44 protein-coding genes and 1 riboswitch are annotated in these 45,629 nt (G+C 64.1%); of the genes, 19 read left to right on the top strand and 25 right to left on the bottom strand.

Going from position 1 to position 45,629, the window contains the following annotated elements; genetic code table 11:
• The coding region (locus QM797_RS25445; RefSeq protein WP_283278501.1) for a bifunctional [glutamine synthetase] adenylyltransferase/[glutamine synthetase]-adenylyl-L-tyrosine phosphorylase at window positions 1-2,013 on the top strand (2,013 nt) is incomplete at its 5' end.
• A 12-nt stretch (window positions 2,014-2,025) separates the two neighbouring features.
• Here QM797_RS25445 and QM797_RS25440 read toward each other — a convergent pair.
• From QM797_RS25440 to glnA, 6 genes are all read right to left on the bottom strand, one after another.
• Complete coding sequence (locus tag QM797_RS25440) at window positions 2,026-3,009, bottom strand: glycine betaine ABC transporter substrate-binding protein (protein ID WP_283278500.1); 984 nt, start codon at window positions 3,007-3,009, stop codon at window positions 2,026-2,028.
• Window positions 3,009-3,818 (bottom strand): ABC transporter permease, encoded by an 810-nt coding sequence (locus tag QM797_RS25435; protein WP_502942397.1) that lies wholly within the window; start codon window positions 3,816-3,818, stop codon window positions 3,009-3,011. The genes QM797_RS25440 and QM797_RS25435 overlap by 1 nt, the downstream gene beginning before the upstream one ends.
• Window positions 3,815-5,038 (bottom strand): ABC transporter ATP-binding protein, encoded by a 1,224-nt coding sequence (locus tag QM797_RS25430; protein WP_283278498.1) that lies wholly within the window; start codon window positions 5,036-5,038, stop codon window positions 3,815-3,817. Before QM797_RS25430 ends, QM797_RS25435 begins: the two co-directional genes overlap by 4 nt.
• Window positions 5,031-5,681 (bottom strand): ABC transporter permease, encoded by a 651-nt coding sequence (locus tag QM797_RS25425; RefSeq protein WP_283278496.1) that lies wholly within the window; start codon window positions 5,679-5,681, stop codon window positions 5,031-5,033. Before QM797_RS25425 ends, QM797_RS25430 begins: the two co-directional genes overlap by 8 nt.
• Window positions 5,682-5,825: 144 nt before the next feature.
• Window positions 5,826-5,981, bottom strand: coding sequence for a hypothetical protein (locus QM797_RS25420; protein ID WP_502942398.1), 156 nt, complete (start codon window positions 5,979-5,981; stop codon window positions 5,826-5,828).
• A gap of 702 nt (window positions 5,982-6,683) precedes the next feature.
• Window positions 6,684-8,120: a type I glutamate--ammonia ligase gene (glnA, locus tag QM797_RS25415; protein WP_008715657.1), complete on the bottom strand. Its 1,437-nt coding sequence runs from the start codon at window positions 8,118-8,120 to the stop codon at window positions 6,684-6,686.
• A gap of 167 nt (window positions 8,121-8,287) precedes the next feature.
• On the opposite strand from glnA, the gene QM797_RS25410 reads away from it, so the two are divergent.
• Window positions 8,288-8,752, top strand: coding sequence for an RDD family protein (locus QM797_RS25410; RefSeq protein WP_283278494.1), 465 nt, complete (start codon window positions 8,288-8,290; stop codon window positions 8,750-8,752).
• Between the two features lie 39 nt (window positions 8,753-8,791).
• On the opposite strand, the gene QM797_RS25405 is transcribed toward QM797_RS25410, so the two are convergent.
• The 5 genes from QM797_RS25405 to sucB form a co-directional block, all read right to left on the bottom strand.
• Window positions 8,792-9,547, bottom strand: a complete 756-nt coding sequence (locus tag QM797_RS25405) for a DUF4191 domain-containing protein (RefSeq protein ID WP_283278492.1) — start codon at window positions 9,545-9,547, stop codon at window positions 8,792-8,794.
• Window positions 9,548-9,607: 60 nt separating this feature from the next.
• Window positions 9,608-10,621, bottom strand: coding sequence for a lipoyl synthase (gene lipA / locus QM797_RS25400; RefSeq protein ID WP_170944795.1), 1,014 nt, complete (start codon window positions 10,619-10,621; stop codon window positions 9,608-9,610).
• Window positions 10,622-10,630: 9 nt separating this feature from the next.
• Window positions 10,631-11,410: a lipoyl(octanoyl) transferase LipB gene (gene lipB / locus QM797_RS25395; RefSeq protein WP_283278491.1), complete on the bottom strand. Its 780-nt coding sequence runs from the start codon at window positions 11,408-11,410 to the stop codon at window positions 10,631-10,633.
• 21 nt (window positions 11,411-11,431) lie between these two features.
• Complete coding sequence (locus tag QM797_RS25390; protein ID WP_283278490.1) at window positions 11,432-12,322, bottom strand: TIGR01777 family oxidoreductase; 891 nt, start codon at window positions 12,320-12,322, stop codon at window positions 11,432-11,434.
• 152 nt (window positions 12,323-12,474) lie between these two features.
• Entirely contained in the window at window positions 12,475-14,268 is a 1,794-nt protein-coding gene (sucB, locus tag QM797_RS25385) for a 2-oxoglutarate dehydrogenase, E2 component, dihydrolipoamide succinyltransferase (RefSeq protein ID WP_283278489.1), read from the bottom strand.
• A 378-nt stretch (window positions 14,269-14,646) separates the two neighbouring features.
• Between sucB and QM797_RS25380 the strand changes: the two genes are divergently transcribed.
• On the top strand, window positions 14,647-14,988 hold the full coding sequence (locus QM797_RS25380) for an oxidoreductase (protein ID WP_283278488.1): 342 nt from the start codon (window positions 14,647-14,649) through the stop codon (window positions 14,986-14,988).
• 40 nt (window positions 14,989-15,028) lie between these two features.
• On the opposite strand, the gene QM797_RS25375 is transcribed toward QM797_RS25380, so the two are convergent.
• Complete coding sequence (locus QM797_RS25375; RefSeq protein ID WP_283278486.1) at window positions 15,029-16,552, bottom strand: leucyl aminopeptidase; 1,524 nt, start codon at window positions 16,550-16,552, stop codon at window positions 15,029-15,031.
• Window positions 16,553-16,681: 129 nt separating this feature from the next.
• Here QM797_RS25375 and gcvT point away from each other — a divergent pair, with 129 nt between their 5' ends.
• Window positions 16,682-17,782, top strand: a complete 1,101-nt coding sequence (gene gcvT, locus QM797_RS25370) for a glycine cleavage system aminomethyltransferase GcvT (protein ID WP_283278485.1) — start codon at window positions 16,682-16,684, stop codon at window positions 17,780-17,782.
• A gap of 40 nt (window positions 17,783-17,822) precedes the next feature.
• Window positions 17,823-18,926 (top strand): branched-chain amino acid aminotransferase, encoded by a 1,104-nt coding sequence (locus tag QM797_RS25365; protein ID WP_283278484.1) that lies wholly within the window; start codon window positions 17,823-17,825, stop codon window positions 18,924-18,926.
• Here QM797_RS25365 and QM797_RS25360 read toward each other — a convergent pair whose 3' ends face one another.
• From QM797_RS25360 to QM797_RS25345, 4 genes are read right to left on the bottom strand one after another with little or no spacing between them, the layout of a single operon-like run.
• Window positions 18,927-19,688, bottom strand: coding sequence for an adenosylcobinamide-GDP ribazoletransferase (locus tag QM797_RS25360; RefSeq protein WP_283278483.1), 762 nt, complete (start codon window positions 19,686-19,688; stop codon window positions 18,927-18,929). It abuts the gene before it with no gap.
• A 1-nt stretch (window position 19,689) separates the two neighbouring features.
• Window positions 19,690-20,826 carry a nicotinate-nucleotide--dimethylbenzimidazole phosphoribosyltransferase gene (gene cobT, locus QM797_RS25355; protein ID WP_283278482.1) on the bottom strand — a complete coding sequence of 379 codons (1,137 nt, stop codon included), beginning with the start codon at window positions 20,824-20,826 and terminating at the stop codon, window positions 19,690-19,692.
• Complete coding sequence (gene cobU / locus QM797_RS25350; RefSeq protein ID WP_283278481.1) at window positions 20,823-21,392, bottom strand: bifunctional adenosylcobinamide kinase/adenosylcobinamide-phosphate guanylyltransferase; 570 nt, start codon at window positions 21,390-21,392, stop codon at window positions 20,823-20,825. The genes cobT and cobU overlap by 4 nt, the downstream gene beginning before the upstream one ends.
• Window positions 21,393-21,397: 5 nt before the next feature.
• Complete coding sequence (locus QM797_RS25345; protein WP_283278480.1) at window positions 21,398-22,057, bottom strand: DUF3043 domain-containing protein; 660 nt, start codon at window positions 22,055-22,057, stop codon at window positions 21,398-21,400.
• 101 nt (window positions 22,058-22,158) lie between these two features.
• Here QM797_RS25345 and QM797_RS25340 point away from each other — a divergent pair, with 101 nt between their 5' ends.
• From QM797_RS25340 to QM797_RS25330, 3 genes are all read left to right on the top strand, one after another.
• Window positions 22,159-23,232 (top strand): glycerate kinase family protein, encoded by a 1,074-nt coding sequence (locus tag QM797_RS25340; RefSeq protein WP_283278479.1) that lies wholly within the window; start codon window positions 22,159-22,161, stop codon window positions 23,230-23,232.
• A gap of 66 nt (window positions 23,233-23,298) precedes the next feature.
• Complete coding sequence (locus QM797_RS25335; protein ID WP_032379078.1) at window positions 23,299-23,664, top strand: HesB/IscA family protein; 366 nt, start codon at window positions 23,299-23,301, stop codon at window positions 23,662-23,664.
• A gap of 103 nt (window positions 23,665-23,767) precedes the next feature.
• The gene (locus QM797_RS25330) at window positions 23,768-24,742 is read left to right on the top strand and encodes a carbohydrate kinase family protein (protein ID WP_283278477.1); all 975 of its coding nucleotides are present in this window, start codon (window positions 23,768-23,770) and stop codon (window positions 24,740-24,742) included.
• 40 nt (window positions 24,743-24,782) lie between these two features.
• Here the strand turns inward: QM797_RS25330 and asnB are convergent, their stop codons facing one another.
• Window positions 24,783-26,711, bottom strand: a complete 1,929-nt coding sequence (gene asnB / locus QM797_RS25325) for an asparagine synthase (glutamine-hydrolyzing) (protein WP_283278476.1) — start codon at window positions 26,709-26,711, stop codon at window positions 24,783-24,785.
• A 234-nt stretch (window positions 26,712-26,945) separates the two neighbouring features.
• Here asnB and ctaC point away from each other — a divergent pair, with 234 nt between their 5' ends.
• Both ctaC and QM797_RS25315 read left to right on the top strand, forming a co-directional pair.
• Window positions 26,946-28,025, top strand: coding sequence for an aa3-type cytochrome oxidase subunit II (gene ctaC, locus QM797_RS25320; RefSeq protein WP_283278504.1), 1,080 nt, complete (start codon window positions 26,946-26,948; stop codon window positions 28,023-28,025).
• Window positions 28,026-28,043: 18 nt separating this feature from the next.
• Window positions 28,044-28,460: a cytochrome c oxidase subunit 4 gene (locus QM797_RS25315; RefSeq protein WP_094610162.1), complete on the top strand. Its 417-nt coding sequence runs from the start codon at window positions 28,044-28,046 to the stop codon at window positions 28,458-28,460.
• A 162-nt stretch (window positions 28,461-28,622) separates the two neighbouring features.
• Here the strand turns inward: QM797_RS25315 and QM797_RS25310 are convergent, their stop codons facing one another.
• The 5 genes from QM797_RS25310 to ctaE form a co-directional block, all read right to left on the bottom strand.
• On the bottom strand, window positions 28,623-28,898 hold the full coding sequence (locus QM797_RS25310) for a helix-turn-helix domain-containing protein (RefSeq protein WP_032379074.1): 276 nt from the start codon (window positions 28,896-28,898) through the stop codon (window positions 28,623-28,625).
• 233 nt (window positions 28,899-29,131) lie between these two features.
• On the bottom strand, window positions 29,132-30,931 hold the full coding sequence (gene qcrB / locus QM797_RS25305; RefSeq protein WP_283278474.1) for a cytochrome bc1 complex cytochrome b subunit: 1,800 nt from the start codon (window positions 30,929-30,931) through the stop codon (window positions 29,132-29,134).
• Window positions 30,928-32,106: a cytochrome bc1 complex Rieske iron-sulfur subunit gene (gene qcrA, locus QM797_RS25300; protein ID WP_283278473.1), complete on the bottom strand. Its 1,179-nt coding sequence runs from the start codon at window positions 32,104-32,106 to the stop codon at window positions 30,928-30,930. Before qcrA ends, qcrB begins: the two co-directional genes overlap by 4 nt.
• Complete coding sequence (gene qcrC, locus QM797_RS25295) at window positions 32,103-32,951, bottom strand: cytochrome bc1 complex diheme cytochrome c subunit (protein ID WP_283278471.1); 849 nt, start codon at window positions 32,949-32,951, stop codon at window positions 32,103-32,105. The genes qcrA and qcrC overlap by 4 nt, the downstream gene beginning before the upstream one ends.
• A gap of 83 nt (window positions 32,952-33,034) precedes the next feature.
• Window positions 33,035-33,646: an aa3-type cytochrome oxidase subunit III gene (gene ctaE / locus QM797_RS25290; protein WP_283278470.1), complete on the bottom strand. Its 612-nt coding sequence runs from the start codon at window positions 33,644-33,646 to the stop codon at window positions 33,035-33,037.
• Between the two features lie 151 nt (window positions 33,647-33,797).
• Between ctaE and QM797_RS25285 the strand changes: the two genes are divergently transcribed.
• Together QM797_RS25285 and trpD are read left to right on the top strand one after the other, a co-directional pair.
• A complete protein-coding gene (locus QM797_RS25285) occupies window positions 33,798-34,274 on the top strand; it encodes a hypothetical protein (protein ID WP_283278469.1) in 477 nt (158 codons plus the stop codon).
• A 49-nt stretch (window positions 34,275-34,323) separates the two neighbouring features.
• Entirely contained in the window at window positions 34,324-35,385 is a 1,062-nt protein-coding gene (gene trpD, locus QM797_RS25280; protein ID WP_283278468.1) for an anthranilate phosphoribosyltransferase, read from the top strand.
• A gap of 11 nt (window positions 35,386-35,396) precedes the next feature.
• On the opposite strand, the gene QM797_RS25275 is transcribed toward trpD, so the two are convergent.
• Together QM797_RS25275 and QM797_RS25270 are read right to left on the bottom strand one after the other, a co-directional pair.
• Entirely contained in the window at window positions 35,397-35,672 is a 276-nt protein-coding gene (locus tag QM797_RS25275; RefSeq protein ID WP_283278467.1) for an Lrp/AsnC family transcriptional regulator, read from the bottom strand.
• 155 nt (window positions 35,673-35,827) lie between these two features.
• On the bottom strand, window positions 35,828-37,543 hold the full coding sequence (locus tag QM797_RS25270) for a DEDD exonuclease domain-containing protein (protein WP_283278466.1): 1,716 nt from the start codon (window positions 37,541-37,543) through the stop codon (window positions 35,828-35,830).
• A gap of 171 nt (window positions 37,544-37,714) precedes the next feature.
• On the opposite strand from QM797_RS25270, the gene QM797_RS25265 reads away from it, so the two are divergent.
• The 5 genes from QM797_RS25265 (at window position 37,715) to QM797_RS25245 (ending at window position 42,761) form a co-directional block, all read left to right on the top strand.
• Window positions 37,715-37,996, top strand: coding sequence for a hypothetical protein (locus tag QM797_RS25265; protein WP_283278464.1), 282 nt, complete (start codon window positions 37,715-37,717; stop codon window positions 37,994-37,996).
• Window positions 37,997-38,111: 115 nt separating this feature from the next.
• Window positions 38,112-38,274, top strand: a riboswitch (cyclic di-AMP (ydaO/yuaA leader).
• Between the two features lie 16 nt (window positions 38,275-38,290).
• The gene (locus QM797_RS25260) at window positions 38,291-38,842 is read left to right on the top strand and encodes a C40 family peptidase (protein ID WP_283278462.1); all 552 of its coding nucleotides are present in this window, start codon (window positions 38,291-38,293) and stop codon (window positions 38,840-38,842) included.
• A 305-nt stretch (window positions 38,843-39,147) separates the two neighbouring features.
• A complete protein-coding gene (locus tag QM797_RS25255) occupies window positions 39,148-40,209 on the top strand; it encodes an NlpC/P60 family protein (RefSeq protein ID WP_502942396.1) in 1,062 nt (353 codons plus the stop codon).
• Window positions 40,210-40,239: 30 nt separating this feature from the next.
• Complete coding sequence (locus tag QM797_RS25250; protein ID WP_283278461.1) at window positions 40,240-41,613, top strand: hypothetical protein; 1,374 nt, start codon at window positions 40,240-40,242, stop codon at window positions 41,611-41,613.
• A 23-nt stretch (window positions 41,614-41,636) separates the two neighbouring features.
• Window positions 41,637-42,761, top strand: coding sequence for a glycosyltransferase family 4 protein (locus QM797_RS25245; RefSeq protein ID WP_283278460.1), 1,125 nt, complete (start codon window positions 41,637-41,639; stop codon window positions 42,759-42,761).
• A gap of 25 nt (window positions 42,762-42,786) precedes the next feature.
• Here the strand turns inward: QM797_RS25245 and QM797_RS25240 are convergent, their stop codons facing one another.
• A complete protein-coding gene (locus tag QM797_RS25240) occupies window positions 42,787-44,589 on the bottom strand; it encodes an AMP-dependent synthetase/ligase (RefSeq protein ID WP_283278459.1) in 1,803 nt (600 codons plus the stop codon).
• A gap of 169 nt (window positions 44,590-44,758) precedes the next feature.
• Here QM797_RS25240 and QM797_RS25235 point away from each other — a divergent pair, with 169 nt between their 5' ends.
• On the top strand, window positions 44,759-45,151 hold the full coding sequence (locus tag QM797_RS25235) for a polyketide cyclase / dehydrase and lipid transport (RefSeq protein WP_283278458.1): 393 nt from the start codon (window positions 44,759-44,761) through the stop codon (window positions 45,149-45,151).
• Window positions 45,152-45,284: 133 nt separating this feature from the next.
• On the top strand, window positions 45,285-45,629 hold a 345-nt coding region (locus QM797_RS25230), incomplete at its 3' end, for an SRPBCC family protein (protein WP_283278457.1).

Below are 45,629 nucleotides of genomic sequence, written 5' to 3'. Positions count from 1 at the left end.
AGTCAGCGCGAGGACTTCGTGCCGGAAGTGCGCGCGATGCGCCGTCGGGTCGAAGAAATGGTGCCGTCCGAGCTTCGCGAGCGCGAGATCAAACTCGGACGCGGCAGCCTGCGGGACGTCGAATTCGCCGTCCAACTATTGCAATTGGTGCACGGTCGAACCGACGAGTCGCTGCGCGTGCTCGGTACGACCGACGCACTGACGGCACTCACCGAGGGCGGATACGTCGGGCGCGACGACGCCGCGAATCTGACGGCGTCCTACGAATTTCTCCGCCTGATCGAGCACCGCCTGCAGATGCAGAGAATGCGGCGAACGCACACCCTGCCTCCTCAGGACGACGAGGAAGCGCTGCGGTGGCTGGCCCGTTCGGCGCACATGCGACCGGACGGCAATCGCGACGCGCTCGGTGTGCTGAATGCCGAGATCAAGAGGAACGCCCAGCGCATCAGGCGGCTGCACGCGAAGCTCTTCTACCGGCCGCTGCTGGACTCGGTTGTCAAGTTCGACTCCGAGACAGTGCGTCTCACCCCCGACGCGGCGACGCGTCAGCTCGCCGCCCTCGGCTACCAGACCCCGCAGACTGCGCTGGGTCACCTGAAAGCACTCGTCGGCTCGGGCACACGGCGCGGCCAGATCCAAGCGGTGCTGCTGCCTACCCTGCTCGAGTGGCTGGCCGACACCCCTGACCCGGACGCCGGGCTCCTGAACTACCGCCGACTGTCGGAATCGGCTGGGGAGCAGACGTGGTTCCTGCGCGTGTTGCGCGACGAAGGCGCAGTTGCTCAGCGGTTGATGATCGTGCTCGGATCCTCGGCCTACGTACCGGACCTGTTGATCAAAGCCCCCGAGGTCATTCGGTTGTTCGCAGACGGGCCCACCGGCCCGCGCCTACTCGATGTCGAGCCCGAAGAGACCTACCGCGCCATCCTGTCTTCCTCGGCCCGCTACGAGGACCCGGTACGTGCGATCAACGCGGCCAGGGCGCTGCGACGACACGAGCTGGCCCGAGTGGCGTCGGCAGACATCCTCGGCATGCTCGACGTGCCTGCGGTGTGCCGGGCGCTGTCGTCGGTCTGGGCCGCCGTCATCAATGCCGCGCTGGCCGCTGCCATTCGGGCCAGCGAGATCGAGCGCGGTGAACCGGCACCGGCAACTCTGGCCGTCATCGGCATGGGGCGCCTCGGCGGCGGCGAACTCGGCTACGGCAGCGACGCGGACGTTCTGTTCGTCTGCGAACCCGTAGAGGGCATCGACGAGACCGTTGCAGTCAAGTGGGCCAACACCATTGCCGACCGCATCCGCAAACTGCTGGGAGCGCCCAGCACCGACCCGCCGCTCGAAGTAGATACCGGCCTACGACCCGAAGGCCGGAGCGGACCGGTGGTGCGCACCCTGTCGTCGTACGCCGCGTACTACTCGCAGTGGGCCCAGGCCTGGGAAGTGCAGGCTCTGCTGCGCGCGCACCAGGTGGCCGGCGACCAAGACCTCGGCATCCGGTTCCTGTTGATGGCCGACAAAGTGCGCTACCCCGAGGGTGGAGTGTCGGCCGACGCGGTCCGCGAGATCCGGCGCATCAAGGCGCGTATCGATTCCGAACGCCTGCCCAAGGGTGCCGACCCCGCTACCCACACCAAGCTCGGGCGCGGGGGACTTGCCGACATCGAGTGGACCGTCCAGCTCATCCAGCTGCGGTACGCGCACAAGGTTCTGTCGCTGCACAACACCTCGACCCTGCAGTCCCTGGACGCGATCGGGGCGGCAGAACTCATGAGCGAAACCGACGTCGAACTGCTGCGCGAGGCGTGGATACTCGCGACCAAGGCCCGCAACGCGCTGGTCCTGGTGCGCGGCAAACCGACCGACCAGCTACCTGCACCGGGTGCCGTGCTGTCCGCCGTGGCGCAGGTCGCGGGCTGGGAAGACGGCGACGCCGGTGCGTTCCTCGACAACTACCTGCGTGTCACGCGTCGGGCCAAGGCCGTGGTGGAGCGGACCTTCGGCGGGAACTAGTCCCGTCTCCCTCTACTCACTGCCTACGGTGACGAAGCCCTGCTTCACCATCCAGTCGCGCGCGACCTCGGCCGGCTCACGGCCATCGATGTCTACCTGCCGGTTGAGCTCGGTGATCTCGTCGTTCGTCAACGCCGCAGAGATCGGAGCGGTGACCTCGGCGATCTCCGGGTATTGCTCGGCGATCGGCGTGCGCATCACGACCGTGGCGTTGTAGCGGGGAAAGAAGCTCTTGTCATCTTGAATCACGACCAGGTTCAGACCTTTGATACGGCCGTCGGTGGTGAACACCTCACCGAATGTGCACTGCGAACCGTCGGCCGTTGCTTGATAGATGATGCCGCCCTGCAACACCTGCCGCGGAACGACGTTGGGGTCGAAGCCGTAGGTAGCGGCCATACCCGGAAACCCGTCCTGTCGTGAATTGAACTCGGTCTCCACGCAGGTCTGTGCCGCGGCCGGATCGGTTTCGGCGAGCGCGGCGTAGTCCGAGAGTGTCTCGATGCCGGTCGCGGCCGCCGTTGCCTGATTCATTGCGAGTGCGTACGTGTTGTCCATCGGTGCGGGGTTGACCCAGGTGAGGTTGTTGGCGGCGTCCGCGTCGCGCACGGCCTCGTACTGCTTGGCCGCGTCCGGGATGGGGGTTTCGTTTCCGAGGAAGTTGATCCATGCGGTACCCGTGTACTCGTACGTGACGTCGACTTGCCCGGAGATCATTGCCTGGCGGGTGCTGTTGGATCCGGAAATGTTGGTGAGGTCGCGTACGTCGGCTCCGGCTGCCACCAAAGCGAATTCGAGGATGTAGCCCAAGATGATCTGCTCGGTGAATTCCTTCGAACCGACGATCAATTTCGCGCCCTCGAGTCCCGCTACAGGTGTGATGCTGCCGGGTTCCACGGACAGCGGCACTGCACTGCCCGACTGCAGGCCGCAACCCGACAGCGCAATCGTGGCGACCGTACACAGAGCTATGAGTTGTCGTGTCGTGCGCCGCATCAGCGGAGTCCTTTCGGTCCGAGGTAGGCCTCGGCGAGGGCGCCCAACCAATCGACGAACAAAGCGAGGGCCACGGCGAGAACACCTCCTACGACGAGTATCAGTGGTTGGTAGAGCTTGTATCCGGTGTCGATCAGAGTTCCGAGGCCACCGGCCCCGACCAGGAAGCTCAGGGTGGCAGTTCCGACGGCCAGAACCAGCGACGTGCGCAGGCCGGCCAGCATGTACGGCACGGCGAGTGGGAATTCAATGCGCCACAGGATGCCATTGTTCGACATTCCCTGTCCGCGTGCGGCGTCGATGTAGCTCGGGTCGACTTGCTGGAAGCCGAGCATCGTATTGCGCAGCACAGGGAGCAGTGAATAGAATGCGATGGGGAGGACGCCGATCCAGAAGCCTGTCCGTCCCGTCGCGAGAAACAACAATACGAGCAAGCCCACGGCCGGGGCAGCTTGCCCGATGTTGGCGATACCGATGAATATCGGTGCCAATTTTCGATAGCCCTTGCGCGTCAAGAGAATTCCCAGTGGGACAGCGATGGCGAGCACCAGTGCAGTGACTACAATGGTGATGACGACGTGCTCGGACATTCTCTGGAGCAGGTAGCTCGCGTTCAATGTCTCCTTCTGAGTGGCACTCAGGTCGCGGGTGAAGGTGTATAAAAGCAAAGCGACTACGACCAACAAGATGATCGCGGGTTGCACCAGCAACCGAATACGCTCCGCGCGCTTGGCCGCCTGCTGCGCCGTTCGCGCGAAATCGTCGTCCGCTGCCGCGTCGACGGCAGGAGTCTCTGCGGAGGCCGTCACGACGGGCTTCCTGTAGCGACGTCGTCGCGAGCAATGTCCGAGGCCTGATCTTGCGCACTGTCGTTGTCATGGTCGTGAGCATGCTGCGAACGAATGGTCTTGATGGTGTCGATCAGCTGCTCGATGGTGATGGTTCCGGCGTACTCACCACGTTTACCGGTGACCGTTGCGGTGGCGTTGCCCTCCGCGAGAAGCGCTTCCAGAGCATCTTGCAGAGTCGACTGAGTGGACACCATTTCCCCCATCGGCACGCCGACGTCGCGCAAGCTCTTCGCGTCGGTGAGATGACGACGATCGGTCCACCGAATCGGTCGCCGACGAGCGTCGAGAATGATTCCCCACGCTTCCGGGTCTCTTCCGAGTGCCGTGTTCATCGACTCGACCGACTCGTCCTCGCCCATGACCGGTACGTCGGACAATTCGATGTCTCGTACACGCATCAGCGTCAACTGCTTCAATGCTGCACCCGAGCCGACGAATCCGGCGACGGTGTCGTCCGCCGGATTCGCCAGAACTGCTTCGGGTGTGTCGAATTGGAGGATTCGGGATTGGTTGCCCAGCACGGCAATTCGATCACCGAGTTTGACGGCTTCGTCGAAGTCGTGAGTGACGAAGACGATCGTCTTGCCCAATTCGGCTTGTAGGCGCATCAATTCGTCCTGGAGCAGACCGCGCGTGATCGGGTCGACGGCACCGAAGGGTTCGTCCATGAGCAGTACCGGGGGATCGGCAGCGAGCGCTCGTGCAACACCCACGCGTTGCTGCTGGCCACCGGACAGCTGGCGGGGATAGCGTTCCCGGTACAGCGCGGGATCGAGACCGACGAGGTCCAGCATCTCGTCTGTTCGATCAGATATCCGAGGTTTCTTCCAGCCGATCAGACCCGGGACCATGCCGACGTTCTCGGCAATCGTCATGTGTGGGAACAACCCTGCCTGCTGGATCGAGTATCCGATGGTGCGGCGCAGCTCGTTCGGGTTGATCGACAGTGCATCTTCACCGCCGATGGTGATGCGGCCCGACGTCGGCTCGATCAGTCGGTTGATCATGCGCATAGTCGTCGTTTTGCCGCAACCCGAGGGTCCGACCAGGACGACGACCTCGCCGGCGGGGATTGTCATGGACACGTTGTCCACGGCGGCGTCCTTCTGGCCCGGGTAGCTCTTGGTCACGTTCTCCAGGACGATTTCTACGCCGGATACGGTTGTTTTCTCACTCACGGATACCCCTCGAGGTGGTCAGTTTGCCGATCACGACGTAGATCCCATCGAGGATCAACGCCAGCAGGACGATGAGGATGGTGCCGGTCAGTGCCTGGGGGACGGCGGTCGGGCTGCCCACTCGGGCCAGCCCGGAGAACAGCAGGTTGCCCAGGCCAGGGCCTTTGGCGTACGCAGCAATGGCAAGGATGCCCATGGCCAGCTGAGTGCTGATTCGCATCCCGGTCAGAATCGAGGGCCATGCGAGAGGGATCTCGATGCGCCGCAGGACAAGAATGCGGCTCATCCCGATTCCGCGGGCGGCATCGGTGACCGCCGGATTCACGGAGTCGAGCCCGACCACGGTATTTCGAATTATCGGGAGCAGTGAGTACAGGACCAGAGCGGTCACGGTCGGTCGCACGCCCAGTCCCAAAATGGGAATGAGCAGACCCAACAGAGCGAACGACGGAATCGTCAGCACGGTACTCGCCAGGGCTGTTGCGACGGCAGATCCGGCGGGACTGCGGTAAACGAGAATTCCGATGGCTACGCCGATGATGGTCGCGATGATCACGCATTGCACGACGGCAGACACGTGCAGATATGAGTCGATCGCCAACTGCCGTCGCCGTCCGACTATGAAATCCCACAAGGCGTCCATGTTGTTTTCGTCCTCTGTTCGCCGGTGCCGGATAGGTACTTCTACCCCAACTACCGACAATCAAACGCCAAACGAGCTCAATTCCGTAGTCGTTTGCCGGAAACTACGCCGATCGGAAACAATCGGGAAAACGATTCGATCGACTCACACGTCGTAGTATAGCGAGAACTCGTACGAGTGTAGGCGCAAGTTGACCGGAGCGATTTCCTGCTCACGCTCGGGCGAGATCCAGATCTCGATCAGGTCGGTCGTGAACACGCCACCCTCGGCGAGGTAGCCGCAACCGGACCCACCGTTCATCGACAACGCCTGGAGATTCGCAACCGCACCTCTCAAAAGGGATAAAGTCGACGGTTTGTGCGAGATCCGTTGCGGTTTGGCTCCAGAGCTTCTAACGTTGAATTCGTTCGAGATCGGCCCTAACCGGAACTACCGCAGCGGTTTTGCGGTAAGCACGAGAAAGGACGAAAATGTCGAAATTCGTTTATTCAAAAGTCCCTGTTCGCACTCTGGTAGGAGGTGCACTGATGGCGGTCGGTGGAGCCACCGTGATCGCCTTCGGTGGATCGGGCGCAAATGCTCAAGCGTCCCCGCTGGGCTGTGCAGGTAGTGCGGCAGTACTTGGGGGGACCATTGCGTCGACGCCGGAGTCTGCCGGTGCGACCGCAGCTTTGGTCGGTGGCGCCGCGGCCCTTACGGCCGACCAGTGCGGGCAATACATTCCAAATCCGCAGCAGCAACCAATTGGCATATCGGATCCTGACCGCGCGCTGGGTCCGGGTGAGCGCAATGGCGAGGCGGACGACGTAAGTGGCTACTGATTGATAACCGCAAGACGCATCGAGAGCCCGGTCCGACATCGTTGGGCCGGGCCTCTCTTGTAAAAATGGTCCGCAGCGCTTCAGAGTTCAATATCGTGCAATCGCGAGAAGTTGAAACACCGATACGAAAACGCCCGGCCGAAAAGACTCGGCCGGGCGCTCTTCCGTGAAATCTATCGACTCACACGTCGTAGTACAGCGAGAATTCGTACGGGTGCGGGCGCAGGTTGACCGGAGCGATCTCCTGCTCACGCTTGAGCGAGATCCAGGTCTCGATCAGGTCGGTCGTGAACACGCCACCCTCGGTGAGGTAGTCGTGATCGGCCTCGAGACGGTCGATGACCGCATTGAGCGAGGTGGGTGCCTGAGGAATATTCTTGGCTTCCTCGGGCGGCAACTCGTAGAGGTCTTTGTCGACCGGAGCCATCGGCTCGATCTTGTTCTTGATTCCGTCCAGGCCTGCCATCATCTGAGCGGCGAAGTTAAGGTACGGGTTGCCCGAGGAGTCCGGTGCGCGGAACTCGAGGCGCTTGGCCTTCGGGTTGTTGCCGGTGATCGGGATGCGGACCGCGGCGGAGCGGTTGCGCTGGCTGTAGACCAGGTTGATGGGGGCTTCGTAGCCCGGCACCAGGCGGTGGTACGAGTTGATCGTCGGGTTCGTGAACGCCAACAGCGACGGCGCATGGTGCAGGATGCCGCCGATGTAGTGACGCGCGAGATCCGACAGTCCGGCGTATCCGGCCTCGTCGTGGAAGAGGGGCTTACCGTCCTTCCACAGCGACTGGTGCACGTGCATGCCCGAGCCGTTGTCGCCGAACAGCGGTTTCGGCATGAACGTCGCCGACTTGCCGTTCTTCCACGCGGTGTTCTTGACGATGTACTTGAACAGCTGCAGATCGTCGGCCGCGCGAAGCAGCGTGTTGAACTTGTAGTTGATCTCCTGCTGGCCGCCGGTGCCGACCTCGTGGTGCGCACGCTCGAGCTCGAAGCCTGCGTTCTGCAGGTTGGTCGAGATCTCGTCGCGCAGATCGACATAGTGGTCGTACGGGGCAACGGGGAAGTAGCCACCCTTGTAGCGAACCTTGTAACCGAGGTTCGGGCTGCCGTCGGCCTCGGTCTCGGCTCCGGTGTTCCACCAACCCGAAGAGGAGTCGAGTTCGTAGAACGCACCGTTGGCCTGCGAATCGAAGCGCACGGAGTCGAAGATGTAGAACTCGGCCTCGGCACCGAAGTACGCGGTGTCGGCGATGCCGGTGCTGGCCAAGTACTCCTCGGCCTTGCGTGCGACGTTGCGCGGATCGCGGCTGTACGCCTCACGGGTGAACGGATCGTGAACGAAGAAGTCGATGTTCAGCGTCTTCGCGTTGCGGAACGGGTCGATCTGAGCGGTGGCGTAGTCCGGAAGCAGAATCATGTCGGACTCGTGAATCGACTGGAAGCCGCGGACGGACGAGCCGTCGAACGCGAGACCGTCTTCCAGGGTATCCGCCGTGAACGCCTTGGCGGCGATCGAGAAGTGCTGCTGCGCACCCGGCAGATCCGTGAATCGGATGTCGACGTATTCGATTCCTTCATCTGCGATGAACTTGATGACCTCTTGGGCCGTGGAAAACGCCACGCTTTTGCTCCTTTGTTGAGTCCGTCGAACTGACGGTATGGACTTGGTGTTGCCCGCCCGTCAAGGTCGTGTTTCGCCCGTGTTACGCGTCCTGGTTCACGAGCGGCACGAACAACAGTACGTCCGCGTGTTTTCCCGTGTGTCCGGTCGCGCCTATCCTGGAAATCATGGCACGAATGACAGGTTCCTGGTTGTCCGGACCGGCGGCGGCAAACCCAAGAGAACCGCAAAATTTCCGCGGAGAGCAGCTCGGACTGCCTCAGCAAGGCGTGGGTGCGTTGGCGGGTGCCGGACGCCGAATCCTGGCGTTGCTGCTGGATTGGACGATGGCCACGGGCGTGGCGTCGTTGATTCTCGGCGGCTACACCACGAGTGGACTGATCTCGACGATCGTCCTTGCTGTGTGGTTCGTCGTGGGAGTGGCGACCGTTTCGCTGTTCTCGTTCACCCCGGGGCAGTTCGTGGTCGGCATCCAGGTCGGTCGCATCGACGCCCGTGCCCGGGTCGGTTTCGTGCGGGCGCTGGTTCGCCAACTGATACTGCTGTTCGTCGTCCCGGCGGTCATCACCGACATGGACGGACGCGGAATGCACGACCGCGCAACGGGAACAGCCCTGCTGCGGACCCGCTAGGGGCGCGCATCAGGGCTGCTGTGGAGTGTCGATCGGGATCTAGCGGCGCTTCATGGTCCGCTGGACGCCCTTCATCTTCGCCCCGCCGGGAACGGGTCCCTTCGGCATTGCCGGACCACCCTTGGTGCCGAGAGCGGAGAGCCGTGACTCGATGGTGTCCATGCGCTTGCCGTCGATGTTCTTGGGCAACTTCGACAGATACTTCTGCAGACCCGAGAGGGGAATCTGGTTCGGTTCGTTTCCGACGATGACGTCGTAGATCGGGGTGTCGCCCACCAGACGGGCCGTCTTTTTCTTTTCCTGAGCCAACAGCGCTTTCACCCGCTGCGGTGCACCCTCGGCTACGAGGATGACACCGGGCTTGCCGATCACCCGGTGCACGGCGTCGAGGTGAGTGGTGCCGGCAATCGCATTGGTCACCCGCCACGAACCCTGCAGGTTGTCCAAGGCCCAGGCCGCTGCACCGGCTTGGCCGTCGGCCTTCTTGTACACCGACTTCTGCACCCGGCGACCGAAGATGATGAAGGCGACCAACACGCCGAGCAACAAGCCGATGGGGAGCAGGAACCACTGGAAACCGAAGGCCAGGCCGATGAGGAAACCGACGAGCCCGAGCCCGACCACCGCCCCGATCATCAGCGGAAGGAGAACCTTGTCGTCCTTGCGCTGCATCTGGAACGCCTGCCACAGCTGACTGCGGCGTTCCTTCGATGCCTTCTTGCGGGCCGCTTTCGCGGCTGCTTTTGCTTCCTTGCTGGGCTTCGCTGCTTTGCCAGCCTTACTGCCGTTCGCCATACGTCACAGGATACGTCCTGTGCCGACGCTCACGTGCACCGCTCCGGATTGGATCGAGGATCAGCGAGCGGCCAGACGGGCCATCAACGAACTGGCCTCCTGCGAAGCTTCTCCGCCGTCGGTCAGATGGCTCATGCTCTCGGGCAGCTCACGGCCGTGGTGCGCCATGGCCTGCGCGTAGAGGCGTCCGGCACGGTAGGAGGAGCGGACCAACGGACCGGCCAGCACGCCGGCGAATCCGACCTCGGTGGCGTAGTCGGAGTGCTCGACGAACTCCTCCGGCTTCACCCACCGCTCGACGGGGTGGTGCCGCGGCGAAGGCCGCAGGTACTGGGTGATGGTCAGGATGTCGCAGCCCGCCTCGTGCAGGTCGCGGATCGCTTCCTGCACCTCCTCGGGCGTCTCGCCCATACCGAGGATCAGGTTGGACTTGGTGACCAGACCATCATCGCGAGCCGCGGTGATGACGTCCATCGACCGCTGGTAGCGGAACGCAGGACGAATGCGCTTGAAGATGCGCGGCACCGTCTCGACGTTGTGGGCCAGCACCTCCGGTCGCGAGGAGAAGACCTCGGCCAGCTGATCGGGCTTGGCGTTGAAATCAGGGATGAGCAGCTCGACACCGGTGTTCGGGTTCAGCTTCTTGATGAAGCGCACGGTCTCGGCGTACAGCCATGCACCGCCGTCCTCGAGATCGTCACGCGCGACGCCGGTGATCGTGGAGTAGCGCAGACCCATGGCCTGTACGGACTCCGCCACGCGGCGCGGCTCGTCTCGATCGAGGTCATCCGGCTTGCCGGTGTCGATCTGACAGAAATCGCATCGGCGGGTGCACTGCTCACCGCCGATGAGGAAGGTCGCTTCGCGATCTTCCCAGCATTCGTAGATATTCGGGCAGCCGGCTTCCTCGCACACCGTGTGCAGACCCTCGCGCTTCACAAGACCTTTGAGCTCGGTGTATTCCGGGCCCATCTTGGCTTTGGTCTTGATCCAGTTCGGCTTGCGTTCGATGGGGGTCTCCGCATTTCGGATCTCGAGGCGGAGCAGCTTGCGTCCTTCTGGGGCCACAGTCACAGATTCATGCTACGCGCCGAACCGAACGGTGGTGAACTGCGGGTTGATCGACGCGCCGACCGTCGCCGGATGCTCTATGTCGTGGTCCTGCACCGGCATCGAACCGTCCAATGCTGCCAGGATCGCGGCGGTGACGTTCGTGATCACGTCGCCGGTTGTCACGTCCCGTCCCAGCTCGAGCGACAGTGATGTGACGCCCGCATCGGCGATGCCGCACGGGACGATCGCATCGAACCCGTTCATGGCTGCATTGCAATTGAGCGAGAAGCCGTGCAGCGTCACCCCGCGCTGAACGCGGACCCCGATCGCGGCGATCTTGCGCTCGGGAAGCCAGATCCCGTCGCGCATTCCGGCTGCAAGCCACACCCCCGAGCGGCCGTCGACGCGTCCGCACACGATGCCGTATTCGGATACGACGGAGATCAGCGCTTCTTCGATACGGCGCACGTACTTGACGACGTCGATGGGCTGCGCGAGCTTGACGATGGGATATCCGACCAATTGGCCAGGACCGTGCCAGGTGATCTTGCCGCCGCGGTCCACCTCGACGACGGGAGTGCCGTCCCGCGGCATGTCTTCCTCGGCAGTGCGTCGCCCCGCCGTGTAGACGGACGGATGCTCGAGCAGCAGCAGTGTGTCGGAGCCGATGCCGTCGGCCCGGGCACCCGCCAGGTCGCGCTGCAGAGCCCATGCTTCGGTGTACTCGACGGTGCCCAACTCGCGCACCACGACAGGGTCGGTGCTCGCGCGTGCCGATGCTCGGACCGACGAAGAGTTCGCGTCACTCATGATTCGGAACGGTACGCCGGATCAGCTGCCTACAGCTACTCGCAGTGCCTCTCCCACGGTGTTGTGCTCGAACGTGTAACCCGCGTCCTCCAGAGCCTTGGGAATGGCACGCGGACCGGTGAGGATGGCTTCCTCGGCGAACTCGCCGATCACTGCCTTGAGGGCGAAGCCGGGGACAACCCACGGTGCCGGGCGGTGCACCGCACGCGACATCGCACTGTTGAACTGCGCGTTCGTCACCGGCGTCGGACCCACCATGTTGACCGGTCCACGCAAAGAATCGCTTTCGATGCCATGGACGATGGCACCGATTTCGTCTTCCAAGGAAATCCACGGGAAGTACTGACGCCCACTGCCGAGCCGACCGCCGAGGGCGAACAAATACAGCGGTCGAAGCTTGCCCAGCATTCCGCCGCGCTGCGAGAGCACGACGCCGCTGCGCAGCATGATCGTGCGTACACCCGCAGCGGACGCCGCAGACGTGGCGTTCTCCCAGTCACGACAGACCTCGGCCAGGAAACCCTCACCGACGGGAGCGGTCTCGTCGACCACTCGGTCGCCGGTGTCGCCGTAGAAGTTGACGCCGCTTGCGTTGATCAATGTCGGTACTCCCGCGTCGGCGGCAGCACCGGCGAGCACCTCGGTGGGAGCGATCCGACTGTCGCGCACCAACTGCTTGTAGGCACCGGACCATCTCTTGTCGCCGATTCCGACACCACACAGGTTGACGATCGCGTCGGCACCGTCGAGGGTGGCCGCGTCGATGCTCCCGCGGGATGGGTCCCACTGCGACTCGTCCGGCCCCGCCGGTGAACGCCGTACGAGGCGGGTGACGTCGTGGCTCCGACCCCGCAGTGCGGCGACCAGGGCTGTGCCGATCAATCCCGATGAACCTGCAATGACTACGCGCATATGAACGAAAGCCTCCTTGACGCAGACCGGGGCATCATTCGCGAACGAATGATGCCCCGGATGCTCGGTTCGTGCCCCACTTGTCGAGAGACTCCGATGCGAATGTTTCGCGCTCCTACGAGAATACGTGAGGCGCGAAACTCGCCGGTTGTCTAGAGGCCGAGATCGGCCTCGAACGACGCTACTTCGAGACGCTGCTTGATCGTCGTCAGGAAGCGTCCTGCGTCGGCCCCGTCCACCAAACGGTGGTCGTAGGTGAGCGGCAGGTAGCACATCGAGCGAACACCGATGGATTCGTTGCCCGAGTCGTCCTTGACGACGACCGGGCGCTTGACGATCGCACCCGTTCCCAGCATGCCGGCCTGCGGCGGTAGCAGGATCGGGGTGTCGAACAGCGCGCCCTGGCTGCCGATGTTGGTGATGGTGAACGTGCCACCGGACAGGTCGTCGGGCTTGAGTCCACCCGAGCGTGCACGGGTGGCGATGTCGCTGATCGCCCGAGCCAGTCCGGCGAGCGACAGGTCGCCCGCGTTGTGGATGACGGGGGAGAGCAGACCCTGCTCGGTGTCCACGGCGATGCCGAGGTGGACATCGGCGTGGTACGTGATCTCCTTGGCGTCCTCGTTGATACTCGCGTTGACGTTGGGGTGCGCCTTGAGAGCCTCCACGACGGCCTTCGCGAAGAACGGCAGGTACGTCAGGTTGACGCCCTCGTTCTCGGCGAACTTCGCCTTCGCCTTCGTTCGCAGACCGGCGATCTTGGTGACATCCACCTCGAAGGTCTGCGTGAGCTGCGCAGAGGTCTGCAGCGATTCGCGCGTCTTCTTCGCGGTGATCTGACGGATCCGGTTGATCTTCTGCGTGGTGCCACGAAGATGCGCGAGCTCCGGACGAACACCGGCGGTTGCCGGTGCAGCAGGCTTGGCGGCAGCGGCGGGCGCAGCCTCGGCTGCCGGAGCTGCCGGAGCCTTCTTCGCCTCGGCTGCAGCGAGCACGTCCTGCTTGCGGATGCGTCCGCCGACACCGGTGCCCTTGACGGTGGAGAGATCGACGTCGTTGTCCGACGCCAACTTCCGCACCAGGGGAGTGACGTACGGGCTGGAATCACCCGAGGGTGCCGACTCCTTGGCGGGAGCGGCCTTGGGGGACTCCTGCTTCGGTGCTTCCGGCTTGGGCTCTTCCTTCTTCGGCTCGGCCTTGGGAGCCTCCTGCTTCGGAGCTTCCTTCTTCGGCTCCTCTGCCTTGGGTGCCTCTGCCTTGGGTGCCTCGGGCTCCGGCGTGGCTTCGGGCTCGGGGGCCTTCTCGGCCGGCGACCCGGATCCGATGACAGCCAACTGACCACCGACGGCCACCGTGTCGTCTTCCTCGGCGGAGATTTCCAGCAGTGTTCCGGCAACCGGAGACGGGATCTCGGTATCGACCTTGTCGGTGGACACCTCGAGCAGCGGCTCGTCGACTGCAACCTCGTCGCCGACGGCCTTGAGCCATCGGGTCACGGTGCCCTCGGTGACGGACTCACCCAACTCGGGCATCGTCACCGGCGTACCGGATCCGTACGAGTCGGACGATGCACTCGCTGCGGGTGCCTCCTCCTCTGCCTGCGGCTCGGGCTCGGCTGCGGGAGTGGGCTCCTCGGCAGCTTCCTCGGGTGCCGACTCCTCGGCGGGAGCAGCGTCCTCGGCCGGCGCGTCGGACGAGGGGGCTTCGCCTGCGTCACCGATCTGGGCGAGCTCGCCACCGATCTCGACGGTGTCGTCTTCCTGAGCGACGATCTTGGTCAGAACACCGGCAGCGGGCGACGGGATCTCGGTATCGACCTTGTCCGTGGAGACTTCGAGCAATGGCTCGTCGACTTCGACGGTGTCGCCTTCTTGTTTGAGCCACCTCGTGACAGTTCCCTCGGTGACACTCTCACCGAGAGCTGGCATCTGGACGGAGAAGGCCATGTCTGTTGACTCCTCGACAGTTGTATGCGGGTGATGTAGTTCTTACGACTTGTGGTCGCAGACCATTGTGCTGGCGGAACAGGGTTCATGGACGAGAGTTGCGTGATTCGGTTCGACGGAGGCACCGGTGCACCAGACACCGATCGAGCATGTTCGGCTCGATACAGCGCCCACGTCGACACTCCCTCTCGGCAATTCACTTACTCACTTCACGAGCCTTGGTTCACTATCAAGAGAGTTGAACCCTCTACAGTCATCCTTCCATTGATATCGCCTCGCCGTTCCCCTAGGGCGCGCAACACGCCTGGCAAACTGGCGGGTAACAACATTTCCGGCTGTACAGCCGGTGATCCGTGGCCGTACGAGAAGGATGTACTCGTGGGATTGTTCGATCGACTCAAACGAAGCGGTGGGTCCGCGAAACGGGGTCCCGATGGGTCGGTCGCCCAGTACCTGGCCGATTGGACGGCCGCTCGGGTCGGGGTGGAGGCCTACGTGGAGCCGAAGACGACGGTGACCCCGCTGACTGTTGTGCTCGTCGCGAACGGCGGCGAATGGACCCGTCGGCCGCTGGATGAAAAATATGCACGAAAGATCGGACCCGACCTGAAGATCCCGGTGTACGACGTCCGCAAGACCGGCTATCCCCAGCGAATGCGTGACCACGACGCGCGCCAGAAGATCATCAAAAGGCGCGAACAGCAGCAGCGCGACGTGTGATCCCGTCCGTGCGCGCAGATCCGCGCGCACGGACGCGTGATCAGCCGTTCCGGGCGATGTCCTCGAGAACCGCGAACATCGTCCGCACGGGAACGCCGGTGCCGCCCTTGCCGGTGTAGCCGAAAGGCCCTCCGGTGTTGTAGGCCGGTCCCGCGACATCGATGTGAGCCCATTCGACGCCGTCGGCGACGAATTCCTTCAAGAACAGGGCGGCAGCGAGCATTCCACCGGCCCGGCCGTTGGTGACGTTCGCCAGATCGGCCACCTTGGAGTCGAGTTCGCGTCGGATCTCTTTCGGCAGCGGCATGGCCCATCCGTTTTCGCCGATCGCGCGCGAGATCGCGGCGACTCGGTCGCGGAAATCGTCGGTGCCCATCACGCCGGGGGTCCTGTTGCCGAGCGCAACGACCTGAGCTCCGGTGAGCGTCGCGGTGTCGATGAGATAATCCGGATCGTCCTCGCAGGCACGCACGATCGCGTCGGCCAACACCAAGCGGCCTTCGGCGTCGGTGTTGATGACCTCGACGGTGATGCCGCCGTACTGCGTCAACACGTCGCCGGGGCGCTGCGCGGTGCCCGACGGCATGTTCTCCGCCATCGGTACCGTCGCGATGACGTCGAGTGGGAGACCGACTTTCGCGGCCAGGATCACCGTCGCGATCACGGCAGCCGCACCGCCCATGTCCGAGGTCATGTTCTCCATGCCCGCAGCGGGTTTGATCGAGATGCCGCCGGTGTCGAAGGTAATTCCCTTGCCCACCAGGGCCACCTTCTTGGCACCCCGTTTGCCGCCTGCATGCGTCAAGCGAACCAGTCGCGGCAACCGAGAAGATCCCTTTCCGACGCCATGAATGCCGCCATAGCCGCCCTTCTCGAGTGCCTTGTCGTCGAGAATCTCGACCTTCAGGCCTGCGGCGGTGCCCAGGGCCTTCGCCTGGTTCGCGAACTCCTCGGGATACAGGTGGCTCGGCGGAGTGTTGACGAAATCACGTGCGACAGCCACTGATTCGGCGATGGCGACGGATCGTGCCAGCTCGTCCTTCGCATCCTTGGCGCGGGTGTCGCCGACGAGCAGTTCGACGCGGGCGAGTGGAAGAGCATCGGATTTCGGTGCCGAGAGCGCGGACTTGAACTCGGTGAACTGATACGCGCCGAGGAAGAACCCCTCTGCGGCCGCTCCGAGATCGAGTGCCGACAGCGTCGTCGCGACCGTATCGACACCCTTCAGCGAGCGTGCCGCGGTACCGGCCGACTGACGAATGCGCTCGCTGTCGATGTCGGCAGCGTTGCCGAGGCCCACTGCCAGGACACTGGACACGGGCAGGCCGGACGGAGCCTGGATCCGAACGAGCTCGTCGGCTTTGCCGGTGGCACCGACGGATTCGAAGGCGTCGAGGAGTTCGGCAGCAATGGCGTCGTCGGAGATGTCATCGGTGATGGCGAGCTCGAGGCCGTCGTCACTGGTACTCAGCGCGACAACGAGAACGTCGACTTTCTTGCCGAGCTTGCCCGCGAGGACCAGGTCGGGTCCGAGAGTGCGGGATAGCGTCGAAGGTGAAGGCACGTGGCTGCTCCTGTAGGGGTTGACGTGTAGGTACCTCGATCCTAATGACGACCCACGGAGCAGCGGACCGAGGGACGAACTCGGTCCGCAGGGCCCGCACGAGCGGTGATGTGGGCTAGCGTGACCGCCATGACCGACACCGACCTGATCGAGGGACCGCTGCACGCCGTACACACCGAATTAGGTGCGACATTCGCACCTTTCGGCGGTTGGACCATGCCGGTGTCGTACGCCGGTGTGGTCGTCGAGCACACCGCGGTGCGGGAAACCGTAGGCCTGTTCGACGTCGGCCACCTCGGAAAAGCGTCGGTCACCGGCCCCGGCGCTGCCGCCTTCGTGAACTCTGTCCTGACCAACGACCTCGGCCGCATCGAGCCGGGTAGAGCGCAGTACACCCTCTGCTGCACGGAATCCGGCGGTGTGGTCGATGACCTCATCGCATATTACGTCTCCGATGACGACGTCTTCCTGGTGCCGAATGCAGCCAACACGGCCGATGTCGCCGCCGCGATGGCGGCGCAGGCACCCGACGGCGTGTCGGTGGTGAACCAGCATCGCGAGTTCGGAGTGCTGGCCGTGCAGGGACCGAAAGCGGCCGAGGTGCTGCAGGAATTGGGTCTGCCGACCGACATGGACTACATGGCGTTCGAGGACGCGACCTGGAATTCGGTGGCAGTGCGAGTGTGCCGAACCGGTTACACCGGCGAGCACGGATACGAACTGGTTCCACCGGCGGGCGATGTGGAACCACTCTTCCGCGCCCTGCTGGCCGCTGTGCGGTCTCGTGGCGGACAGGTATGTGGGCTCGGAGCACGGGACACTCTGCGCACCGAGATGGGATACCCGTTGCACGGACACGAACTGTCACTGGACATTTCGCCCCTGCAAGCTCGGTGCGGTTGGGCGATCGGGTGGAAGAAGGACGCATTCTGGGGCAAAGAGGCACTGACCGCAGAGAAGGCCGGTGGGCCGGCGCGAACACTGCGTGGACTCAAGGCTCTCGACCGCGGTGTGCTCCGCCCCGGTCTCACCGTGCGGGTGTCGGGCCAGGATATCGGGACGACGACATCCGGAACTTTCTCACCGTCGCTCAAGGTGGGTATCGCCCTGGCCTTGCTCGATGCCGCCGCAGCTCCGGCGGTCGGCACGGAGGTCGAGGTCGACGTTCGTGGGCGTGCGTTGCGCTGCGAAGTTGTCGCGCCTCCGTTCGTCGCGGCCAAGACCAGGTGACCGCGCAAGAGCGGGTGACCTCCACGATAGGATCTCGGCCATGACAGGTGTTTCCGAATTCACGTACGTGCAGCATCCCTCGCTCGCTACATCGGAGGAGCGCGACGCGGTGCTTGCCGCACCCGGATTCGGAAAGCACTTCACAGACCACATGGTGTTCATCGACTACACCCGAGACCGTGGCTGGCACGACGCGACCATCGCCCCGTACGGCCCGATCGAGCTCGACCCGGCGGCGATGGTTCTGCATTACGGCCAGGCCATCTTCGAGGGACTCAAGATCTACCGTCAGCCGAACGGTGACCTCTCGACGTTTCGGGTTCAGTCCAACGCCGAGCGTTTTCGGTCCTCGGCCAGGCGGCTTGCCATGCCGGAGCTCTCGGACGAGCTCTTCGTCGGATCGATCGAGAAGCTGCTCGAACTCGACCACGAGTGGGTTCCCGCGGCAGGCGGCGAGGACGCGTTGTACGTCCGGCCGTACATGTTCTCCACCGAGGCCGGGCTGGGCGTGCGCCCCGCAGATTCGTACCGCTACATGCTGATCGCGTCGCCTGCAGGCGCGTACTTCCCCAGGGGAGTCAAGCCGGTGAGCGTCTGGCTGTCCACCGAGTACGTCCGAGCGGCACCGGGCGGCACCGGAGCTGCAAAGTTCGCAGGCAACTATGCCGCGTCACTCCTCGCCCAGGCGCAGGCCAGCGACGAAGGATGCGATCAGGTGGTCTGGCTCGACGCCACCGAGCGCCGCTACGTGGAGGAGATGGGCGGGATGAACCTGTTCTTCGTCTTCGGTTCGGGTTCCGATGCGCGACTGGTGACGCCGTCGCTGTCCGGATCGCTGCTGCCCGGCATCACCCGAGACTCGCTCTTGGCGCTGGCGACGGACGCCGGCATCCCCGTCGAAGAACGCCGAATCTCCACCGAGGAGTGGCGCAAGGGTGCCGACTCGGGCGAGATCACCGAGGTGTTCGCCTGTGGCACCGCAGCCGTCATCACCCCGGTGGGCAGCGTCAAGTCCACCGAGGGAGCCTTCGAGATCGCAGGCGGCGAGCCCGGCGAGATCACGCTCGCACTGCGAGACACACTCACCGGTATCCAGCGCGGGACCTTCGCCGATACCCACGGTTGGATGACGACGCTTCGTTAGTCAGCTCCACAGCAGAAGGCCAATGGCGGCCAGCGCTGCGGTGGTCTCGATTCCGGCTCCGAGCACGTCCCCGGACAGCCCGCCGAAGCGTCGGACACAGTGGCGAGCGACCACCACCGCGAGGGCGAGCACTACGACGACCACCAACGGTCCCTGCCACGGTCGGTCGGGCAGCGCGTATACAGACATGGCCGTTGCCGCACCCACCCACAAACCCACCGCTGCGGTCGACTGTGTGCCGGCCACGAGAGCGCCGAAGCCGCTCGGTGCTGCCGCGTCGATGCCCCTACGACAGGCGAGCACCACCGACACACGTCCGATCATCGAGACGAACACGATGGCCCACCACATGTGCAATTGAGCAAGCTGGCCCACGCTTGCAGCCTGTATGCCCAGCACGAGAGCAATAGCTGCCACACCGAACGGGCCTGCGCTGCCGGACTTCATGACTTCTCTCGCGCGCTCGGGCGGGCCGTAGCAACCGAGTCCGTCTGCGGTATCGGCCAGGCCGTCGAGGTGCATCCCTCTGGTCAGCAATGCAGCAGCCGCGACGCCGATCAGTCCGCTGAGTAGCGGCGACAGTCCGGCGGAGACCGACACCCACACCAGCGCAGCGCAGGTGCCGCCGAGGGCGAGACCGACGATCGGAGCGAGAGCTATTGCCCGTCCGGCCGAGTGCCGATCGACGTTCTCGGGGCCGCGTACGGGCAGCACGGTCAGCCAGGAGAACGCGAGCAACAGTCCATCGGCTCGCCCGCGCACGTCAGTGGTCTTCGATAGTGCTGCGGGCTTCGATACTGTTGTGGGCTTCGATACCGCTGTGGGCTTCGCTGTCACCGGTGCTGACACCGGAGTCGGCGAAGGTCGCCATCGAGTTCAACGTGCCGACGCCCGCCCGAACCAGAGGCAGTGCCGCGAGGGCACCGGACCCTTCACCCAGTCTCATGTCCAGCTCGACGATCGGTTCGAGACGCAGATGACGCAACGCAAGTGTGTGAGCGGGCTCGGCCGAACGGTGCCCGGCAACCCACCATTCCCGTGCGCCGGCTGCGCCGTCCTCTGCCACCAACGCGGCCGCGGTCACCACGAGGCCGTCGAGAATCACTGGGGTGCGCCGATGCGCGGCCTGTGCGAGAAATCCGGCCAGCGCCGCGAAGTCGGCGCCACCCGCTACCCGGAGCAGATCGGTAGGGTTCTTGGCGACCGGTCGCGCTCGACGCATGGCATCCCGTATTGCCGCGGTCTTCCTGATCCACCCGGCGTCGTCGATTCCGGTGCCCCGGCCGACGGCTGCAACAGGTTCGGTGTCGGTCAAGATCGCGGTCAATACTGTTGCGGGAGTAGTGTTTCCGATACCCAGATCGCCCGCGATGAGCAGATCCGCCCCGCCGTCGACCTCCTCGTCTGCGATGGCTGCCCCGGCGGCGAGCGCCGCTCGAACCTCGGCTTCGCTCAGTGCATCCTCGCGGTCGATCGACCCGCTGGATCGTCGAATCTTGAACGCGGACACCGACGAATCGGTCTCGGCGTCCACCGCGATATCGACTACCCGTACCGTGGCACCGGCGATGTCGGCGAGCACGTTGACCGCCGCCCCGCCACCGCGAATGTTCTCGACCATCTGAGCTGTCACCTCCGGCGGGTACGCAGAGACCCCATGGGCCGCGATCCCGTGATCGCCCGCGAAGACGACGACGCGCACTCGCTCGAGCAAGCGTGGCGGGCAGCTGTCCTGGCACGCCGCAATCCATTCGCCGAGCTTCTCCAGTCGCCCGAGGCTGCCGGCGGGCTTGGTGAGTTCACGTTGACGATCCGCGGCGGCGGACCGAGCCGAATCGGACGGAGCGGTCACCGGACGAAACGGCGACAACTCCGAATCTTCTGCCGAAAATGTTGTCACGCTTCGCCTTTCGCGGTGATGAATTCCGCCGGTGGTTCCTTGAGGGTCAGCACGAGTCCCGCGACGACCAGCAGAACCCGGTCACACACGGCGGCCAGTCGAGAGTTGAGCAGTCCGAGCTCGTCTCGGAAGAGGCGTCCGGAATGCGACTCGGGAACCACGGACAGACCTACCTCGGGACTGACCAGCACAAGGGTGGATGTGCACGCCGCAACCGCCCCGACCAGATCGTCGACGGACGGTGTGATCGTGCCGCGCGGTCGTTCCCACGCCTGAGCGTCGTCGAGCATCCCCGTCAGCCATGTTCCGAGGTCGTCGACCAAGGTGGTGCCGTCCCAGGGCTCCGAGATCGATGCGGCCAGCGAGGTTACCGTCTCGACGGTGGACCAATGCTGCGGTCTCGACGCCCGATGAAGGTCGATGCGACGCTGCCAATCCTCGTCGGTGTGGTCGCGCCTACCGGTGGCGAAGTAGCGAACCGGCTCGGTGCCGGCACACGCCTCGGCATGCGCGGACTTACCGGATCGGGCACCACCGAGCACGAGGGTTCGAATCGGTTCACCCACCGACGTCAGACAGCCGCGCCGGCGCTGACTCGCGGCTTGGGTGCGCGCATCTTGCGAATCTGGGACGCGCGGACGAAGGCGTACCACCCGATCTTGAAGCCGCCGTCTGTGGTCTCGGGGAATCGGACTCGAATCTTGTTGTTGATCATCTTGCCGAGGTAGACGCCCTCGCCGACCATGAACAGCATCATCACGAACATGCCGAGAGTGACGTACTGCTGAACCGCAGGCTGCAGGAACAACGCGAAGATCAGGATCAGTGCGAGCGGCATGAACAGCCCGACGAGGTTGCGCCGCGCGTCGACGATGTCGCGCACGTATGCGCGCACCGGACCCTTGTCGCGGGGGAGCAGGTACTTGTCGTCGCCCGCGAGCATGCGCGCACGGCGCTCGGCTGCCGCGGCGCGCCGCTCGTTGGAGGCGGCCTTGCGATCTTCTTTGCTGCCCTTGTTCGCCTTGCGCCGCTCGCGGGCCTCTTTGCTCGTCAGGGGAGCAGGGGCAACCGGTCCGCGACGCCGAGCCTCCGCATCACGGCGCTTGGGTGTCGGCCGGCCCTTGCCGAGGGACACCGGAGATGCGGCCTCGTTCCCGGACGCAGTCGACTCGGATTCGTTCGAATTCTGTTCGTCCGAATTGTCGGAGTTTCCACGGCGTAGCAGCTTCACGCAACCAGAGTATGGGATGACGTATCGATATCGAACACCGGCCAGGTCAGCTCGCAGATCAGCAGATGCCGTCCGCATGCTGCGGCCCTAGACTTTCCACGATGCGAGTGATGATTGCGCCGGATTCCTTCGGAGACACCCTGACCGCCGCGGACGCGGCCCACGCCATAGCCAGGGGATGGACATCGGTTCGACAGCAGGACGAACTCGAGATCGCCCCCCAATCCGACGGCGGGCCGGGGTTCGTCGAGGTGCTGGCCTCGCGCATCGGCACTGTGCAGGTCGCCGACGTCGACGGACCGCTCGGCACTGCGGTTCGGGCGCGCTGGCTGCTCGACGGCACAGCGGCGTACATCGAATCCGCGCAGGCGTGCGGACTGCATCTGCTCGACGGCCCGCCGAGCCCCCAGTCCGCATCGAAAGCCAGCAGTTACGGCGTCGGGCAACTGATCGATGCAGCGATCGGCAGCGGGGCTCGAACGATCTTCGTCGGGCTCGGCGGCAGCAGTTGCACCGACGGCGGCCGCGCACTGATCCGCGCGCTGGGCGGACTGGGATCGGCGGCCGCTCGATTGTCTGGAATCGACCTCGTGGCCGCGTCGGACGTGGAGAATCCGTTGCTGGGCGAGTGGGGTGCGGCCCGGGTGTTCGGCCCGCAGAAGGGTGCCGACGCCGACACGGTCGACAGACTGGAGGAGCTGAACACCGACTGGGCCGCCGTCCTGTCCGCAGCGGGCCACGACGTGGCGAACCGGCCGGGTGCAGGAGCCGCGGGCGGTATCGGTGCCGCATTGTTCGCACTCGGCGGCACACAGCAGCCCGGGGCCGTCGTGGTGGCCGACCGAACCGGACAGCAGGAACTGCTCGAGACCGTCGACCTGGTGTTGACCGGTGAGGGGAAGTTCGATTCACAATCGCTGCGCGGCAAGCTGGTGACCAGAATCGCGGCTGCCGGTGGTGCGACCGGAGTGGAGACGATCGTGCTCGCGGGCCAGGTCACGTTGACCGAGGACGAACTGGCGTCCGCCGGTATCGAGGCCGCACACTCGATCAGCGAGTTCGCGGGATCGGTGGAGTTGGCGATGTCCGATGCAGCGAACCAGCTCGAATTGCTCGCTGCACATATCGCGGGCGGGGTTGCAGACTCTGGCGCGAATCCGAGGCGGCGCGCGTGAGGAATAGAGGCACCGAGAGTACGGTTGAGTAGTTCACGGGTTTTGTACGACTGATAGGGAGAGCCCATGACCGTTTCAAGTGAGACCACAACGACCGAGACCACGGCGCACAAGGTCACCATGACCGAGACCGCGTCGGCCAAGGCCAAGGCGTTGCTGGATCAAGAAGGCCGCGACGACCTCGCACTGCGCATCGCGGTGCAGCCGGGTGGTTGCGCAGGACTGCGCTACCAGCTCTTCTTCGACGACCGAAGCCTCGACGGCGACCTCGCGGTCGACTTCAACGGCGTCACCCTCGCAGTGGACCGGATGAGCGCCCCCTACGTGGAGGGTGCATCCATCGACTTCGTGGACACGATCGAGAAGCAGGGCTTCACGATCGACAACCCGAACGCCACGGGATCGTGCGCGTGCGGCGACTCGTTCAACTGAGCTGACTCGTCTTCGACTGTGACCGATACACGCATGCGTGTATCGGTCACAGTCGTGTCTGCCTGTCAGCAAACCAGCACCTCCACTCGAAAGGCTCTCCTTCGTGACTCTCGCGGTATCAGGCTCGATAGCGACCGACCATCTGATGCGATTCCCCGGACGGTTCGCCGAGCAGATCGTCGCCGACCAGATCTCGAACATTTCGTTGAGCTTTCTGGTCGACGATCTGGTCATCCGTAAGGGAGGCGTCGGCGGAAACATCGCGTACGCGCTCGGAGTTCTCGGCGGTGCGCCTCTGCTCGTCGGGGCCGTTGGACCGGACTTCGCCGAATACCGGACCTGGCTCGAAGAGCACGGAGTCGACTGCAGTGGCGTGAGCGTCTCCGCAACCGCCCACACCGCGCGTTTCGTCTGCACCACGGACCAGGACATGGCGCAGATCGCGTCGTTCTACCCCGGAGCCATGAGTGAGGCTCGCGATATCTCCATCGAAGCGCTGGCGACTCAGCACGAACTGGACCTGGTCCTGATCGGTGCCAACGACCCCGATGCGATGACAGCGCACACAGCTCAGTGTCGCGCTGCGGGGATCCCGTTCGCGGCCGACCCGTCCCAGCAGCTCGCTCGCCTCGACGCCGAGCAGGCAATGGAGATGATCGACGGAGCCACGTATCTGTTCACCAACGAGTACGAATGGGCTCTGCTCAAGCAGAAGACCGGCATGTCCGACGCCGACATCGCCGACAAGGTGGATCTGCGTGTCACCACACTGGGCAAGCGCGGCGTGGACATCGTCACCAAGGACGGTGTGCATACCCACATCGGTGTCGTACCGGAAACGAGCAAGATCGACCCTACCGGCGTCGGCGACGGCTTCCGGGCCGGTTTCCTCACCGCACATTTGGCCGGAGCAAGCATCGAACGTGCGGCGCAACTCGGCTCGCTCGTCGCCGTACTGGTTCTCGAAACCACCGGCACACAGGAGTGGAGCTTGAACCGCGACGACGCGATCAAGCGTCTGAGCGCGGCCTACGGCACCGAGGCAGGCGAGGAGATCGGCGCGCTGCTGCCGGCCTGAGTTCGGTCTTCCCGCCCCAGTGAGGGCGGGAAGACGCGAGTCAGACGTTGACCGGGTATTCCGGTTCGGCGATCTGCGGCACGATGCGCTTCTCGACAAAGATCCCGTGCCACACCATGAAGATCAGCAGCGTCCACAGACGTCGGCTGTGATCGGATTTTCCGGCACGATGGTCGTTGAGCATCGCGACTATGGCGGGCTTGTTCAACAAGTGATCGGTCTGAGACTCCGCGATCTGCTGGTGAGCCCAATCGAAGAGCTCGGTGCCGCGTAGCCAGTGGCGCAACGGCACCGGAAATCCCAGCTTGGCGCGATGCAGTACGTGTCCGGGAACGATCCCCTCGAGCGCTTGGCGCAAGGCGTACTTGGTGGTGTTCTTGGTGATCTTCTGCTCGAGCGGCAGCTTCTCGGCGACCCTGTAGATCTCCGAGTCCAGGAACGGGACTCGCAATTCGAGCGAATTCGCCATGGTGATCTTGTCTGCTTTGACCAGGATGTCGCCGCGCAACCAGGTGAACAGGTCCAGATGCTGCATCCGAGCCACCGGGTCCCATCCCTGCGACTGCGCGTAGATCGGCGCAGTGACGTCCTGGTGCGTCCATTCCGGTCGGAACTCGCGCAGCACGGACCGCAGTTGCGCGTCGTTGAAGCTGCGGGCGTTCCCGTAGTACCGCTCCTCGAGAGTCATCGATCCACGGTTCAGCAGGCTCTTTCCTCGGGTTCCTTCCGGGATCCGCTCGCTCAGCGATCCGGCCGCGCGTCTGAGGAATGCAGGAAGAGACTCGAACGGCTTCAGTGACAGCGGCTCGCGATAGATGGTGTATCCGCCGAACAACTCGTCCGCGCCCTCGCCGGAGAGCACGACCTTCACGTGCTTGCGCGCCTCTTTGGCGACGAAGTACAGAGGTACGAGGGCCGGATCCGCCACCGGGTCGTCCAGGTACCAGACGATCTCGGGGATGGATGCCGCGAACTCCTCCGGCCCGACGACCTTCACGATGTGGCGGGCACCGATGGCGGCCGCCGACTCGGCGGCGACATCGACCTCGGAGTAGCCCTCACGCTCGAAACCGGTAGTGAAGGTGATCAGATCAGGATTGTGGCGGATTGCCAGCGCGGCTATGGCCGTCGAATCGATTCCGCCGGACAGGAAGGACCCGACTGTCACATCGGCGCGCATGTGCTTGGCAACCGAATCTTCGAGCGCCTCGGCGATCTCCTGGTAACGAGCCTTCTCGGTGCCGGGCACGAAGGGTCGAACCGGAAACTTCGGCGTGAAGTATCGGGTGACCTTCGGCGCGGTACCGGGGGAGAGGGTGGCGTAGCAGCCGGATTCGAGTCGTAGGATCCCCGCGTGGAGCGTCTCGGGCTCGGGTACGTACTGCAGCACGGTGTAGTGCTCGATGGCGCGCTGATCGAGATCGTCGTCGACCCCGACCAGATCCATCAACTCGAGCACGCTCTTCTTCTCGCTGCCGAATGCGGTGCCTCCGGGGCCGGTGGCCAGGAACAACGGCTTGATGCCGAAGGGATCTCGTGCGAGGAATATCTGGCGGGTCTCGGTGTCCCAGATCGCGAACGCGAACATGCCCCGCAGCCGCTCCACCGCGGCAGCACCCCAGTAGTGGAATGCGGCGACGATCGATTCGCTGTCGCCTTCTGTGGCGAACTCTGCTCCATGATCGCGCGCCAACTCCGCGCGCAACTCGAGGTAGTTGTAAATCTCGCCGTTGAAGACGAGTGCATACCGATTCGGCGACTCGGGCGGTCCCCATCGCATCGGCTGATGCGAGTGTTCGATGTCGATGAACGACAACCGGTTGAAGCCGTAGACGACATCGTCGTCGTGCCAGGTGCCGCCGGGCTCGTCCGGGCCTCGGTGGCGCATGCACTGGGTGGCCGAACTCACGAGTTCGACTCCGGTGGCGGTCGTTCCGTGGGACGTGAGTACTCCGAGCAGTCCACACACAGCGTCTGCTACCTCTTCTCGCAGTTGGGGACAGTGACGTCTGGGACGGCAGGGCTCGTCTCCGCGAGCGTCGTCAGCGGGACTGTGGGTCAGGATCCGAGTATGCCGCAGACACGCTCGGACGTAGGTAACTACCCAAGGGTGGTCCTCGGCCGGCTTTGGTCTACGCTGCGTAGTACTCGGGCATCTCCATGTAGAAGCCTTAATTCTTCAGTGGTGGGCAATCAGGAAGGCGTGAACGTGGCGCATAGTCGGAACCTTCGGCGAGCGGGGCTGACAGCATTTCTCGGTGTAGCCGCGTTGATGCTGTCGGGCTGTTCCATCAGCAGCGACAACGTACTCAATTTCGGTTTTGCCTCCGGCGTGACGCCGCAGGGGCAACGCATCGGGGACCTGTGGACCTGGTCGGTTATTGCCGCCCTGGTCATGGGCATCATCGTGTGGGTCCTGATCTTCTGGGTGGTGCTCTTCCACCGTAAGAAGAAGAACTCACCGGAGTTCCCTCGCCAGACGGCGTACAACGTTCCGCTCGAGCTGTTCTACACGGCCGTGCCGTTCGTCATCATCGCCGTACTGTTCTACTTCACCGTCGTGGTGCAGAACTACGTCGACGAGAAACAGGCCGATCCCGACGTGCAGGTCGACGTCACTGCATACCAGTGGAACTGGAAGTTCGGATACCGAACCATCGACCTCAAGGACGGTGCCGCCAAGTACGAGGGCACCGACGAAGAGGAGCAGGCGGCAGCAGAAGCCGCCGCTACTCCCGGCGAGGGTGCCGAGGGCAGTGAAGACGGCGAGTTCGTTCCAGGACCCATCAACGGAGCGCTCACGCAGGACCTGTCGTACCTGCACTACAACAAGATCGAAACGGTGGGCTCCAGCGACGAGATTCCGGTGCTGGTGCTGCCGACCGGTAAGCGCATCGAGTTCGTGCTGGCGTCCTCCGACGTCATCCACGGCTTCTGGGTTCCGGAGTTCTTGTTCAAGCGTGACGTTCTCCCCAACCCCGAGGAGAACCACTCCGACAACGTCTTCCAGATCAGCGAAATCGAACGCGAAGGCTCTTTCGTCGGCCGTTGCACCGAAATGTGCGGCACTTTCCACTCGATGATGAACTTCGAGGTTCGTGCTGTGTCCCCGGATCGGTTCGAGCAGTACGTCGAGCTCCGTAAGCCGGTGTCCGAGGGCGGCGAAGCGCTGACCAACGCGCAGGCACTCGAAGCCATCGGCGAGAGCCCCGTCGCAACGAGTACGTCCCCGTTCGAGACCGATCGCACCGTCCGTACCGCCACTGTCGCCGAAGGCAACTGATCAAGGAAGCATGCTGATATGAAAATCGAAGCCAAGATCTTCGAGATCCTCACTGTCTTCTTCCTCCTGGTCGGCATCGTGTACGCGTTGTTCACGGGCCTGAGCCGCACCGGAGTGGAGTGGGCAGGCGTCACCGCGATCTTCCTGTCGGTGGGTCTGACGCTGATCGTCGGTACGTACTTCCGGTTCGTTGCCCGACGCCTCGACACCCGCCCTGAAGACTTCGACGACGCCGAGGTCAGCGACGGCGCCGGAGATCTGGGCTTCTTCAGCCCCGGCAGCTTCTGGCCGATCGTGCTGGCCGGCGCTGCGTCCATCACTGCTCTCGGATTCGCTTTCTTCCAGCCTTGGCTGATTGCGTTGGGAGTCGTGTGCGTCATCGCGGCGGCCGCCGGATTGGTGTTCGAGTACCACGTCGGAGCCGAGCGCCACTGATTGCATACATCAGGAAAGGGCCCCGATCGTTCGCGAGAACGATCGGGGCCCTTTTTCTGTACCTCGAGTGAGTTTCCTGGCCTCGGCGGAAGCATATGGAGCAGTCATGGCACCGAACGGTGCGCCGACGGTGAGTGGGCGTCGAGGAGTGGATTGTCGCCGTCAGGAGGCGTCGGCCTCGGAGTGTCTCGCTATCGAGTCCGAGGTCGAGTCCGCCAAGGCGTCCAACGAGATGCTCAGCGCCTCGCACAGGGCCGCAACGGTGAAGAATGCAGGCGTCGGTATACGTCCGGTCTCGATCTTTCTGAGCGTCTCTACCGAGATGCCGGCAGCGTCGGCGACATCGGTCATGGTGCGGCTGCCTCGGTAGCGACGCAGTGTTGCGCCGAGCCTGGCACCGCGAGCGAGTTCGCCGGGGGTGAGGGGGATGCGGACCATGTGCCGATAGTAATACCGGTGAGCCGATCTGTTGCGGCCCAGTGGCGCACTCGCACGAAGATGGCACTCCGAGTGTCCGAGCTCGGTGTCTGGTGCCGCCCAAGACCGGGGGAGGGGAGGGGCACGAAGGTGCCTGTCCGCCGATTCGACGCTTCGCCCTATCCAAGGGCGGTATACGCAGAGAAGGGCGGCACCGTTGCCGGTGCCGCCCTTCTGTCGTGCTGTGTCAGATATTAGTGACCGCTGTCGCTGTCCTGACGACCCGACGTGATCGCCGCGTCTTCGTGGCCATTTCCGTTCGAGTGGCCGTTGCCGTTGCCGTTCGAGTGGCCATTGCCATTTGCGTGGCCGTTGCCGTTCGAGTGACCGTTGCCGTTCGAGTGGCCGTTGCCGTTCGAGTGACCGTTCGAGCCGTTGCCGAGAACTCCCGCCTGGTAGTTGCGGAGCATCGCGAGCTGCTCGTGTTCGCCCTTGTGCAGAGCATCTTCGAGTGCCTTGCTCTGTGCCACCGGGTCCGGGGTGAACAACGATCCCGAGCCGGGCTTACCGGCCGAGCCGAGCTTGTTCATCTTCTTGGGTACCGGTGCGCCCTGGTAGTCGAGGGGAATCGGATGTCCGTGATCGTCGACCGGTCCGAGCGGCTGGTGGATTTCCACGTACTGGCCGTGCGGGAGACGCTTGATGATTCCGGTTTCGATGCCGTGCTCGAGTACCGCCCGGTCGCTGCGCTGCAGACCGATGCAGAACCGGTAGGCGACGAAGTAGGCGATCGGAGGCAGGATCAGTACGCCGATGCGACCGATCCAGGTCATGGCGTTGAGCGAGATGTCGAACTTGTACGCGATCAGGTCGTTGACGCAGGAGAGCGTCAGGACGACGTAGAACGCGATGGACATCGCGCCGATGGCCGTACGGACCGGCACGTCGCGGGGACGCTGCAGCAGGTTGTGATGTGCAGTATCACCGGTGAGACGCTTCTCGATCCACGGGTAAGCGATCATGACCGTGAATACGAGACCCATGATCACTGCCACCCAGAACACGGCCGGGATGGTGTAGCGACCGGCGATGTAGATGTCCCAGGCCGGCCAGAGTCGAGCCAGGCCGTCGGTCCACATCATGTAGAAGTCGGGCTGCGAACCTGCCGAGACCTGCGACGGGTTGTACGGGCCCAGGTTCCAGATCGGGTTGACCTGTAGCAGACCACCCATTGCGGCCAGAACACCGAACGTCACGGCGAAGAATGCGCCGGACTTGACCGCGAAGACGGGGAGAATACGAACGCCGACGACGTTCTTCTCGGTGCGCCCCGGTCCGGGGAACTGAGTGTGCTTCTGGTACCAGACCAACGCCAGGTGGGCGGCGATCAGGGCGAGGATGATCGCGGGCAGCAGCAGCACGTGAGCCACGTACAGGCGCGGGATGATGATGGTGCCCGGGAAGTCGCCGTCGAAGATCAGCCAGTGCATCCACGTACCGACGATCGGGATGCTCATCGTGATGCCGGAGAAGGCGGCGCGAAGACCGGTGCCCGAAAGCAGGTCGTCGGGGAGGGAGTATCCGAAGAAGCCCTCGAACATCGCCAGAATCAGCAGCAGGCAGCCGATGACCCAGTTGGCCTCACGGGGACGACGGAACGCACCGGTGAAGAAGATACGCGCCATATGCACGATGATCGACGCGGCGAACATCAGTGCTGCCCAGTGGTGAATCTGTCGCATGAACAGACCACCGCGGACCTCGAACGAGATGTCGAGGGCAGTGGCGTATGCACGCGACATCGTCACGCCGTTGAGTGGGGTGTATGCGCCCTGGTAGACGACCTCGCTGAGTGACGGGTCGAAGAACAGGGTGAGAAAGACGCCGGAGATCAGCAGGATCACGAAGCTGTAGAGCGCGATCTCACCGAGCAGGAACGACCAGTGGGTCGGGAATACCTTGTTGATCTGACGGCGCAATCCCGGTGCCAAGTGGTAACGACTGTCGACGTCGTCGGCCTGCTTGGCTGCGAGGGTTTGCAGTGAAGGGCTCATGAATCACGCTCCGGTTTACGTTCCCAGAAGGCGGGACCCAATGCTTCCTTGAAATCGGCTTGTGCCACTAGGTATCCCTCCTCGTTGACTGTGATGGGAAGCTGGGGCAGCGCGCGCGCGGCCGGTCCGAAGATCGGCTTGGCGTACTCGAGCGCGTTGAACTGCGACTGATGGCAAGGGCAGAGAATGCGGTTTGTCTGCTGCTCGAACAACGATGTCGGGCAACCCAAGTGCGTGCAGATCTTGGAGTAGGCGTAGTAATCGCCGTAGTTGTAGCTCTCCTGGCCTTTTCGCTTGATGACCGTGCTGGCATCATCGGTGCGCAGGCGAATGAGCATGACGGCGTTGCGAATTCCGCGCAGAGATGTGAGCAGGTCGTGCTCGCTCTCGCGGTCCGCCTCGCGGAACGGGAATACGGTCTCCATGGCACCAGCGTCCAAGTCCTCGGGCCGAACGAGAACGACATCTTCCGGTCGCCCGGTGTCTCGTCGGAGGTAGATGGTCTCTCCATCGTAGCGAGGAGTCCAGCCGGATACCCACAACGGGGAATCTTCGCCCTTGGCCCACGGATTCTTGATCAGGCCACCGAGGGGAAGTAGAGCCATGACGCCGAGAGCACCGCCGCCGAACAACAGTGAGCGCTTGATCACCTTGCGCCGACCGATGGTCGACGTATCGAGAGAATCGCCCAGTTCGGCCACCAAGGTCTTGCGGTCCGTCTCCGACGAACTTCCGTCGTGGCGGTCCTGGATCGAGACCTCTTCGGGGATGAACTTCTTGGTGAACTGCACTGCTCCGACGCCGACTGCGAGGATCGCGAGACCCATCGTGCCGCCGATCAGCGGGGTGTACAGCGAGTAGAGGTGGTAGTTCTCGTCGCCGATTCCGGCGTACTGCCACGGCCAGAACAAGTAGATACCGATGAACGCGATGGCAGAGAGACCGGCGATGGCGAACCAGATCGCCACGCTGCGTTCGGCGCGCTTCTCGGCTCGGGTGCCTGCCACGGCCCAACGATTGCGACGAAATGCAACGTCGACACCGTCGAGATTGGTGCCCAGTTCGACCAGTTGGTCGCGGCTCAACGCACCCAGTTCCTCGTCGGTGTACTTCTTGTCGGCATCCACGCCACTGGTGTTTGCCGTGTCTTTGCGGCCGGAATCACCGTCGCTCATGACCTCGCTCCGATCCACAGTGTTGCGCCGACGACTGCGGCGATTCCGACAACCCACAGCGCGATCGCCTCGGTACCAGGACCGAAGCCCGCGAGACCCCAACCGCCCGCGGCCTTGGTCTCCTGAGCTGACTTGACGTACGCGATGATGTCCGACTTCTCCTCGATCGTCAGCTGGCGATCGGAGAACTTGGGCATGTTCTGCGGACCGGTGACCATCGCGGTGTAGATCTCCTGCTCGTTCGCAGGACCGAGGTCGGGCGCGAACTTGCCCGAGGACAGAGCACCGCCCTGACCGATGAAGTTGTGGCAGGACGCACAGTTCAACCGGAACAGCTCACTGCCACGTGCGATGTCGTCGCCGCGCAGCGATTCCTGAGCAACCTCGCCGTTGTCGTCGAGGATGACCGTGGGTCCGCCGCCGTTCGCGCCGACGTAGGCACCGAGAGCGTCGATCTGCTTGTCGTTGAACTTCGGCGGCTTGCGCAGTGCCTGTGCCTCGTTGCGCACGGCCGGCATGCGGCCACTCGAGACCTGGAAGTAGACGGCGGCTTCTCCGACGCCGATCAGGCTCGGTCCGCGATCCTGAACGCCCTGCAGGTTGGCACCGTGGCACGTCACGCACGACGTGTCGTACAGCTGCTTGCCTTCGCGAATGAGCGCAGCCGAGTCGGTGTCGGCGGTAGCGACCTGAGGAGTCGGGGTAAGGGCCGAAGCGAGGAAACCCGCGCTCAGAAGGCCCATCATCAGAACGAGAGCACCTGTGACGCGTCGACGCGTCTTACGCTGCCGTCTCGTCTTGGAGGTGGCTTTGTCGACGGATTCTGCTGGGGGAGATGTACTCATCTTCTATCCCTTGTCGTGTCGGGACGGGCCGAACGTCGGGGGCTGAATCCGTTCGTTCGTTATCGTTGGCGTGCTGACTGTCACTAGCGGATGAAGTAGATCGTCGCGAAGAGGGCAATCCAGACGATGTCGACGAAGTGCCAGTAATACGAGACGACGATGGCCGCGGTGGCCTGCGCGGGAGTGAACTTACTGACCAGCGTTCGGGTGATCAGGAAGACGAAGGCGATGAGTCCGCCGATCACGTGCAGTCCGTGGAAGCCGGTCGTGATGTAGAAGACCGAGCCGTAGACGCTGCTCGAGATCGTCGTGCCCTCTTCGACAAGGTGGTAGTACTCGTACGCCTGGCCGGACACGAAGAATGCGCCCATGATCAGGGTGATCGTGTACCACCGTCGGAGTCCGAAGACGTCACCGCGTTCGGCGGCGAATACACCCAGCTGGCAGGTGAACGACGATGCAATCAACACCGCCGTGACCGGTACGGCCAGAACCAGGTTCAGTTCGGTCGGTTCCGGTGGCCAGTTTCCGTTCGCCTGGGCTCGCGCGACGAAGTACATCGCAAACAGCCCGGCGAAGAACATGAGTTCACTCGACAGCCACACGATCGTGCCGACGCTGACCATATTGGGACGGTTCAGCGAGTGCACGCGTTGGGTGATTGCCGATCCTTGAGTCCCTACAGCGCTCGTCACAGAAAGAAGTATGACCCGTCGTAGTACGGAAGGCATATCCGGGTCCGCTCTGGGCGCGTCGCAGCACAACGAATCCAGGAGTGCTCTTGTTCCCATGCTGGTCAGGAGGGCTGTACGGGCCGGTAGGGTCCAGTCGTGCAAGGCTGGCCTCATGGTAAAGAGCACCGAAGGTGGATGGTTTCGGCGGCTGTTCTCGCGGTCGACCGCAGAACGTCTGGACCCCACGCGCGAGGATCTGGTGATAGTGGCGAGTTGCTTCGACGACGCGCAGGCGTGTTCGGCTGTGCTCGACGACGCAGCCCGGATTCCTCCGGTGTGGACGGCGGCGTCGGATGTGTTGCTTCGGCATCATCTGCTGCTGCCGGCACACGAAGTAGAGGACGCGGCGGCGGTCGCGGCCCAGGATGACTACGAAGTGGGGCCTGCGGTCGAGTTGTCGGACATCGACGGTTACCGCCCACACGTCGACGACGGCGTTGCGCTGGTTCTGCAGCGCGTGCAGGTGCTCGACGCATTGCACTGTTCGCAGGAGCGGTCTCGAATGGCGGGCCTCGCCCAACGCCGGGGTGGCGCTGTGCTCGGGTGGGATGCGCTGCAGCCGGCACAGACCGACCCGGCGTCTGGCTAAGCTTCCACCGCACCATGTCCGCCGCCACGGACCGACGAACGGATCAGCCATGAATGCACCGACCAATGACGAAGAGCCGCGTACGTGGCGTCGCATCCTCGGAGCGTTGACCACACATTCCGACCTGTCGAGCGCCGACACCGGTTGGGTGATGGACGAGATCATGGCCGACAACGCGACATCGGCGCAGATCGCTGCGTTCGGAGTGGCCCTCAGGATGAAGGGGCCTACCCCGGCGGAAGTGAACGGTCTCGCCGAGTCGATGCTGGCACACGCGGTGCTGGTGGACACAGATTCCGACGCCGTCGACGTCGTGGGCACCGGCGGCGACGGTGCCGATACCGTCAACATTTCCACGATGGCTGCGATCGTCGTTGCCGCCAGCGGAATACGAGTGGTCAAGCACGGCAACCGCGCGGCGTCGTCCAAGAGCGGCACGACCGATGTGCTCGAGGCACTGGGTGTCCGCGTGACTCTCGGGGCCGACGCCGTTGCGTCGAGCGTCGAACAAGTCGGAATCGGGTTCTGCTTCGCGCCGATCCACCACCCCGCACTTCGCTTCGCCGCGGCACCGCGCAAAGAGATCGGCATCCCGACGGTGTTCAACGTGCTGGGGCCATTGACCAACCCGGGCCGCCCGCGCGCCGGCCTGATCGGCTGCGCCTTCGAGAGTTTGGCTCCCGTGATGGCCGACGTGTTCGCCGGCCGTGGCAGCTCGGTGCTCGTCGTACGTGGCGACGACGGACTGGACGAGATCACCCTCTCCACCACGACGACCGTGCACGTGGTGTCCGGTGGCTCGGTGACCGTCGAGACGATCGATCCACTCGACTACGGGATTGCCCGAGCGCCGATCGAAGCCCTCAGAGGCGGCGACGCGGAGTTCAATGCCGCAGTGGCGCATCGCGTGTTCGCCGGCGAACACGGACCGATCCGGGACGCCGTGCTGCTCAACGCCGCCGCGGCCATTGCCGCGCATCAGGGCGTCTCCGGGAATCTGCGTGAGCGAATCGAAGCCGGATTGGCAACTGCCGCAACAGTTGTCGACAGCGGTTCCGCGTCGCGTCTACTCGCCGACTGGGCACGCTGCACCACCGCATCGGCCGACTGACGAACTGTGTCCTACTCGCCGATCGAGAATCCTGCATCGACGTCGGCGCTCGAATACGACTGGAACGCAATGTGAGTCGTGGTGCTCCGAACACCACGCACACGATTGATGTGTTTGGTGATCACGTCGGCGATCGAGGCATGGTCGCGCACTTTGACGATGGCGATCAGATCGACATCCCCAGCGCACGAGTAGACCTCTGTCACACCGTCGACATCGGCAACGGCCTGCGCCGCCTCCGGAATCAAATCGGCCTCGGCGTCGATCAAGACGATTGCATTGATCATCTGTGCTCCTCATGCGTCTCGAGCCCGATGTGCGACGAGCTCCCACCCAAACCCTAGTTCTACCGGTCGTTCCGCGGGCTCCACTCCTGCCCTACCGGTCGTTCCGCGGGCTCCACTCCTGCCCTACCGGTCGTTCCGCGGGATCCACTCCTGCCCTACCGGTCGTTCCGCGGGCTCCACTCCTGCCGCGCGGCTTCTCTCGCCGTTCGACACCAGTCTTCCCACGAACCCGCAGAGCGTGCCGGACTGCGGTAGCCGCTGCTCGTACGCACGATGCGAACCCCATCGGTGCGTAGCCAGGACGCGATGAGGCCGACCTCTTCCGGCGGCGCACCTCGAAGCGGCGTCGGATCGGGCATCACCGTCTCGGCGGACGCGGTGATGGCATCGACGACGGGCATCGGGTGCACTCCGCGGGGAGCGACCGCAGCACCGGCCAGACGGCCGAATCGCACCACGATCAACTCCCATCCTCCGTCCGCTGTCCGCCGGGCGGCCACGAGTTCGGCGATCGCGGCCACAGCCGAGGACCGATGCATCCGGCGTAGCGCCTCCACGGTGATCGCGATCCGGTCGCGCAGGCGCGCGGCAGTCTCGTAGAGCTCCCTGTCCGCGAGTTCGGCGACCCGGCGGCGCATCGAATAGAGGATCGCGTCGTCCTGGCCACACACGAGCGCAAGAAACTGCGCAGGTGAGCTGGAGTACTCCTCGGCTGTCAATGGCCCGGACAGTGCCGCTGGGCAGCCGCCGACGTCGGTTGACGGGCAGTTGTCACCGTGCCGAACCGAACGAGCCAGCCGGCGGGTGCACGTGCGCAGACGACAGAACTCCGCCACGAGCGCCGAAGCCTCTGCGGCGTCACCGCGAACCGAGAACGGTCCGAGACTGTTGGGCGTCGGCGTCCGGACTATCGACAGTCGTGGGAACGCCTCGTCGGTGAGGGTGATCCACCAGCCCTTCTTGGGAAACTTCGAGCGGCGGTTGTACGGCGGGATGTGCGCCGAGAGCAGTCGCAGTTCTCTGACACCGGCTTCGAGTGCGTGCGCGCACTCGACGTGGTCGACGCGCGTGGCCAGGGAGACCATTTCCTTCATTCGGCCCCTGGTCTCCGACCCGGTGAAGTAGTTGCGTACTCGGCGTTTGAGGTTGTTCGAGGTGCCGACGTACAAGACCTCGTCGGATGGGCCGCGGAAGAGATAGACGCCGGGCGTACCGGGCAGGTGAGCGGCCAGCCCGCGTTTGGCGCGCTGGCCGGCCGACACCGCCGGAAGGTAGTCGACCAACTCGGCATAACTGTGGACGCCCTGATTGCCCACTCGTTCGATGAGGCCGTGCAGAACGTCGACCGTTGCGCGGGCGTCGTCGAGCGCACGGTGAGTAGGCCGGGTGTCGGATCTGAACAGGGTGGACAGCGCGGAAAGTTTGACCGAGGGTGCTTCGTCGCGCGTGAGAACCCGTCGAGCCAGCTTGACGGTGCACAACACCTGAAACCGGGGCCACGCTATGTCGAGACGACTGGCGGCGGCCTTGAGGAAACCTGTGTCGAAGCCCGCGTTGTGGGCCACCAGCACCGAGCCGCGGGCGAACTCGAGGAAACCGGGTAGCACTCGTTCTATCCGAGGCGCGCCGATCAGCATCGCCGACGTGATTCCGGTGAGTTCCACGATGTACGGGGGAATGGACCTGCCCGGATCGACCAGGGTGGCGAATTCGCCGAGAATTTCGCCTCCCCGAACCTTGACCGCTCCGATCTCGGTGATGGCCTCGGTTTCCGCGCTGCCGCCGGTGGTTTCGAGGTCGACGATGACGAACGTGGTCTCGTGCAGTGGGGTGTCCAGTTCGTCGAACGTCAGCTGGATGGGCAGGCTCACCGGGACGACGGTAGGTCCGACCTCCGACAAGAACGCGCATGGCGGTGTCGTCGGGGACCGTGTCGTCGAGTCCGGACCGTGAAGTGTCACGAAACCTGTCGGTGGCGGGCGCTACCTTTTGCTCGATCGGCTGATTCGGCCGCCTGAAACAGAAAAGAGACAAGGATCACAATGATCATCGACTGCAGTGACTGCCTGGTCCGTGACATCGCCTGCGCGGACTGCGTCGTGACGGTGCTTCTGGGGCCGCCAGGAATGCCATCGAGGTCGGACGGACGGTGGGTCGGACCACCCTCGCCGATCACGCTCGAGCAGGAGGAACTGGGTGCTATGGGGGTGCTCGCGGATGTCGGTCTCGTGCCGACGCTCAAGCTCGTGACGAACGTGGACGAGACCGCCGAAGTTCCGTCGTTACCGACTCGTGACGCACCGGGGGAGCAGCGCGCTGGTTAGCGAAATTCGGGTCGAATTCGGTTGCGTCGGCGCGTTGGGGTCGACACAGGGGTATGCCATTTCGTAACCTTCCTGAGACCTTGCGGAGTCTCGTCAGTCCAAACCGGAGTGGCGTCGCAAGTCACCGCCTAATCGCTCACTCGCGAGAGTGTTCGTACCGGGAACCCGATATCTACTGGGGTGAATCCCGCTGAGCCACCCACGGTGGCCGGTGGGTAGGGCTGCTCTTCCCAGCCCGAACCCGTCAGCTAACTCGGTCGGCGGACGATAGGAAGAAACGGAGCACCATCTTTCGTGGCGTCACAACTTTCGAACCGATCATTGCGGCGAGTTCTCGTAGCCGGAGCGCTCACGGCAGGCGTGGTCATTCTTCCCGCTGCACCCGCGATGGCGGCCCCCCTCACCATTCCCGGCGTCGGAACCTTCGAGATTCCCGACATCCCGGGCCTTCCTCCCCTCAACATTCCAGGCCTGCCGGCCCCGGGTGCGCTGGCTCCTCAGGTCACGCCCGCAGCGAAGGCCGTTCAGGCTGCTGAGTCCAAGATCGGCGCGCCGTACGTGTACGGCGCTTCGGGTCCGGATTCGTTCGACTGCTCGGGCCTGATCCAGTGGGCCTACAAGCAGGCCGGAGTCAGCCTGCCCCGTACGAGCTACGACCAGGCAGCCGCGGGCACTCCCGTCTCGCGTGACACCCTGATGCCCGGCGACGTCGTCTCCTTCTACGGCGGCTCGCACTCGGGTATGTACATCGGCGACGGCAACGTCGTGCACGCGTCCACGTCCGGCGTGCCGGTCAAGGTTGCTCCCGTGGACTCGATGCCGTTCGACGGTGCTCGTCGTTACTGATTCGAGCCGCAGACGTTCGCTGTGATCGACCGACAGGGTCGAGCCGTACACCGGCTCGGCCCTGTCGTCGTCTCCGGACACGGCATGCGACACGCCGGTCCGGTGGACAGCGGACGCGCTAGTTCGTAATCTGATCGAGACCTGGTCGATGTTTACTTTGTGACCTGTCACCGACGAACCCCCATCGATTTCAGACGGTGTTCACGTCCGCGCCCGCAAGAGCATGGGTATGGTTCGTTTCCGGACTGCTAATCCAACCGTCGCCTCGTGAAGGTGACAAATGTAAGGACGGAGAGTCGCTTTCCGTGGCGATATCGAGATCAAACCGAGTGTGGCGGCTGGCCCGTAACTCGGTGATTGCTGCCGCGTTGGCCGCAAGCATCGCCGTAGTGCCGACGCAGACGGCGATCGCCCAACCGGGGTTCGGCTCGGCGTCCGATGCCCAGACCAAGCTTGCCGAGCTCTCCCGCGATTCCGAGCAGACGAACGAATCTCTGCACAACGCTCAGATCGACCTCGATGCCAAGACTGCGCAGCAGCTCGATGCCCAGGCCGCCGTCGATCGGAGCCGCGCCGCTCTCGACGCAGCGCAGGCGCAGTTGACGCAGCTCAAGCCGGCCATGGACAAGGTAGCCAACGTCAACTACCAGGGCGCGCGTACGAACCGCCTCTTCGCTGTGATGGTCAGCGACTCACCTCAGCAACTGCTCGACCAGATGTCGGCCCTCGATGTGATCTCGGCCGAAACCGCCGACCAGGTCGCCCAATTCCAACAAGCGAGTTCGGATGCCGCAGCGGCCGAACAGGCGGCGACGACGGCCGCCGACCAAGCTCGTGTCGCGGCCGAGCAGGCCAAGGCGGTCAGTGACGATCTCCAGGCCAAGCAAAGCGAACTGCAGGGCCAGATAGCCGAGGTGATGGCCGCCTACAGTGCGCTGTCGTCGTCCGAGCAGCTCTCGCTCGCTGGATCGACCTTGCCCGACGGTTTCGATCCCACGACGATTCTGCAGAGTCTGACGCCAGGATCGGGTACCAGCGCGTTGCAAGCCGGTCTGACGCAGATCGGCAAGCCGTACGTGTGGGGTGGAACAGGTCCGGACGGCTTCGACTGTTCGGGACTGGTGGTGTGGGCGTACAAGCAGGTGGGAAAGACGCTCCCTCGGTCCAGTCAGGCTCAGGCCGAAGGCGGTACGCCGGTGGACCAGAAAGATCTGCAGCCGGGAGATGTGGTGCTGTTCTATCCGGACGTGTCGCACGTCGGTATCTATGCAGGTAACGGCAACGTGTTGCATGCGTCGACATTCGGAGTCCCTGTCAAGGTCCAGTCGATGGCGTCGTTCCCGTACTACGGGGCGCGTCGATACTGAGGTGCGCCTCGACGATCGACGGGTGCGCGTATGAGCGGGCCGAACCAGCCCGCGGGGATCCGCCTCCTGGCCCGATCGGTGCGGCTTCGGTGGATTGCACTTGTTCTCGTCGCCGCAGTAGCGCTCTCGGCGGTCGTCTTTCACAACGTCTACAGCACTGACGGTGAATCCCGAGCAGCGCCGACCGACACTTCCGTCGGCCAGGCCCCGCCGACCTACGATCAGCAGCGGCGCGCCGATGTGAGCGTCCTGCTCGACAAGTGGGCCGGCGCAGTTCGCGCTGGAGACGTCGACGGTCTGCGGGCATTGATGGACCCGCGGGCCGATCCGAATTTCGTCGAGGCGCAAGTACGTCGGGCAGCGTCGGTTCCGGGCATACCGTTCTCCGAATTCGGCTATGTCCTGGGCGACGAGCCGGAAACACCGGTTCCTCCTTCGATCGCAGAGCCACTGGACGCCACCGACATCTGGGCACCGCCGGTGTATCTGCGCTACGCCGTGGCGGGGCCGGACGCGTCGCCGACGAGTCGGCCGGTCTCGCTCGTCGTAGCCGAGCGGGACGGTCGATGGCGGCTCGTCGACGATGCGGATCTGCCCGAGTATCGACGTCACACGTGGCGTGGGCCGTGGGATTTCGGATCGTTGACGATTCGTTCGGTTCCGACGGCTTCGGGGACATCGGTGGTCATGGGGCATCCGGACCGGGAGCAGTTCGTCGCGGCCCTGACCGCCGAACTCCCGTCGGCAATCGATGCAGTCACCGACTTCTGGGGAGACGACTGGGCGCGAGACGGTCTGGTATTCGTTGCATCCTCCGCGGAGGAGTTCGGCGAGCTGACCGGATCCGATCCGTCGACGGACGTGGCGGCGGTGACCGTGTCCGACGCGGTGGCAGGGGACGGTTCGCGTCCGTCCGGCCAGCGGGTGGTGTTCGGTCCCGATGCCGCGGCCCGATTGACGCCGTTCACCGTTCGCTCGGTTCTGCGGCACGAGTTGACCCATGTGGCGGCCAGGGCGCGGACGGCCGACGGTACCGCGTTGTGGGTGGCGGAGGGGTTTGCCGACTACTCCGGGTACCGCAATTCCGGTGCCGATTTTGCGCAGCTCGCTCCTACTCTTGCCGCGATCGTGGCGTCGGGTGGACCGCCGACGGTGCTGCCGAAGGACGAGGATTTCGGTGCCGGAGGGGCACGGTCGAGTGTGGCCTACGAGTCGGCGTGGTCGGTGTTCGCCTTCGTGGCCGATCGGTTCGGCGAGCCGACACTGCGCAGGCTGTACGAGGCGTTGGCGGCTGGACCTGCCTCGGACGGCTCCATCGATGCCGCCTTCGCGTCGATACTCGGATTGGACCGCACCCAGTTCGTCGCCTCGTGGGGCAACTGGGTGGCTGATCGGGCACGCTGACCTCGAGCGCTACGGTTGACGCCATGCGTCGTACTCTTCTCGTGACGAACGACTTTCCGCCTCGCCCGGGTGGAATCCAGTCCTACCTGCACAGCTTCGCCTCGCAACTACCCGCAGACGAGCTCGTGGTCTATGCACCGCGGTGGCGCGGCGACTCGCACGAGAAGTTCGATGCCGAGCAGCCGTTCGAGGTGATCCGGCATCCGACGACACTGATGCTGCCGACCCCGCTCGTGGCGCGCCGGGCAGCTCGAATCCTGAAGTCGCGTCGGTGCGACTCGGTGTGGTTCGGTGCGTCGGCTCCGCTGGCCGTGATGTCGTCGCACCTGCGCAAGGCTGGGGCCGAGCGCATCGTGGCCAGTACACACGGTCACGAGGTCGGCTGGTCGATGGTGCCCGGCGGGCGGGCGACGCTGCGCACGATCGGCGAGAACACCGACGTGGTGACCTACGTCAGCAAGTACACCCGAGGTCGTTTCAGCTCGGCGTTCGGTCGTACCGCAGCCCTCGAACACCTGCCGCCCGGAGTCGATACAGATCGCTTCGTCCCCGACGACGCTGCACGAGCGGAACTTCGCGCGCGCTACGGCCTCGGCGACCGACCCACCGTTCTGTGTCTCTCGCGGCTCGTACCCCGTAAGGGTCAGGACTTCCTGATCCGAGCGCTCCCGGGAATTCGGCGTGCCATCGATGGTGCCGTTCTGGTGATCGTCGGAGGAGGGCCGTACGAGAAGACTCTGCGCGAGCTCGTCCGATCCACCGGAATGGAGCAGCACGTGGTGTTCACCGGCACGGTGCCGTCCGCAGAGCTTGCCGCCCACCACACCATCGCCGACGTATTCGCGATGCCGAGCCGCACCCGTGGCGCGGGTCTCGACGTGGAGGGCCTCGGAATCGTCTACCTGGAAGCGTCGTCATGCGGTGTGCCCGTCGTAGCCGGAATGTCCGGGGGTGCGCCGGAAGCTGTGCAGCACAACAAGACCGGGCTCGTGGTCGACGGAACTTCGGTCTCGGGCATCACCGATGCGATCGTGCGAATCCTGTCCGATCGCGCGCTGGCAACGCAGATGGGCAACGCCGGCCGTGCATGGGTCGACGCCGAGTGGCGTTGGGACGTGCTGACGGAGAAGTTGCGATCGTTGATCTAGCGTCGGTCGTTCCGGGCCGTAGGCCTCACCGGGCGTAGATCGATTCGATCTCGTCGGCGTACGCCTTGGTGATGACGTTGCGCTTGAGCTTCATCGTCGGGGTCAGCTCGCCGCTTTCCTCCGAGAAGTCGCGGGGGAGCAGTCGATACTTCTTGATGGACTCCGCATGCGAGACGGACTTGTTCGCGTCGGCGACGGCAGCATCGATCTCCGCGACGAGATCGGGGTCCTTCTGCAGATCCGCCGCGGTGGCGTCGGCGGCCTTGCCGTGAGCGGACTTCCACCGATCGAACGCCTCCGGGTCGAGAGTGATGAGCGCTCCGATGAAGGGCTTCTGATCGCCTACGACAACAGCCTGGCTGATCAGAGCGCCAGCACGAAGTCGGTCCTCCAAACCGGCGGGCGAGACGTTCTTACCGCCGGCCGTGACTATCAATTCCTTCTTGCGACCCGAAATCGTGATGTACCCGTCGTCGTCGACGCTGCCGAGATCTCCGGTGCGGAACCAACCGTCGTCCAGTGACTCTGCGGTTGCTTCCTCGTTACGCCAGTAGCCGTCGAACACGACCGGCCCGCGTAGCTGAATTTCTCCGTCTTCGGCGATGCGAACGGTGTTGCCGGGCAACGGACGTCCGACGCTACCCACGCGCTGGAAGCCGATGGTGTTGACGGCGAAAGCAGCGGTGGTTTCGGTCAGGCCGTAGCCCTCGTAGATCGTCACGCCGATGCCCCGGTAGAAGTGGCCGAGCCGGCTGCCGAGAGGAGCGCCACCGGAGATGGCCAGTTCGCATTTTCCTCCGAGTGCGGCCCGCAACTTGCCGTACACCAGCTTGTCGAACACGGTGTGCTTGGCGCGCAACATGATTCCTGGCCCGCCCGTGTCCTGCGCCTCGCTCCATTCCACCGCGCACTCGGTGGCAAGGTCGAAGATCTTGCCCTTGCCGTCGGCGTGCGCCTTCTGCTTCGCGGTGTTGAAGACCTTCTCGAACACTCGCGGCACCGAGAGGATGAAGTCAGGTTGGAACGTTCCGAACGTCGCGACGAGGTTGGGGATGTCGTTGGTGTGACCGAGAGTGACTCCGGCGTCGAACGACGCGATACTGACTGCCCGTGCGAGGACATGGGCCAGCGGTAGGAACATCAGGGTGCTTCGGCCCTGTGTCATCAGTGACTTCAGTGATGTCTCGCGAATACCGAGAGACTCCGCGAGCAGATTGGCGTGAGTCAGCTGGACGCCCTTGGGGCGCCCGGTGGTGCCCGAGGTGTAGATCAACGTTGCCGGGTCGGACGAGCTCAACGCCGAAACCCGTCGGTGCACAGAGTCCTCGGTGACATCTGCGCCCCCGTCGATCAGTGCCTGCACTGCATCGGTGTCGGCCGACTCGATCACGAACGTCCGACGCACGGACTGTGCGGCTGCCACAACATCTTTCGTTTCCTGCACGTGTGCGTCGTTCTCGAGAACGAGTAGTACCGGCTCGGCATCTTCGAGAATCCACTCGACCTGCCCGGCGGAGGATGTCTCGTAGATCGGCACGGTCACCCCGCCCGCGGCCCAGATCGCGTAGTCGACGACAGACCACTCGAACCGCGTCGACGACATCAGTGCAACTCGGTCACCCTGTTCGATGCCTGCTGCAATCAGTCCTCGTGCCACCCCCACGACCACTCGCTCGAACTCGGCCGCGGTGACGTCGGTCCAGCTGCCGTCCACGAGGCGGCGGAACACGACGGCATCGGGAGTGTTGCGAGCACGAAGGAAGACGGTGTCGACAGCCGAGTCGGTGTCCTCGACGAGAAACTTTGCGGCGGCGGTGAACTCGCGCACGGGATTACCTCCGGATAGAACTGGGAGAACGAAAGTCGATAGCTCGGCTTCACGGCTACTCTAGACCCGGCTCGAGGACGCCTGAATGCGCCTCGAGTGGAGCCTGCAGGAACGAGCAGGAAAAGAGGGGACGTGCGCGGCCTGCCACCCGATATGTGAAGCTCTGTCGATGAGCAGTATTCAAGTTGCGGACCAGACATTCGTGGCCGCCCCCGGGACACGGGTGGCGCAGGCTTTCGCCTCGCCCGAGCGGTGGCGTCGGTGGTGGCCGGATCTGAACCTGACCATCACCGAGGACCGCGGAGAGAAGGGGATCCGCTGGGCCGTGCGCGGTGGTGTGGTCGGAACCATGGAGCTGTGGCTCGAGCCCGCGCTCGACGGAGTCGTCGTGCATTACTTCCTGCATGCGGAGCCCTCTGGTTCCGGCGAGATCGCGGAGCACCAGCATGCTCGTCGGGTGGCGGGCCGCGCCATGACCTTCGAGCTCAAGCGTGAGCTCGAGGCCGGTCGGTCTGCGGGTGAGGCACCGAGCCACGTAGCGTCGAGTTCAGCTCGCGATTGAACCGCGCGGTACGGTCGGCCGGTTCGCATTGTGCGTCCGCGGATCGATCGTGTGAGATAGGTCTGCCGCCTGTTCCACGGCACAACAGCGAACGAATGGATCGAAGTACCCGAAAGGAAGCGGACGAGAAGTCATGGCGGAGAAAACCCAGAGATCGATCGTCGTCGAAGCCCCGCCGAAGCAGGTCATGGACGTCATCGCGGATTTCGACGCGTACCCCACGTGGGTGTCGGCCGCGAAGTCCGTCGAGGTCCTCGACGTCGACGCGGACGGACGCGGCAAGCGCGTGAAGTTCGTGCTGGACGCCGGGATGGTGAAGGACACCTACGAACTCGAGTACGACTGGGCCGCCGACGGCAGCTCCGTGTCGTGGAACCTCGTGTCGGGTGAAATGCAGAAGTCGCAGAAGGGCTCGTACACGCTGCGCGAAACCGGCAGCGGCACCGACGTGACGTACGAGCTCACCGTGGACCTGAAC

The sequence above is a fragment of the Rhodococcus sp. IEGM 1381 genome (assembly GCF_030056795.1).
Lineage (GTDB): Bacteria > Actinomycetota > Actinomycetes > Mycobacteriales > Mycobacteriaceae > Rhodococcoides.
This window is presented reverse-complemented; position numbering and strand designations above follow the sequence as displayed.

Excerpts from the sequence above, each read along its gene's own strand:
- QM797_RS25440 (WP_283278500.1), bottom strand. The coding sequence starts at position 3,009 with ATGCGGCGCACGACACGACAACTCATAGCTCTGTGTACGGTCGCCACG.
- QM797_RS25425 (WP_283278496.1), bottom strand. The coding sequence starts at position 5,681 with ATGGACGCCTTGTGGGATTTCATAGTCGGACGGCGACGGCAGTTGGCG.
- QM797_RS25420 (WP_502942398.1), bottom strand. The coding sequence starts at position 5,981 with ATGAACGGTGGGTCCGGTTGCGGCTACCTCGCCGAGGGTGGCGTGTTC.
- QM797_RS25410 (WP_283278494.1), top strand. The coding sequence starts at position 8,288 with ATGGCACGAATGACAGGTTCCTGGTTGTCCGGACCGGCGGCGGCAAAC.
- QM797_RS25405 (WP_283278492.1), bottom strand. The coding sequence starts at position 9,547 with ATGGCGAACGGCAGTAAGGCTGGCAAAGCAGCGAAGCCCAGCAAGGAA.
- lipB (WP_283278491.1), bottom strand. The coding sequence starts at position 11,410 with ATGAGTGACGCGAACTCTTCGTCGGTCCGAGCATCGGCACGCGCGAGC.
- QM797_RS25390 (WP_283278490.1), bottom strand. The coding sequence starts at position 12,322 with ATGCGCGTAGTCATTGCAGGTTCATCGGGATTGATCGGCACAGCCCTG.
- sucB (WP_283278489.1), bottom strand. The coding sequence starts at position 14,268 with ATGGCCTTCTCCGTCCAGATGCCAGCTCTCGGTGAGAGTGTCACCGAG.
- gcvT (WP_283278485.1), top strand. The coding sequence starts at position 16,682 with ATGACCGACACCGACCTGATCGAGGGACCGCTGCACGCCGTACACACC.
- QM797_RS25365 (WP_283278484.1), top strand. The coding sequence starts at position 17,823 with ATGACAGGTGTTTCCGAATTCACGTACGTGCAGCATCCCTCGCTCGCT.
- QM797_RS25340 (WP_283278479.1), top strand. The coding sequence starts at position 22,159 with ATGCGAGTGATGATTGCGCCGGATTCCTTCGGAGACACCCTGACCGCC.
- QM797_RS25335 (WP_032379078.1), top strand. The coding sequence starts at position 23,299 with ATGACCGTTTCAAGTGAGACCACAACGACCGAGACCACGGCGCACAAG.
- QM797_RS25315 (WP_094610162.1), top strand. The coding sequence starts at position 28,044 with ATGAAAATCGAAGCCAAGATCTTCGAGATCCTCACTGTCTTCTTCCTC.
- QM797_RS25310 (WP_032379074.1), bottom strand. The coding sequence starts at position 28,898 with ATGGTCCGCATCCCCCTCACCCCCGGCGAACTCGCTCGCGGTGCCAGG.
- qcrB (WP_283278474.1), bottom strand. The coding sequence starts at position 30,931 with ATGAGCCCTTCACTGCAAACCCTCGCAGCCAAGCAGGCCGACGACGTC.
- qcrA (WP_283278473.1), bottom strand. The coding sequence starts at position 32,106 with ATGAGCGACGGTGATTCCGGCCGCAAAGACACGGCAAACACCAGTGGC.
- qcrC (WP_283278471.1), bottom strand. The coding sequence starts at position 32,951 with ATGAGTACATCTCCCCCAGCAGAATCCGTCGACAAAGCCACCTCCAAG.
- QM797_RS25285 (WP_283278469.1), top strand. The coding sequence starts at position 33,798 with ATGGTAAAGAGCACCGAAGGTGGATGGTTTCGGCGGCTGTTCTCGCGG.
- trpD (WP_283278468.1), top strand. The coding sequence starts at position 34,324 with ATGAATGCACCGACCAATGACGAAGAGCCGCGTACGTGGCGTCGCATC.
- QM797_RS25275 (WP_283278467.1), bottom strand. The coding sequence starts at position 35,672 with ATGATCAATGCAATCGTCTTGATCGACGCCGAGGCCGATTTGATTCCG.
- QM797_RS25265 (WP_283278464.1), top strand. The coding sequence starts at position 37,715 with ATGATCATCGACTGCAGTGACTGCCTGGTCCGTGACATCGCCTGCGCG.
- QM797_RS25250 (WP_283278461.1), top strand. The coding sequence starts at position 40,240 with ATGAGCGGGCCGAACCAGCCCGCGGGGATCCGCCTCCTGGCCCGATCG.
- QM797_RS25245 (WP_283278460.1), top strand. The coding sequence starts at position 41,637 with ATGCGTCGTACTCTTCTCGTGACGAACGACTTTCCGCCTCGCCCGGGT.
- QM797_RS25235 (WP_283278458.1), top strand. The coding sequence starts at position 44,759 with ATGAGCAGTATTCAAGTTGCGGACCAGACATTCGTGGCCGCCCCCGGG.